Origin of the sequence: Janthinobacterium sp. FW305-129 (genome assembly GCF_020858115.1) — a bacterium.
Lineage (GTDB): Bacteria > Pseudomonadota > Gammaproteobacteria > Burkholderiales > Burkholderiaceae_D > Janthinobacterium.
In genome coordinates this window covers 57,444-115,114 of the sequence record NZ_JACYMM010000015.1, presented here as the reverse complement: position 1 = coordinate 115,114, position 57,671 = coordinate 57,444, and the positions used below count along the sequence as shown (strand labels likewise).

Below are 57,671 nucleotides of genomic sequence, written 5' to 3'. Positions count from 1 at the left end.
GGCGCCGCTCTACCAACTGAGCTAAGCACCCGTTGCTTGTCTCAGAAAACCATCCCGACGTTTGTCACCACGTCTGGAAGAGGCGCTATTATAGGATGGCTAAAATCCTTCTGCAAGCGCTTTTTCACATTATTCCGTGATATTCCACTGCGACAGCATCCACGCCATATTAAACGCGTTCTCGGCGATGGCGTTATAGCGGCCCGACGCGCCGCCGTGGCCGGCGCCCATATTCGTTTTCAGCAGCAAGGGATTGCCGTCCGTTTTATGCGCGCGCAGCTTGGCCACGTACTTGGCCGGTTCCCAGTACATGACCTGGCTGTCGTTCAGGCCCGTCGTCACCAGCATGGCCGGGTAATTCTTGCGGGCAATGTTGTCGTAGGGCGAGTAGCTGAGCATGTAGTCGTAGGCCGCCTTCTGGTTCGGGTCGCCCCATTCCAGGTACTCTCCCGTCGTCAGCGGCAGGCTGGCGTCCATCATGGTGTTCATCACGTCGACAAACGGCACGGCCGCGTGCACGGCGTGGAACAGCTCGGGGCGCATGTTGACGACGGCGCCCATCAGCAGGCCGCCCGCGCTGCCGCCCTGGATGATCAGGCGGTTCGGACTCGTCCATTTTTCGCGCACCAGGTAGTCGGCGCTGTCGATGAAGTCGTTGAAGGTGTTTTTCTTCTTCATCAGCATGCCGTCTTCATGCCACGCTTCGCCCATGTCCGTGCCGCCGCGGATGTGCGCCTGCGCGTAGATGACGCCCCGCTCCAGCAGGCTGATGCGGCTGATGGCAAAACTGGCTTCAGTCGAGATGCCGTAGGAACCATATGAATACAGCAGCAGCGGCGCGGAACCGTCGAGCTTGACGCCCTTCTTGTAGACGATCCACAGCGGCACTTGCACGCCGTCGCGCGCCTTCACCCACAGGCGCTGCGTCGTGTAGCGGCTGCCGTCAAAGCCGCCGACGATTTCCTGCTGTTTCAGCACCGTGCGCTTGCCATCCTGCATGCTGACGTCGATGACGGTGGGCGGCGTGACGGGCGACTGGTAGGACATGCGAAATTGTGTGGCGGAAAATTCCGGCGTACCGACGGATGTCGCCAGGTAGACGGGGTCGTCGAACTGCACGGTTTTCCAGTTCTTTTGCGCAAAATCAAGGATGCGCGCGCGGTTCAGGGCGCGCGCCTTTTCCATCACCACCAGGTAGCCCTGGAAGACGTCGATGGACTGGATCACGGCGTCCTTGTTGTGCGGCACGACGGGTTTCCAGTGCTTCGGCTGCGGCGCGGCGACCGGCGCGCTGACGACGCGGAAATTCTTCGCATCCTTGTTGGTCAGAATATACAGCTGGCCGTCGCGGTGTTCGATGCCGTAGCGGTGGCCCTTCTCGCGTGGCAGCACGCTCTGGAAACTGCCTTCCGGCTTGTTCGTTGGCAACAGCAGGACTTCGCTCGTGTCCGTGCTGCGCGCCGTGAGCACAAAGTAGCGCTGGTCGCGCGTGCGGCTCACGCCGATGGCGAATTGCTCCACCGGCTCGTGGTAGACCTGCTGCGGCGCACCGCCCAGCGCCAGGCGGAACAAGCGGTCAGCGCGCTTGGTGGTGGCGTCTTCCTGCGTCAGCATCAGGGTGGCATTGTCCGCCGCCCAGGCCAGCGAGGTCACGCGCGGCATGCTGTCCGAGAGCAACTTGCCCGTCTTCAAATCCTTGACATGCAGCTCGTACTGGCGGAAACCCGTCGTGTCCGTGGTGTAGGCCAGCAATTGTTCATTCGGGCTGACGCTGAAGGCGCGCACGGCAAAGAATTTGTGGCCTTCGGCCAGTTGATTCTGGTCAAGCAAAATCTCTTCGACCGCCTGGGCGTCATACGCGCCCTTCGCGCCCACGGGGCGGCGGCAATGAATCGGATATTGCTTGCCCGCTTCCACGCGCGTGTAATAGTAGAAATTGCCCTGGCGTGCGGGAACGGACAGGTCCACTTCCTGCATGCGGCCCTTGATTTCCGCATACACCTTGTCGGCCAGCGGCTGGATCGGGGCCGTGACGGCGGCCGTATAGGCGTTTTCCGCATTCAGGTAATCGATCACGGCAGGGTCGGTCTTCTTTTGCAGCCAGCGGTAGTCGTCCGTGACGACCGTGCCGTGGCGCGTTTCCTGCCAGGCCGTCCTGGCGGCGACGGGCGCGGTGGCAGCGGTGGCGTCGGCGGCCAGCGCGGATGGCGCCAGTGTGGACAGCAGCAGGGCCGGCACGATGGATGAGCAGGCGGCAATGCGGCGCAAGGCGTGATGTGCTGTGGACAAGGCAACTCCTTCGGTTCGTTGTTGTGCAGCAATTCTATTCTTGCTAAATAGAAAAGCCAATCATGATTTCAGTCAACACGGCGCGGTACTTGCATCCACGGGCATTTCCAGCGATACTGTATATAACAACAGTATTTAACTGCATTCCGCCGCGAGGTGCCCTTGACCACATCTGCCTCCTCCCTTCTCGAGCCGCCCGCCCGCCGCTGGATAGCCCACCTGGACATGGACGCCTTCTTTGCCTCCGTGGAATTGCTGAAATATCCCGAATTGCGCGGCGAGCCGGTGGTGATCGGCGGCGGCCGGCTGCAGCAGCCCGTGCTGCAGGAAGACGGCACGCGGCAATTTGCGCGCATGCGCGACTACGTGGGGCGCGGCGTCGTCACCACGTCGACCTATGCGGCGCGCACGTTTGGCGTGTTTTCCGCCATGGGCATCATGAAGGCGGCGAAACTGGCGCCCGACAGCATCCTGCTGCCCGCCGATTTCGAGGCTTACCGCGAGTATTCCGCCCGCTTCAAGCAAGCCGTGGCGCAGTTGTGTCCCATCATCCAGAACGTGGGCATCGATGAAATCTATGTCGACCTGACGGAATACGGCGAGCAGGCGCCGGCCATGGCGGCGCGCCTGAAGGCGGCCGTGTCCGAGGCGACGGGCCTGTCATGCTCGATCGGCCTGGCGCCGAACAAATTGCTGGCGAAAATTTGTTCCGACCTGGAAAAACCCGACGGTCTGACCATTTTGTCGCCCGAGGACATTGAAACGCGCGTGTGGCCCTTGCCGGCAAAAAAGATCAACGGTATCGGCCCGAAGGCGACGGCCAAGCTGGAAGCCTTGGGTGTCAATACCATCGGCGAGCTGGCGCAAGCCGACATGGCCATGCTGCGCACGCAGTTCGGCGACCTGTACACGGGCTGGCTGCGCCAGGCGGCGCTGGGCATCGACGAGCGGCCCGTGCAGACGAGCCGGGAAACCAAATCCGTCAGCCGCGAAACGACGTTCGAGCGCGACTTGCAGGTGGTGCGCGACCGCGCCACCCTGTCGGAAAAGCTGGAAAGCCTGTGCACGCGCGTGGCGGGCGACCTCGATAAACAGTCGCTGGCGGGGCGCACGGTGGGCATCAAGCTGCGCTTCGAGGATTTCAGCACCGTCACGCGCGACGTCACCCTGCCCAGCGCCACGGCGGACGCGGCCGCCATCCTGCGCGCCAGCCGCGACTGCTTGCGGCGCGTGCCGTTCGAGAAAAAAATCCGCCTGCTGGGCGTGCGCATCTCGACCTTGTCCGATCCGGCCGTCGTGACGCGGCAGATACCCGCCCAGGCGGAGCTGTTTCCCGCCCTGTAGCGGCGTTTCCTACAAGATACATACCGCGCCAGACCGCGCTTTTGACGGCATTTTCATGTCGAAAGTGTAGAATGGCGTTCCCCTGGCACTACTGAAACAAACGGAAGACAAAAACTATGTGGTTCAAGAATCTTCAGATTTACCGCCTGCCCGCACCATGGGCCTATACGCCAGAACAACTGGAAGAGGCCTTGTCCTCGAACAAATTTACGCCGGCGACCAGCATGGATCTGATGCGCCAGGGCTGGGATACGCCGCGCCCGAACGGCGGCCTGGTCCATGTTGTCAACAAGCAAATGCTGATCTTGCTGGGCACGGAAAAGAAATTGCTGCCAGCGACCGTCATCAACCAGGTGGCCAAGGCCCGCGCCGCCGAGATGGAAGAAGCGCAAGGCTTTGCGCCTGGTAAGAAGGCCATGAAGGAATTGAAGGAGCGCGTGGCCGACGAACTGCTGCCGCGCGCCTTCAGCATCCGCAGCAACGTCTGGACGTGGATCGATCCCGTCAATGGCTGGCTGGTGGTCGATGCGGCCAGCCCGGCGAAAGCCGATGAAGTGATCAAGCTGCTGCTCAAAGCCGTGGATAAATTACCGCTGGAAAGCCTGCGCGTGCAGCGCTCGCCCGTGGCGGTGATGACGGAATGGCTGCAGGCCGACGATGCGCCTGCCGGCTTCACGGTCGACATGGACACGGAATTGCGCGCCACGGGCGAAAGCAAGGCCACCGTGCGCTATGTGCGCCACACGCTGGAAGCGGACGACGTGCGCCGCCACATCGCGGCCGGCAAGCAGTGCACGCGCCTGGCCATGACGTGGAACGACAAGATCTCGTTCGTGCTGACGGAGTCCCTGGCCATCAAGAGCGTCAAGCCGCTGGACGTGATCAAGGAAACGGAATCGAGCACGAAGAACGACGAAGAACGTTTCGACGGCGACGTGATGCTGATGACGGGCGAGCTCTCCAAGCTGATGGCCGACGTGGTCGAGGCATTGGGCGGCGAAGCGACTGCATAAAAGCAGATATATCGGTACGAAAAAGGAGCTGCGGCTCCTTTTTTTCGCCTGGGCAATCTGTGGGCGCATAAAAAAAGCGCCTGGCACGGTGAAGTGCAAGGCGCTTTTCAGACAGGCTAATTCAAGTTTTTATATTAGAACTTGTACGAACCGGTGATGTAGAACGTGCGCAGCATCGGATCAGCGTAACGCGGATCGAAGCCGACCTGGTGGCCGGACGACGCACGCAGCGACAGCGGTGGATTGCGGTCAAACAGGTTCTTGATACCGGCACGGATCGACGTTTTGTTGTTGATCGCGTAGCGGCCTTGCCAATCGAAGGTGATGTGCGACGGCACGTCCAGGCGGATCTTTTCGATGCCTTTGGTGTCGACGTTGTATACCTCGGTCAGGGCGTCGGTGTAGCCATTGCGATAGTTCACCACCATCGTGTTGCTCAGCTTGCCCGTATCCAGGGTGGCGGTCAGTTTGATCAGATCGCGGAACGTCACGGCCTGGTTGATGCCATAGATGTTCAGGCTGCTGGTCCAGTCGTTACGCGTACCTGGCACGGTGTAGTCTGCCTTGAGCATGTGGGTGCCGTTCAGGTTCACGGTCAGGTTGCCGAAGTCCAGCTTCTTGCGTGCCGTCATATCCCAGTCGATACCACGGTTATGCATTTGGCCGATGTTCATGGCCAGCGACTTGAATGCATAGAATGCCTTCGGGCTTTCCGCCGGCGTGAACATGACGAAGTAATCCTTGTATTTCTCCGGATTCGAGAAGGCCAGCGATTCGGCCACCGACGATACGGCGTCAAAGATTTTCACATCCCACAGGTCGGCACCGAACGAGAAGCTCGAGTTAGGCTCAACGCGGAAACCGGCCGTGAATTGCTTCGACGTTTCCGATTTCAGGTCCGGATTGCCACCAGACAAGCGGTTGTATTGCTTTTTGCTGTCTTGGCAGCCTGGGGTGCCCGGGAATGGGCAGTCATACGAGGTGGAGGTGAAACCGGAGCTGACCAGTGGCTGACCCAGGTCCAGCATGCTTGGCGCCTTGAAGCCCGTGCCGTAGGAGCCGCGGATCAACAACGATTGCACTGGCTGCCAGCGTGCCGACACCTTGTAGGTCGACGCGCTTTCGCTCTTGCCGGTGGTGGTGTGGGTCAAGCCATTGTCGACTGCCGACACATTGTCCAGACGCGCACCGATGGTCACTTCCACGGTCTTGGTGACAGGGGCCAGCAATTCGGCGAAGACGCCATACGTCTTGCGGCTCAGGTCATAAGCCTTCTTGCTTTCAAAGCCATAGATGGTGTCCTTGGTGGCACCGGCATCTGGCGTTTGCTCGTAGCTGTATTCGCGGTAGTCGCCGCCGATGCCGATGTTGGCCATACCGCCTGGCAAGCTAAACACTTCACGCGAACCATGCGCATCTACGCCGCGCAGGGTGGTCGATGCAGTACGCACGGAACCGCTGAATTGCGATTCGCCGATCAGTTGCTGAATCGCGGCCGATTGCTGGCCTGGTAACGCCAAGGGATTGAAATCCTTGTTGTTGAGCAAGGACAGGAGGTTGTCGCGTTTGGCATAGCCGCCGACGTAGCGCTCGTTGATCGCGTTTTTCGACCAGGTCAGGCCACTGCTGTAGTTCCAGCCGGCGAACTCGCCTTCGACGCCCACCACCAGATGCTTGGTGTCGGTAATCGACTGGCTGGCACGCGGGCCCCAGTCGACGAGGCGGTAGTTGGCGATGACCGACGACAGACCGTCTTGCTGGGCCGTCGTCAGGCCAGGCTGAATGTATTGGCTGTAGCCAGGCAATTGCGTGATCTTGCCAGTCTTTTCATCGCGGTTGAACAGTGTGATCGGCACCGGATTGGCGGCGATACGCGCCGTCAGGTCATAGTGCGACAGCGCCACTTCGGCAAAGGCCGTCATGTCGTCCGAGACCTTGTAGCTGGCGCGGGTAAACAGGCTATCGCGCTTCGATTGCGGCACGATTTCCACCATTGAGGCGCCGTCGAAGCCGCACGCATTGGTATTCGTCTGCAAGACATAGCTTTGCGGTGCGCAATCACCGTTGGCCTGTTTGTAGGGATTGTAGGTATAGCCCTTGGTCGGGTTGTTGTCCTTGAAGGACAGCGCGACGTTGGCTGGAGCTGCGGACGTGCTGGTGTTGTTGTAGACGTAGTTTTTGCCGTTGCGGCTGAACGGAATGTAGCCGCTGCGGGCGAACGAACGGTCGGTGGCGCGCACTTTCTCTTGCTCGTCGTGACGATAGCTGACCATCACGTTGTAGCGGTCTTCGTCCAGATTGCCGAAACCGTAGGTGATGTTGGTATTCCAGCTATTGCCGCCGCCGCTGTGTTCTGGCGCGGTGTAGGTGGCTTCGACGTTGCCGCCTTGCATGTTCTTCTTCAGGATGAAGTTAATCACGCCGGCAATGGCGTCCGAGCCGTACAGGGCCGAAGCGCCGTCGGTCAGGATTTCGACACGTTCAACCGCGCTCATCGGGATGGCGTTCAGGTTGACCGTATTGTCGGCGCCTTGCGGCGCAATGCGGCGGCCGTTCAGCAGGACCAGGGTATAGCTTTCGCCGATGTCATGGATCGAGGCGCTGGTACGGCCACCGGAATCGGAACCGGCTGCCGTGGCGCCGATCTGGAAACCTTGCATGGCGGGCAGATTCTGTACCAGGTCGGCAATTGTGGTGGCGCCGGTCTTGGCGATCGCTTCGAGCGACAGGCGCTGCACAGGCAAGGCGCCTTCGACGGCGATACGCTTGATGCTCGAACCGGTAATTTCAACTTTTTGAATTGCTTCGTCCGCCATGGATTGGCCAGAGAACAAGACGCTGCCTGCCAGGACGGTCAGGGCCAGGCGTACGCTGCGCACGCCAATTTTTTCTTTAAATGCCATTGTAACAATTACTCCGTAGTAGTTTTAATAACGACAAGCGGTACACGAGCACCGCGCAAGCTATCGGATAGACGGCTTGCGGTGCTCGTGTACGGTAGGCGGAACCACGTCGGTGGGAGGTGGAAGACTACTTAGCGCAATATTGTTATAAATGCACTTATAACTTGTCGAGGCGAACATTATGTCGTCTCAGCAAGAAAAAATGCATGTCAACCGTGTCGGATTTGGCAATAAATTGTGGATACAGAAGAATGTTTAAATTAATTGTTAAATTGCAGTTTTATATTCAACAATATCGGTGTTTTTAAAAATGATAGATGGCGTTTTTTTACAACATAAAATTATTCTATTGGCAATTCGATGTTTTACCTACAATAATTCGAGAAAAACTGTCGCTTTGCAGAATTTATGAAAGGTCAAAAAACGTAAAAAAAGCCCGCTAAAGCGGGCTGCTAGAATTGTGACAGAGTGTCAGTCGACCGCTTCCCGGTCTGTTGTGCGCACCCTGCCCGCCATCGGCTCCCTTACAAGGGCTGGAACACGCCGGCGGCGCGGTTCTTTTGCACATTGTCCCAGGCAAAAATCTGGCCATTCATGGCCACGTACACGCCCGCTGGCAAGGTTTGCGCCACGCCGCAGGCAAAGCCCAGGTTGAACAGGGCATCGGAGTTGTCGATTTCGTAGGGAATCATGGCGCCCGTGAGAATCACCGTTTGCTGCAGGTTCGCCGCGCCCAGCACCTGCGCCGTTTCGCGCATGGTGTCGGTGCCGTGGATGATGACGATGGCTTTTTCCTGTGCCGCACGGCACGAGGCCAGCACGCGCTGGCGGTCCGCATCCTGCATGTCGAGCGAGTCGAGCAGGGGCAATTGCTCCAGCGCTACGGGCGCCGTCATGCGTGCGCGGGCAATCGCTGCCGGCAAATGACTGTCGGAAAAGCCCAGGGTACCGTTCAATTCGTTGTAGTGTTTGTCGAAAGTGCCGCCAGTGGCGAGTATGCGCAAAGTCATGATGTGGTCACGATGTCAGTGGAGAATGACGCGCATGATAGCGTGGATTGTGTGCCTTGCGTGAATGGCGGGCTCGCTGCGGGCCGTTGCGGATCGCATCTGGAAAATTTGGCCATCTGTGAGTACACTGGTTTCTTTGTTTGCCTGCCACCCCGACTCCGTATGAAAGCGCTCGCTCCCGGCACCGTCATTTTTCACCGCCACCGCGGTTACGGGGTGATCACGTCCGTCAATTTGCTGACGGGCTGGATCGCCGCCCGTTTCGGCAGCGAAGCGCGCACCCTGGACCTGAACCTGTCGACCGACGACGTGCAGTTTGCCGACGGCGAAGCGATCCTGTTTCGGCGCGCGCCGCCCGACCGCATGCCGCACGCGCGCCTGATGGCCATGGTGCGCGAGCTGCACCAGGCCGGCTATCAGAAACTGTATCTGTATTCCTGGCCGAAACCGTCCGGCCTGCACTGGCGCTGGCATTTGTTTACGGGACCGCGCGACTGGATGCAGCGGCCGTGGCGCGAAGGCTGGTACGGTTCGGGCGCTGATTACAACGTCAACCCGGTGATGGGCTGGGGCGACACGCCCGGCGCCACCACTGGCGAGCTGATCGATGCCCTGGCCCGTTTCGATCCGCAAGGCCTGGCGCAGGCGCTGGGGCGCGACGACGACCACACCGACTGGTTTGGCCGCGTCTGCGACGCCTTGTTGCCCAATTACATGTACAGCCTGGACATGCCGCGCACCCCGGGCGAGCCCTTGCCCGACATGCCGCCGGTGCCGGTCGTGGCCGTGCGCGCTGGCGTGGCGCCGTATGCCGGCCAGGACATCGCCTGGCCGCCCGGCTGGGCCGGCCTGTGGCGCGGCAGGCACGTGCTGCCCGCGCCCGCCATCCGCCTCACGGGCGAGCCCGACCTGATCAAGGGCTTTCAGCGCTCCTGAGGGGCTTGGCGTGCATGCTGCAATGCCTCGGGATTGAGCAGGCGCGTGCATTGACCTTGCGCAAAATCAACGATGTTTTGCAAGGCGTAGCGGAAATACAGTTCATAGCTGTCACGCTCGACGTAGCCCAGGTGCGGCGTGGCCAGCACGTTCGGCAGCAGCAGCAATGGCGAGCCGGGCGGCAAGGGTTCATCCGTAAACACGTCCAGCGCGGCGGCGCCCGGGCGCCCCTGGGGCAGCGCCGCTTCCAGCGCGCCATCGGCCACCAGCTCGGCGCGGCTGGTGTTGACGAACAGGGACGTTGGTTTCATGCGCGCCAGGTCTTCTGCCGTTACCAGGCCCCGCGTGGCGTCGGACAGACGCAGGTGCAAGGTCAGCACGTCGGCCTGTTCAAAAAATGCCTCGCGCGATGGCGCGGCCGTGTCGCCGGCCGCCACGGCCGCGGCGCGGCTCGCTTCGCTGCCCCACACGAGGATGGTCATGCCGAAGGCGCGGCCATAGCCGGCGATCAATTGGCCGATCTTGCCGTAGCCCCAGATCGCCAGGGTGCGCCCTTTCAATACCGTACCGAGCGTGTTGCGCGCCGGCTCGATTGACGACGTTTGCCACAGCCCTTCCTGTAAATGTTGCGCGTACGGCACGATCTTGCGCTGCGCCGCCATGATCAGCGCCCACGTCAGTTCGGCCGGCGCCGTGGGCGAGCCAATGCCTTCCGCGATGGCGATGCCCAGTTCCGTGGCGGCCGCCACATCGATGTGTCCGCTGACCTTGCCCGTTTGCGAAATCAGTTTCAGGTTCGGCAATTTCGACAGCAAGGCCCGGTTGAAACTGCTGCGTTCGCGGATCAGCACCAGCGCGTCGAACGGCGCCAGGCGGATGGCCAGCTGGCCCAGTCCCCGCGCCGTGTTGCTGAACACTTTGACCTCGTGGCCATCGAGCAATTTGAAGCAATCGAGGCCGCGCACGGCATCCTGGTAATCATCGAGTATGGCAATTTTCATGGTGGATGGCCGATTTTAGTGAAGATTTGGTAGGGAAATAACAGGATACGGGAAATGCTGAATAGCCTACTACATTAGTCAAGCTATTCTCCTACATTTTTGCGAGAATAGCCGTTAGGCGGGTGTACAATCGCCGGCACTTTTAAAGCTTCCTGATTATAGTTATAGCGCAAACTGTTCCTGCAGCCTGGGTGCATGATCCAGGTAAACGACGCCAGAGCCCTGCCCGCGTGAGCACCCCGCCCGCAGTGAGCCGCAGCCACCTCTCAACGATGCTGCCTGTCTTGCCGGAATGACCAGAATTTCTTTTATTGGTATTGGAGGTAATATGAATCAGCCCGTCATGGGTGGCGTCGCCGCACTCAACGTCCCAGCTTATATTAAACAACAGAAACTGATCAACTGGGTGGCCGATATTGCCGCGCTGACCAAGCCAGACCGCATCTACTGGTGCGATGGCTCGCAAGAAGAGTACGAGCGCCTGTGCGCTGAAATGGTTGCCAGCGGCACCATGAAAAAACTGAATGCCGAAAAGCGCCCGAATTCCTACCTGGCCTGCTCCGATCCGAGCGACGTGGCCCGCGTCGAAGACCGCACGTATATCTGCTCGGCAACGAAAGAAGCGGCCGGCCCGACGAATAACTGGACCGAGCCTGGCGAGATGCGCCACACCCTGAACGGTCTGTTCGACGGCTGCATGCGCGGCCGCACCATGTACGTGGTGCCATTCTCGATGGGTCCGCTGGGTTCGCCGATCGCGCACATCGGCGTGGAACTGTCCGATTCGCCGTATGTCGCCGTCAACATGAAGATCATGACCCGCATGGGCCGTGCCGTGTACGACGTGCTGGGCACCGATGGCGAGTTCGTGCCGTGCGTGCACAGCGTGGGCGCGCCGCTGGCCGCCGGCCAGCAAGATGTGAAATGGCCGTGCAACAGCACTAAATACATCGTGCATTTCCCGGAAACGCGCGAAATCTGGTCTTTCGGTTCCGGCTACGGCGGCAACGCCTTGCTGGGCAAGAAATGTTTCGCCCTGCGCATCGCCTCGAACATGGGCTACCAGGAAGCGCAAGCCTCGGACAACAACCCGGGCTGGCTGGCCGAACACATGCTGATCCTCGGCGTGGAATCTCCGGAAGGCAAGAAACACTACGTGGCGGCAGCGTTCCCGTCCGCTTGCGGCAAGACCAACTTCGCCATGCTGATCCCGCCGGCAAGTTTTAACGGCTGGAAAGTGACCACCATCGGCGACGATATCGCCTGGATCAAACCCGGTGCCGACGGCCGTCTGTACGCCATCAACCCGGAAGCCGGTTATTTTGGCGTGGCGCCGGGCACCAACGAAAAAACCAATTACAACTGCATGGCGTCCATGCGCGACAACACGATTTTCACCAACGTGGCGCTGACGGACGATGGCGACGTCTGGTGGGAAGGTTTGACCAAGGAAGCGCCAAGCCACCTGATCGACTGGCAGGGCAAGGACTGGACGCCGGCGTCCGGCACCAAGGCGGCGCATCCGAACGCGCGCTTCACTGTTGCTGCTACGCAAAACCCCGTGATCGACTCTGCCTGGGACGATCCGGCCGGCGTGCCGATCTCGGCCTTCATCTTCGGCGGCCGCCGCTCGACCACCGTGCCATTGGTGACCGAAGCGCGCAACTGGGTCGAAGGCGTCTACATGGCCGCCACCATGGGTTCCGAAACGACGGCCGCCGCCGTGGGCCAGATGGGCGTCGTGCGCCGCGATCCATTTGCCATGTTGCCGTTTATCGGCTATAACATGAGCGATTACTTCCAGCACTGGCTGGACATGGGCGTCAAGGTGGGCAAGGTCAACCCGGCTGCCCTGCCGAAGATCTATTGCGTCAACTGGTTCCGTACGGACGAGGCTGGCAAATTCGTCTGGCCTGGCTTCGGCGACAACATGCGCGTGCTCAAGTGGATGCTGGAGCGTATCGAAGGCAAGGCGGGCGGCGTGGAAAACCTGTTCGGCACGACGCCGCAGTATGGCGACCTGAACTGGGATGGCTTGCCATTCACACAAGAACAGTTCGACACCATCACCTCGATCGACAAGGCCGCGTGGGTGGAAGAATTGAAATTGCATACGGAGTTGTTTGAAAAACTCGCGTATCATCTGCCGCAGGAATTGGCAGGTCACAAGGCTGCGCTGGAAAAGCGGCTGAGTGCATAAGGTTTAGTAGTGGGGGAGAACACGCCGGCAAAGACTGGCGTGCGATAAATGACACGCCGGCAATGACTGGGGTGCTAGCAAAAAGAGAAACGGCGCGGATTGCATGAGCAATCCGCGCCGTTTTTTATGGCGAGTACGATGTGTCTAGCCGGCCTTGGCCGGCACGACATAAATAGGGTAGACCCTGTCCATCATTTTGGGACATTGCCCAGGCTTTTCTGCGGGAAAGGTAATGGCCAGCGGCGCCGTCTCATGCAGGTTGTCTTCCACTTCCAGTACGCCTGCGTACGCCTTGACCTGGCGTGGTGCCGGCGCCTGGCAATCGCCGATCGCCAGTTCGCGTCCCTGGCCATGGAAACTGCTGCCATAGGGAATCTTGGTGCAGACTGTCGGCCAATAGCGGAATGCCGTAAAACCTTGTGTCGCAGAGAATTGCTGCTGGTCCCGCTGCTCCAGTTTTTCCTGCATGAAGTACATCAGCAGTGCTGGATAGGCCTCGTACGCCGGAGGCAGCGCCAGGCGCAATGGCTGGCTGGCCAGCGTGATCAGAATGTCGCAACTGCCGCCGCGGGCCATGCGGAGCTTTTCGCGCCTGGCGGCACCGTCCGCGCCGACCGTGAAGGGTGTCTGGCCGTCCAGATTCAGCGACGTTCTTGCCATGCGCAGCTCGGCCTTCACGCGCCGCCCGCCGTCGCGATAGACAATATCGTACACCTTGCCAGGCTTGAATCCTTCACGTGCCTCGATCCGGTACAGGCCGTAGGCTGCATCGACTTCTTCGCTGACATCGCGCAAGCCATTCTGTAAGGCAAATCGCTTCACCTTGTCGCTGGGGCCGTCCTGTTCCTGTTTTGACCAGTCCCATTTCAACGATATCAGGGTGCGGCAGAGTGGCGTGAGCGGCTGTTCTTGCTTTGCGCATTGTTGCATTTCGGTATTAGCCAGAAAGCTGGCCTTATCTTGCACGCCCATCTGCTTTTCCACATGCAGCCGCACCACTACCGGTGTCAGCTTGCGGCCCGTGCCGCGCTCCTGGATATAGAAGCGCTTCGCGGAGAGGGCGACAGGCGGAGCGACGATCGAATAGCCGTCCTCATCGCTGGCCAGGGTATCGGGATACTGCCCGGGAAGAAACAGGATGCCGCGTGCATTGGCGGGCAAGGTGACGGACGGCGGACGCTTGCCCTCGGCCTGCGCAAGGTGCAGGAATTCCCCGGATGCGTCTGGCGGGCAAAAACAGGCCCATGCGGGCAGCGTGGCGCCAGCCAATGCAATGGCGATGCTGCGGCGCGCCAATATTGCAAGTGATGATGCAAGCGACAAATGGCCCTCGGTATGAAAGTGGCCACAGGGCCGGGAGAACAGTTTCCCATAGAAAAATCCCCCGGGCAAGACAACTGGCCGGGGGATTGAGAGGGAGACGCCGTTTATTGCTTCAGCAGCGGCCCCAGGTACTTGCCCGTCACGCTGGCCGGGTTGACGGCCACGTCTTCCGGCGTGCCCGTGGCGATGATCTGCCCGCCGCCGGCGCCGCCTTCGGGGCCCAGGTCGACGATCCAGTCGGCCGTCTTGATGACGTCCAGGTTGTGCTCGATGATGACGAGGGTGTTGCCCTGGTCGCGCAGGCGGTGGATGACTTTCAGCAGCAAGTCGATATCGTGGAAGTGCAAGCCCGTCGTCGGCTCGTCGAGGATGTACAGGGTGCGGCCCGTGTCGCGCTTGGACAATTCCAGCGACAATTTCACGCGCTGCGCTTCGCCGCCGGACAGGGTGGTGGCGCTCTGGCCCAGCTTGATGTAACCGAGGCCCACGTCGAGCAGGGTTTGCAGCTTGCGCGCGATCAAGGGGACGGGTTTGAAGAATTCATGCGCCTCTTCCACCGTCATGCCCAGCACTTCCGTGATGTTCTTGCCCTTGTATTGCACTTCCAGCGTTTCGCGGTTGTAGCGCTTGCCGTGGCAGACGTCGCACGGCACGTAGACGTCGGGCAGGAAATGCATCTCGACCTTGATCACGCCATCGCCCTGGCACGCCTCGCAGCGCCCGCCCTTCACGTTGAACGAGAAGCGCCCCGCGCTGTAGCCCCGTTCCTTGGCCGTCGGCACGGTGGAGAACAGGTCGCGGATCGGCGTAAACAAGCCGGTATAAGTGGCGGGATTCGAGCGCGGTGTGCGGCCGATCGGTGCCTGGTCGACGGAAATGACCTTGTCGAAATGCTCCAGGCCGCTGATCGATTCGTGCGGCGCCGGTTCCGTCTGCGAACCGTACAAATGGCGCGACAGGGCCGGATACAGGGTGTCGTTGACGAGCGAGGACTTGCCCGAGCCGGACACGCCCGTGACGCACGTCATCAGGCCCACCGGCAAGCTCAGCGACACTTTCTTCAGGTTGTTGCCCGTCGCGCCGGTAATGACCAGCTGCTTTTCCGGATTGCTGGCGTGGCGCTTGGCCGGCACGGCGATTTTCAGCTTGCCGTTCAGGTATTGCGCCGTCAGCGACTTCTTGTTTTTCAAAATGTCTTGCAGGCTGCCTTCGGCGATGATCTCGCCGCCGTGCACGCCCGCGCCGATACCCATGTCGACGATGTAGTCGGCCGTGCGGATCGCGTCTTCATCATGCTCGACGACCAGCACGCTGTTGCCGATGTCGCGCAAATGTTTCAAGGTTTCGATCAAGCGGTCATTATCGCGCTGATGCAAGCCGATCGACGGTTCATCGAGCACATACATGACGCCCGTCAAACCGGAGCCGATCTGCGATGCCAAACGGATGCGCTGTGCTTCGCCGCCGGACAGCGTATCGGCGCTGCGGTCCAGCGACAGGTAATCGAGGCCCACATTGTTAAGGAATTTCAGGCGCGAAATGATTTCCTTGACCACACGGTCGGCGATCTCTTTCTTGGCGCCCGTCAATTTCAGTTTTTCAAAGAATTCCAGCGTCTCGCGCAGCGGTTTGCCCGCCACTTCATAGATGGCGCGCTGCTGCTTGCCGGTGCCCACCTTGACGAAGCGCGCTTCCACGCGCAGGCGCGCGCCATCGCAGGACGGGCAGCATTTTTCATTGATGAACTTGGCCAATTCTTCCTTGACGGCCATCGAATCCGTTTCGCGGTAGCGGCGCTGCAGATTGTTGACCACGCCTTCGAACGTGTGTTCCTTGATGACGGTGCGGCCCCGTTCGTTGACATAGCTAAACGGAATGACTTGCTTGCCGGAACCGTACAGCACGGCTTGCTGTGAATTCAGGTCCAGCTGCTCGAACGGCATGTCCAGGTCGAACTCGTAGTAGGCGGCCAGGTTCGACAGCATCTGGAAGTAAAACTGGTTGCGGCGGTCCCAGCCCTTGACGGCGCCCGACGCCAGCGACAGATTCGGGAACGCGACGATGCGTTTCGGGTCAAAGAATTCAATGTGTCCCAAGCCGTCGCATTCGGGGCAGGCGCCCATCGGGTTGTTGAAAGAGAACAGACGCGGTTCCAGTTCCTGCAGGGAATAGCCACACACATTGCAGGCGAACTTGTTGGAGTACACATGTTCCTGGGCGGTATCCATTTCGTAGGCGATGGCGCGGCCGTCGGCCAGCCGCAGGGCTGTTTCGAAACTTTCCGCCAGGCGCTGCTTGATGTCCTGGTTCACCTTGACCCGGTCGATGACGACGTCGATTGTGTGTTTTTCCGTTTTCTTTAATTTCGGGAGGTCATCGACTTCATAGATCTTGGCGGCATGCGTGCCGCTCTGCACGCGGAAGCGCACGAAGCCCTGCGCCTGCATCTGCTCGAACAGGTCGACGTGTTCGCCCTTGCGGTTGGCGACGACGGGCGCGAGTATCATCAGCTTGGTGTCTTCCGGCATGGCCAGCACGGCATCGACCATTTGCGACACGGATTGGGCGGCCAGCGCGTTTTCCGGATGGTCGGGGCAGTACGGCGTGCCGACGCGCGCATACAGCAGGCGCAAATAATCGTGGATTTCCGTCACGGTGCCCACGGTCGAGCGCGGGTTGTGCGACGTTGCCTTCTGTTCGATGGAAATGGCGGGAGATAATCCCTCGATCAGGTCGACATCCGGTTTTTCCATCAGCTGCAGGAACTGGCGCGCATAGGCCGACAGCGACTCGACATAGCGGCGCTGGCCTTCCGCGTACAGGGTGTCGAAGGCCAGCGACGATTTGCCGGAACCGGACAGGCCGGTAATCACGATCAGCTTATTGCGCGGCAAATCGAGATTGATATTCTTGAGGTTATGCGTGCGAGCGCCGCGAATGCGGATCTGTTCCATGTGATTGCCTTGCTTTCAGTGAGTGGTGCGGCCGGCGCATTGCGGGAACTGCCAGATGAGGCAGCCACAACGGGTCAACCTGTTACTATAGCCGGGTTTTGCTCTGCATGCCTGAGGCAGTCACGGGCGGATTGCGCCGCCCCGCGTAGGTGCCCCGGCAAAGTTTGATACAGATGCGTGCTGACGTTCAAACACTGTATATAATACCAGTATTCAAGTTTCTTGTTTTCCCTTGCCGTGAAAAAAACGTGCTGCCGCATGGTCGCTAGCGTCCGTTAGAAAGCGGATGCTTTGCGCCGCATGGTCGCTTATAATCGTCGTTTGGTAAAAAATCTCACGCGCGGGGCTACCGGCTCCCGCAGCGATTCATCAGGAGTTATTCATGGCATCAGTCAACAAAGTCATCATCGTCGGCAATCTGGGCCGTGACCCGGAAATCCGCTACATGCCTAGCGGCGACGCGATCGCCAACATCGCCGTGGCCACTTCGTACAAATCGAAGGACCGCAACACGGGCGAACAAAAAGAATTGACAGAATGGCACCGCATCTCGTTCTTCGGCCGCCTGGCGGAAATCGTCGGCCAATACCTGAAAAAAGGCTCGTCCGTCTACGTCGAAGGCCGCCTGCAAACCCGTAAATACACGGACAAGGACGGCGTCGAGAAGTACGCAACCGACATCATCGCGGAACAGATGCAAATGCTGGGCGGCCGTTCCGGCATGGGCGGCGACGCCGGCGGTGGCGATGACAGCTACGGCGGTGGCGGCGGCTACGAAGCACCGGCCCCGCGCCAGGCACCAGCCCCGCGTCCAGCCCCGGCACCGGCACCACGTCCGGCACCGAAGCCAGCACCGAACTTCTCGGACATGGATGACGACATCCCGTTCTGATCGGAATACATCATTTCATCAGCAATGCCCTGCACATCCTGGATGTGCAGGGCATTTTTCTTTTGCGGCGCCTGCGATGGGCTGCCACGCCATGAGGTGGGCATGTCCTGCGCGCAAGCTGCAGCGTAATATTTTCTAGGAGTAACAAAAGACCATTGCCGATACAGTTTACTGTCCAGTGGTGACAAAACGAGAGAATGTCGTAGATGAAACCTTATAAAATAATCTACGCCACCCTTTGCCGGTGGCCGGAATTGTGTATTTTTTGCGGTTCCGAGCGCAGGTCCATCACTCAAGGAGAAACTTATGATTAGTAATACCCAAGTGGTTCATGGTACCGGTTCTTTCAACACCTCTGGCTATTCCCTGAAACGCGCCAACCGTGACATCGCTGCTGCCAGCAACGTCGCCGTGGCCGCGCTGGATATTGCCGCGCTGGAAAACAGCCGCATGCACGGCGCCGCTCCGAAATGCTCGCGCAATAACCTCGAGTGCATCGTCGGCCCGAGCACCGTGCTGTCGTCGATGTAATTACTGACTGTGCCCAAGGTGGTGCTAGCCCTAGCCCACCTTGGGCTTTATCCGAGGGAGGCTCAATGAATCGAGAATTAATTGTAGTAACGACCCATGGAACATCCAGTTTTGACATCGGCGAGGATGAGCGCGTGCTCGATGCCCTGGCGCGCAATCATGTGCCCTGGACGGCGGTGGCGACCTACCTGCGCGATCCGTCTGGCGCCTATAGCCTTTTTCCTTGCTTGAGTGAAACAGGCAGCGCGATTCCGCCGGACCGGCAAGTCTATGCATTTTTTCAAAGAAATATTGATCCTTTCCTGCACACCAACAATACCTTGCAGGTTTCCCCACCCGCCAACAATGAAGAAGCCGTTGCCGAATATATCTACGCCAACGGCGCGGCAAAGGGCGGTCCGAATATCCTGAAACGCCTCTCGTCGAACGAGTGCAAGCTGGCCGTGCGCGATGCCGTGGCACAAACGCTGCGCGACACCCTGTCGCCTGGCGACAAGCTGGTGGTCGGCGTGAGTGGCGGAGGCGACAGCAATGCCTTGCTGTATGCCTTGTCGCAATTTGACGAGTTCCCGATCGACATCCATCCAGTCATTATCGAAGGACCGGGCGAGTGGAATTCCGGCGTTCCGCGCGCGCGCGAGCTGGCACAGGCCTACCATCTGCCGCTGACCGTGGTATCGGAAGAAGAATCGAAAGCGATACTCGGCGCCAGCGCTGGCGGCCTGGGCATCACCGACCGTTTTGCCCGGGAATTTCCCGACGATGACTTCGAATTCCTCGGCACCCTGATCATCCGGCGCGTACTGACGAGCGTGGCCAAATCGCTCGATGCGAAATTTATCGCCACCGGCCTGAATTTCGAAGACTTGCTGGGCGAGATGTTCGCGATCATGGCGACCGAGCGCCGATTATTGCCCCTGCCGGCCCGCCCGATCGGCGACGTCACTCTCGTCTATCCCCTGTGGATGACGCCCAAGAAAATTATCGATGGCTGCTTCCCCAAGTATTCGTTTTCGAATTACGCAGACCGTTATCCCGGCTATGCGGAGGGACGCAACGCATACTATTCGATGGCGTACTGGATGGCGTCGGCGTTTCCTGGCTTGCCCGAGAAAATGTTGCGCTGGGCGGCAAAGGAAGGTTCTGCCGGGGAGACGGTGTTCCCTGTGGATGAGGTGCTGGGCTATGAGACGCTCGAGCCCGTGAACTGGGCACTGAGGGAACGCTTCCTCAGGATGTTGCGCACCACCGCCTAGCCTGCCGGACAACCGCTGGCGCGCCTTGCCCTGGGCATCCTTCGCATTGCCGCGCGCCACGGTTGTTCCGATGCGGTTGATACTCCATTAGCTATCGTTGGGAATGATATGTCCGTCATCAAAGAACACACGGCACACCTGGCTGCTGCCGCCCACGCCCTTGAGGCCATCCGGAACGCTGCGGCGCACGCGTTGATTACGGAACGCGAGGTGGCTGGCAAGATCGCGTGGTCCATGACCTTGCATGCGGCGCAGCAGGCACTGTCGACGGTACAGGATTGCTGCCGGAGCTTTGCCCTGGGCGAAGCGCCTGGCGCCCCGCCTTGCGCGGACGAGGGCGTGCACATCGACGCGCATTTCGCCACCCTCCGGCACAGCATGCAGGCGCTCGCCTCGTTCGGCTTGTGGGCCAAGAGCGAGCTGGCGGCACAGAAAGTGCTGTGGTTACTGCCTGCCATGCAGAGCGGCTGCCAGCGCCTCGAAGGGCAGGTGCTGCCGGCGCAGTGGGATTGTCCCGAGCTGCCCGGGCGCCCCGAGCAGCTGGAGATCGTCGACTACGTGCGCTATGAGCTGGACCGCGATTATCCGCGCAGGAAATTGCACCAGCAGATTTTTAATGTGGAAGTGTGCGCCGGCGAAGTGTGCGCCATGCTGGTGCTGCGATTCCCGGAGTTGCCGGGCGACGTGGCCGAATCGCTGACCTTGCAGTGCGCGGAAGAATTCCGCCACGCGCAGCTGCTGCTGGGCGCATTGGCGAACGAAGGGGGCCGCATCGGCGAAACGCCGGTGTCCCTGGGTATCTGGAAAAGTTGCCGGGCGGCGCAGAATGCGGCAGACTGCATCGGCCTCGAGCAAGTGATCGGCGAAGGCTTTTCGCTGGGCGCCGACCTGTACTATGCGGAGCTGTACCGTGCCATCGGGCGCGCTGATATTTCCCTGCTGCATGAATGCATTTATATCGACGAGGTCAACCACGTGAAGAATGGTCTGGCCAGTTTTCACACCCTGCTCGGCGCGCAAGCCGTGCAGCGCCTGCGCACGCTGGAAGAGTCTTCCAAGGTGAGCGTGGTCGGCGGGCGATTTTTCAATGCCGCCGCGCGCCAGTATGTCGGTTTCAGCGCGACGGAAATCGAACGCCAGCGGGGCCGTTCTCAACCGGTGGAGTTACCTGACCTGCAGGGGATGATGGAATGAATTTCGACGCAGCCCGCCAGTTGGTGGAACAACACATCCTGCCCGCCTATCCGCATGTCCTGGCGGCGATCATCGGCGGTTCCATCGCGCGCGGCCAGGGAACGGCCACCTCGGATATCGACCTTCTGCTCCTGTTCGAGAACGTGCCGCATGCCTGGCGCGAGACGCGCAAGCTGGGCCAGCAGACGGTGGAATTGTATGGCCATGACTTGCGCTCCTTCGATTACTTTTGCCGCAAGATGGACCGTCCCGGCGGCCGGATTCCGATGGCGATGATGGTTATCGAGGGCAGGAATCTCTTGCCACAGACAAACACATCCGTCGCCCTGTACCAGCTGGCGCAGGCGATCTACGACGCAGGTCCGCCAGCGCTGACAGGCGATGCCCTGGCCAGCCGCCGCTACGAGATCACGACCTTGCTGGAAGACCTGGTCGACAGCACGGTGGCCGAGGAAACACTGGCGATCGCCACCAGGCTGTATGACGTGCTGGCCAATTTCGTGCTGCGGGCCGGGGGCGCGTGGAGCGGCGTCGGCAAGCATCTGGCGCGCCGGCTCAGGGCACATAGCCCATCGATTGCGGATGAGCTGCATGCCGCCATGCGCGCGATCCTGCTCGACCCACCCGCCGGCAAGCAGGCGTTTGGCGGCCTGGCCGCGCGTGCGCTGCAGCCGTATGGCGGGCCCTTGCTCGACGGGTATGCCCTGCATGCGCCGGCGGAATGGAAGAGTGACACGCCAGCGCTTGCCGCCTGAGACGGCTGGCACTGTGTTGATGCGCACGGTGCAGGGCCGGCCGGTACAGCTATTCGGTTTTCCGCTGGTCTTCATGACCGTCCTGATCGACGTCCTGTGCGCGGGACTGGTGGCCCCCGTCTTGCCGCGCCTGTTGCTGCAATTGACGGACAGTCCCGCCCAGCCCGTGCTATGGCTCGGTTATCTGGGGATGTTGTTTTCGCTGTCGCAAATGTTTGCCTTGCCACTGCTGGGGGCATTGTCGGACCGCTTTGGCCGGCGCCCCCTGCTGCTGCTGTCGAACCTGGGCGTGGCAGTGTATTTTTTCTGTCTGGCGGACACTGAAACGCTGGGCCAATTGGTGCTGGGGCGTATCTTGTGCGGCATCACCGCTTCCAGCTTTGGCATCGCCTATGCATTTATTGCGGACTGTTCCGAGGGGGCTGCGCGCAACCGCGCCTTTGCCTCGATGGGCGCGGCGTACAGCATGGGACTGGTGGCGGGGCCGGCCCTGGGCGGCTGGCTGGGCAATATCGACGTGCGGTTGCCCTTCTACCTTGCCGGCTATTTGTCGCTCGGCAATCTCCTGTACGGCGTACTGGTCTTGCCCGAATCTTTGCCGCCGGACAAGCGCGTCCCCGTCAGCTGGCGCATGAGCAATCCATTTGGCGCCGTGTTCGAGTTGGCCAGGCGTCCCGAACTGCGTTTCCTGACCCTCGCGTATCTGCTGGTGGCCAGCGCGCACTGGTCGATTTCCGTGGCGTTCGTGTTTTACACGCAACAGCGGTATGGCTGGGACTCCACCCAGGTCGGCTTGATGCTTGCCGTGCTGGCAGGCTGGGGCGGCGTGGCGCAGATGAAATGTGCACCGTTTCTGATGACACGATACGGCCCGCGGCGCACGGCCATGCTGGCCTATGCCGGCTGCTGTGCCGGCTTCTTGTGCCTTGCCCTGTCGCGCCAGTCGGCGGGGGCATATGTGGCCATTTTTTTGCTCGGCGTGGGAGAAATGGCCAATCCGGCACTGCAGGGTCTGCTCACCAGCGCCGTATCGGCGCGGCAGCAGGGCTGGCTGCAGGGCGCCGTCAAGAGTGCCGGCAGCCTGGCGGGCCTGGCGACACCGGCACTGTTCGCCATGCTGGTCGCCGTTGATCCTGCCAGCCACGACAGCGGTGCGGCATTTATCCTGGCCGCCATGCTCTTGCTGGCCGCCTGCCTGGCGCTTGCCGCCAGCAAATACTCGGCTGGCAGCAAGCCGGCATGACGCGGATCAATGCGATGCGGCTTCTTTTATGCCCATTTCCAGGCTGTAATTCGCCACCGCATTCCTGCGCGCCGCATTGCGCATCAAATATACCTGCACCGTGTACTCGCCATCGGCCGGCAGTGCCGCTTGGTAAGTGTTGCCGCTGGTCGAGCCGATGAACAGGGCTTCCTCCTGGCCGGCCTGGCGGATGTTGAAGTAATTTGACGTTTGATTGGTCTTGAGCTTGACGCTGAGGGTCTGGCCCGCCTTGCCCGTCAGCGTGTATTCGGCCGTGGCGTAACCCTTGATCTTGCCTTTGACCGTATGCGTGGCCTGGTTCGCCGTCAATGCCACGCTTTCCTTGTGGACGGGATCGGCGCTCCAGGCGGGCGTCGTGAAAACGAGGGCCGCCAGCAGCAGGCTGGCGCGGATGGGCAAGTGGCGATGCGGCATAGGAATTTTCCTTGGAAAGTAGATTGCAACGAGGCAATTGCGATGCCATCCATCTTACGCCAGCTGGCGCCAGGCGCCTGTACGGCAGCGCGCGCATGGCATGCTGAAACGCCATTTTTTCCGCCTTTCTTGACCTGCGCGCTTTTTCCGGGCACGCACGTTTCAGGATGCGGCGGATTAAGAATTTCAGGTAGGCTGCAGCTCCTCTCCCTGTACTGAAAGGAAAGCAACATGGGTATTTCCGGAAAAGTCGCGCTGGTCACGGGTGCCGCGCAAGGCATCGGCAAGGCCATCGCCTTGCGCCTGGCCAAGGATGGCGCCGATATCGCGCTGGTGGACCTGAACCAGGAGAAACTGGACGCCGTCGCCGCCGAAGTGCGCGCGCTGGGGCGCCGCGCCGTCACCTGCATTGCCGACGTGTCGCAATTGCAGCAAGTCACGGAGGCGGTGGCGTTTGCCGAGCGGGAACTGGGCGGCTTCGACATCATCGTCAACAACGCCGGCATCGCGCAGGTGCAGCCGCTGCTCGATGTCACGCCGGAAGAGGTCGACCGCATCATGCGCATCAATGTGCAAGGGACGCTCTGGGGCATCCAGGCGGCCGCCAAGACCTTCAAGCGGCGCCAGCAGAAGGGCAAGATCATCAATGCCTGCTCCATCGCCGGGCATGACGGCTTCGCCTTGCTGGGCGTGTACTCGGCCACCAAGTTCGCCGTGCGCGCGCTGACGCAGGCGGCGGCCAGGGAACTGGCGGCCGACGGCATCACCGTCAACGCGTATTGCCCCGGCGTCGTCGGCACCGACATGTGGGTCGAGATCGACAAGCGCATGGCCGAGGTGACGGGCGCCGAGCTGGGCGCGACATACAAGAAGTACGTGGACGGCATCGCGCTGGGACGTGCGGAGACGCCGGAAGATGTGGCGGGACTCGTCTCCTTCCTGGCGGGACCGGATGCCGATTACATGACGGGCCAGGCGCCCTTGATCGATGGTGGCCTTGTGTACCGTTGATGCATTGATCAGGCATAAAAAAACAGGCCACGCTGTCGGTGACAGCGTGGCCTGTTTGCGTTGCATCAAGGATTAATTGATGCTCACTTCCTTGCGGTTATCGCGCGAGACCCGGTCGATCATTTTGTTATACGGATCGACGCCCACTTCGAACGGTTTGTCCTTCACCGTGATGGTGAGCACCGGGTCGCTGCCCGACAGCATGCGCCTGGCGGTGTACAGGACTCGTTCATCCTTTTCCTTGCCGCCCGCGGGGCGCGCGAAGATGGCGATTTCCACCGGCTCGTCATAGGCGCGCGGGCTTTCCTTGCCCTTGCCGTCGGATTCGAGCTTGGCCAGGTGCAGCTGCATGGTGACATCCCACTGGCCATCCTTGCGCTGCACGGCCGACGCTTGCGTCACGCGGTTGTCGTAGAAGACGATCTTCTCGAACAGGTCGGTGATCAGCGCCTGCTTGTCCTGCGGCGCTTCGGCGCGGATGTAGGCCAGCAGTTCCAGGGTGGTGGTGAACGGCGCCTGCTGGTAGCCCTTGTCCTGCAGATAGCGTTTCAGAGCACGGTTCAGCGCTTCCTCTCCGATCTCGTCGCGCAGGCGGTAGAACACCAGGCTGCCCTTGTTGTAGTGGATGTATTGCTGTCCTTCCACGCGCGCCAGCGGCAATTCCTCGATGGCCTCGCCGCCGCGTCCGCTCAGGTAGCGGTCAAGCTCATAGCGCAGGAAGCGGCGCATTTTCTCGCGGCCGTATTCCTTTTCCATCACCATCAGGGCCGAGTACTGCGACAGCGATTCCATCAGCATGGTGGCGCCCTGCACATTCGCGCCGATCACCTGGTGGCCCCACCACTGGTGCGCCATTTCATGCGCCGTGACGTAAAACACATAGTCGATGTCATCCTTGTCGCGCAGGTCGGCGATGAAACCGATGTCTTCCGAATACGGGATCGTGTTGGCAAACGACTGCGCAAAGCTCTGGTAGCCGGGGAATTCCAGGATGCGCACCTGCTTGTGCTGGTAGGGCGTGAAGCGGGTGGTGTAATAGTCGAGCGACTTTTGCACGGAGGTAATCATGCGATCCGTGTTGTAGCCGTGCTTCTTGTCGACATAAATCTCGATCGGCACGCCGTGCCAGTCGCCCTTTTTGACGTCCCAGCGCGCCGACAGGTAGGCAAAGAACGGCATCATCGGCTGGTCCATCTTGTAGCGGTAATAGCGGCGGCCATCCTTTTCCCAGCTGGCCTGCAGGTAGCCGGGCGCCAGGGCGGTCTGCTCGCCGCTGGTGGAGACGGTGGTGTCGAAATGGATCCAATCGGCATCGCCGCCCAGCACCGTATTGCCATACGCGGAGCTGTCTTCCAGCTTGGCCATGCGCTGCGGTTCGCCCAGGCCACGCTTGCGGCGCTCATTGCGGTCCGTCAACTCCATGTGCTGCGCATAGCCGAAGTGGGGGAAGAAGCTCTGGTTGTTGAAGAAGCTGCCGTTCAGGTTGACCTGGTCCGGCGCGCCGCTGTTGGTGAAGCCCTCATGCGTGACGGCCACCGTGAAGTCCAGCGGCAGGGTGGCGCCCGGCGCCAGTGGCTGGGCCAGCTTGAGGATGCTGAAGCCGAGCTCCTTGTCATCGAGCACGATCTTGTGCGCCGGCAAGTTCAACCACCGTGTTTCCAGGTCCGGGTTAAGCTGGATGCGCAGGGTGTCGAGTGCTTGCGTGGTCTTGTTTTGCAGCACGTAGTGGCCCTTGATCAAGACTTTACGTTGCTCAGGATAAATATCCACATCGGCCTGGATGTCGGTGATCTTTAGCTGCGGCAAGTCCTTGTATTGTTTGTACAATTTCTCGTAGCGGGCTTGCTTGTCCATGCCGATGTCCGCCGTCTCGTATTGGTTCAGCACATTCGTGTTGTAGAAGATCCAGCCGCCCGTGCCCACCCAGCACAGCAGCACCACGGCCAGCGCGGCGCCGGCGCGGCCTTGCAGGCGCTGGCGGGCCAGGCGCAGGCGCGCACGCCAGCCGGCGGCCAGGCCGCGCACCCAGAACGCGCGGGCCAGCATGACGAGCGCCACGGTAAACAGGCTCCAGTACACGGCAAACCAGGCCCAGCCTGTCAGGAAGTGGCCATAGCCATTCATGTCCGAATACTTGATGGCTGGCGTGCCGCCGAAGGCATACAGATTGTGTTCCAGGTGCAGCATGCCCAGCACCATTTGCGCCACCATCAGCAGGATCACCAGCAGGTAGCCGATGAACTTGTTGTTGGACAACACTTGCAGGGTGAGCGCGCACAAGCCCATCAGCACGAAGAAGAGGGAACCGAGCAAGCTGCCTTTCAGGTACAGCCCCAGTTCCACGGGCGCGCCGCCCTTGTAGAGCTGAAAACCGATGGCCGCGAGGACGCCCACCAGCAGGTAGCCGGCGATGACGCCGATCAGGGCCGTGCACTTGGCCAGCAGGGGCACCCAGCCGGGCACGGGCATGGCGTCGCTGACGTCGGCGATCCTCACCTGGCGCTCCTTGAAGATCAGCTCACCCGCATAAAAGGTGACGATGATGATCAGCATGAAGCTGAAGCTGTTGTTGATACTTTGCAGCATCAAATGGGTCATCGGATACACGGCCGTGCCATACATGTTCTTGGCCATGCTGGAGCTGGCGAGCAGGTTGATGACGCCGAACAGCAGCATGACGAGGAAGGGCACGCTCTTGAAGACGCCGGCGGCGTCGAAGCGCAGGATTTGCCACCATTGGCGCCAGGCCGTCGCCGGGGTAAAGGTGGGAAGGGTGCGCGGCAGGTGCAGCGGCGCCGTCACGGCCGGTGCGGCTGCCTCGGCCTTGTGCTTGCCGAACAGGCGTTTTCCCGTGCCCGTGCGCTGCGGCTTGAACAGGACCACGGTGGCGGCGAACAGCAGGGCCGCAATGCCCAGCCACAGCAGGCGGTTGGCCAGCAGGAAGCCGGACAGGGGCGGCAGGCCCGCGTTCGCTTCGGCGGACGTGAAGTAGCGCGTCATGCGGCCCAGGGCGCGCATGCCGAAGGGGTCGAGCAGAACGGCGACCCATTCGTTGTTGATATCGCGCGTCAAGGCGCCAGCCATGCCCCACAGCACGAAAAAGCCCAGTACGCCCACGTAGACGAGCAGCATCGAGCGCGTGGTGGCCGCCAGCAGCATCAGCAGGGCGCCGATGAAGAGCAGGTTGGGGATCACCATCACGCCGAAGCTCCACGCATACGCATGCAGCGAGAACGCGCCGACGCGCTGCGGGTCGACCCAGGGCATGAGGGGACCGAGCATGAGCGCCAGGGCAATGGCGGCAAAGATCACCAGGCAGGCGACGAAGCCGGCGGCGAAGCGGCCGAACAGGTAGTCCCACTTGCGCATGGGCGTGGCGAACAGCATGTCGGCCATGCCCACTTCGCTGTCGCGCAGCACGGCGCCCGCGATGAAGATGGTGATAAGCAACATCGACAGCAGGCTGAACATCGTCAGCAGCTGCGCCACCACGGTGGGCGCATTGCGGTTGATGTTGCCGATGGCGCCGCCGATCTGGATCGAATCGCTGCTGCTGGCGCCAAAGGCCATCAGGGCCAGGATGGCGGCAAATACCCACAGCAGCGGCTGTTTCAGCTGGTAGCCGAGGTCAAACTTGAAAAATTCCTTCCACATGGCGGCCCCTTACGCGGCGACGCCGCTGCGGGCGGCGTTGCGCACATGCAGGAAGTACACGTCTTCCAGGTCCGGCGCGATCTGCACGAAACCGCTGTCGGGCTGGCTGTCGGCAAACACATTGATCTGCGGCTTGCCGCCCACCAGGCGCGTCGACAGCACATTGTGCGACTGCTGGTACTGCGCCAGCTCGTCCATGCTGACGCTGCGGCGCCAGACCTTGCCGAGCAGGGTGTCGATGGCCGCCTGCGGTTCGCCCTGCACCAGCACTTGCCCCTTGACGATCATGGCCATGCGCGGGCACAGGTCCGTCACGTCGTCGACGATGTGGGTCGACAGGATCACCACCACCTGCTCGCCGATCTTCGCCAGCAGGTTCAGGAAGCGGTTGCGCTCGTCCGGATCCAGGCCGGCCGTCGGTTCATCGACGATCACCAGGCGCGGCGCGCCCAGCAGCGCCTGGGCGATGCCGAAGCGCTGGCGCATGCCGCCCGAATACGTGCCCAGGTTGCGCTTGCGCGCTTCCCACAGATTGGTTTGCTGCAGCAAGGCTTCCACGGCTTCCTTGCGCGGGCCCTTCTCCGTCAAGCCTTTCAAGACGGCAAAGTGGTTGAGCAGGGTTTCCGCGCTGACCTTCGGATACACGCCGAAATCCTGCGGCAGATAGCCGAGCTGGCGGCGCAGGCCGGCCTTGTCCTGCAGCACGTCGACGCCATCGAAATGGATGCTGCCGCTATCGGGATCTTGCAAGGTGGCAATGGTACGCATGAGTGAGGACTTGCCTGCGCCATTCGGACCCAGCAAGCCGAACATTCCGTTGGGAATCTCCAGGCTGACATTGTTGATGGCCTTGACGCCATTGGCATACGTTTTGTTCAGCTGTTTGATCGATAGCATGTGCAGCACTCTCCAGAGCTTGGGTATGAAAGCCGGCAGATTCCTGTCTGCCGGTCTGTGTCAGGGGATCACCCTTGTTTTGTGACAACCGCGATGGCGGATGTTACTCAAAAACAATAATATATAGCCAATTGGAAGAAAATTAATGTTTTTGCGACCAGGGGTGGAAATGCGGGGCTGAAATGCGGGAGGGGAGGATGAACGACGTGGTGCTACACTCGCCAGTTTCAGCGACGCCAGGCGGCGGAAAGACGGGACCATGCCGGAAACACAGAACATGACATTGCGCGCCGTTGCGCCGGGGGAAGCAGGGGCGCTGGCGCGGCTGTTCCAGCTGTACTGCTACGAGAATACGGCCTGGAGCGGCGAAGACGTGCTGGCCGACGGCCGCTACGATGTGTGCGATGCCGGACTGGCCGAGTATGTGCATGCGCCCGGACATACGGCCGTCTGGATCGAGGTCGATGGCGCGCTGGCGGGCTTCTTCGTCACGGAACCCGGCATGGCGGGCGCGCTGCCGGTCCGGGAGTTCAGCGACTTGTTCATCTTGCAGAAATACCGGCGCCGGGGGCTGGCGCTGGAAGTGGTGCGGCGCGTGCTGCTCGATGGCGAGCAGACGTGGCTGGTGGCGACGTTCCGCGCCGATGCGCAGGCGAATGCGTTCTGGCGGCAGGCGTTTGCGCGCCTGCCGTTTGCCAGGGTCGAGGCGTATGACGATCCGGAATTGCCGCAGTTTCAGCTCTATTTGCTGAAACCGGCGGCGCTCGCTTAAAAGCGCACTTTCACATACGCCGACGGTCCCGTCAGGCGGATGTTCAGGTCGGCATCGCGTTCGCTGTCGCGGTGCAGCTTGATTTTCGAGATGCCGTAGTCGGCCACGAAACCGATATTCTTGAATGGAAACCATTCCACGCCGATATTGCCGCCGTAGATGTGGCCGTTGATGCGCCCGCCATTTTTCTTGATGCCCGACGCTTCCGCATACATGCGCAAGTCCGGCGTGAAGGCGTGGCGCCAGCCCACCTCCAGCAGCGGCGCGAACGCGTGCTCGCTGATGGAATCGCGTGCCGTGGCCGTCTCGCCATTGACGACGCCCGTGGCCGTGCCGTTCAGGTTGGCATGGTAGTAGGCGGCGCCCAGGCCGATGCCGAAGGTGTCGTTGCCGCTGCCCAGCCACCATTTGTAGGCCAGCTTGGCCAGGTCCAGCTTCAGATCGGCATTCGCCGTCGCCGTGCCCGTGACGGGCTGGCCATTGATGATGGTGTCGCCCGTCAGGCTTGGCGTGTAGGATTTGTCGTAGCGGTAGTAGTCGAATGCCAGGCCGTGGCGGTCGCCGATCAGCAAGTCCGCTTTCACGCGCGGGATGGTGGTGTGGCTTGGCTTCGATTCGGGCGCGTCGATACGGCCAAATTCAGTGTCGGCGCCGATATTGATGCGCGGATCGGCGGAAAAGGCGCCCAGCGAAATGCTGACGCGGTCCAGGGTGGGCGACGGTTCCGCCCGCGCCGCGGCGGCGGCCGTCGCAATGCCCAGTACGCCCAGCATCATGGCGCTGCGCAAGGCAAGATGGCGCAAACGGGGGGGCGACAGGCGGGCGGGGACGGGCGTGGCAAACATGGGACTACTCCTCAAAATATAAGTGAAAACGGCCGCGACGTCGGGGTGGCTGGTGTCATGCGGCAATGCAATGAGGAAATGGTAGCAATTGTTACTTTTGGATTACGTAGCCGCACGGCGCAACTTACCGTCGGATTTGTCCTACCGTATGTAACAGCCGGTAGGCAGGCGGATGTGCCGCCATTGCCTGCAACGGGACACGCGTGCAAAATGGTGCGCACGAGGAGGAAACACCGCATGAGAATCGCCGCCATTTCCGATATCCACGGCAACCTGGATGCGCTGGACGCCGTGCTGGCCGACATCGCCCGGCGTAACGTGGACGTGACCGTCAACCTGGGCGATATCGTTTCGGGCCATCTGCAACCGCGCGCCACGGCGGCGCGCCTGATGGCGCTGGACCTGCCCACGATCCGCGGCAACCACGAGCGCCAATTGTTCGGCGACCCGGCCCGCATGGGCGTGTCGGACGCTTTTGCGCGCGCGCAACTGCTACCGGAGCAACTGGACTGGATAGCCGCGTTGCCCGCCACCTTGCGCTTGCGCAAGGACGTGCTGCTCGTGCATGGCACGCCGACAAGCGACCTCGTGTATTTTCTCGATAGCGTCACGCCGCAAGGCAGCCGCGCCGCCACGCCGGCTGAAGTGGCAGAACGGGCCGGGCCGGCGGACGCGGCCCTGATCCTGTGCGGCCACACGCACATGCCGCGCCAGGTGCGCCTGGCCGATGGCCGGCTGATCGTCAATCCGGGCAGCGTGGGCTTGCAGGCGTACGACGATGACCACGGCTATCCGCACGTGATGGAAAACGGCACGCCGCATGCGCGCTATGCCATCGCGGAACAGGGCGCGGACGGCGCCTGGACGGCGCACTTTCACGCCGTCGCATACGACTGGGAAACGGCGGCCCGGCTGGCGCTGGCCAACGGGCGGCCCGACTGGGTCGCGCCCTTGCGCACGGGCCGGGTCGGCGTGCTTACCTGAACTCTTCGGCGACGAGGTTGTACTTCTGCATCTTGTGATACAGGGTTTGCTTCGGCAAACCGAGCACCGTGCTCACTTCGCTGACGTTACCCGAATATGTGCGCAGTTCCTGTTCGATCAGGGCGCGTTCGAAGCCGTTCACTTGCTCCGCCAGCGACAGCGGGCTGGCCAGTCCGGCCGCCAGCAGGCTCGAGGCGCCGCCGGCGATACCGAGCACGAAGCGGTCGGCGATATTGCGCAATTCGCGCACATTGCCGGGCCAGGAATGGGCCATCAGGTTGCGCATCTGCGCGCTGGAGACCACGGGCGCGGCGCGGTTGTAGCGGGTGGCGGCGGCCAGCACGAAGTGTTCGAACAGGATGGGAATGTCTTCGCGCCGTTCGCGCAACGGCGGCAGATGCAGCACGATCAGGTTCAGGCGGTAGTACAGGTCGCTGCGGAATTTCTGCTGCTGCGACAAGTCTTCCAGGTCCAGCTTGGCCGCCGCGATGACGCGCACGTCGACGGGGGTGGGCACGTTCGAGCCCAGGCGCTCGATATAGCGTTCCTGCAGCACGCGCAGCAATTTGACTTGCAGCGACAGGGGCAGCGATTCGATTTCATCGAGGAAGAAAGTGCCGTGGTCCGCATGTTCGATCTTGCCCACCTGCCGCTTGGCCGCGCCCGTGAATGCGCCCGGTTCATGGCCGAAGACTTCGCTTTCGAAGATGCTTTCGGGAATCGCGCCGCAGTTGACGGCGACAAAGTTATGCTTGCGGCGGTGGCTGAAGTCGTGCAGGCAGCGGGCCACCATTTCCTTGCCCGTGCCCGTGTCGCCATAGATCAGCACGTCGGCCGGTTCGTCGGCTACGTCGAGTATCAGGCGCCGTATGTCGCGCATCGCCACGGAATTGCCCAGTAGGCGTGCCTCGATGCCGCCGCCGTCCTCGAGCTGGCGGCGCAGGCTGTGCACTTCCAGCATGAGTCTGCGCGTTTCCAGCGCGCGCAGGATGACGTCGACCAGCTGGTCGGACGAATACGGCTTTTCGATGAAATCGTAGGCGCCCGTGCGCATGGCGTGCACGGCCATCGTGATGTCGCCATGGCCCGTGACGAGGATCACGGGCAGGTGCGGGTCCAGCGTCTTGACGGCTTGCAGCAGCTCCAGGCCGCTCATGCCGGGCAGGCGCACGTCGCTGACGATGATGCCGGGAAAGTCCGGCGTCAGCAGTTTATAGGCCAGTTCGGCCGAGTGAAACGCCAGCACGTCCAGGCCGGCCAGTTGCAATGCCTGCTCGCTGCCCTCGCGTACGGTGGGGTCGTCCTCGACCAGCAAGACCTTCAAGCCGTCAAACATGTTTTTCCTCCTGCGTTGCAATCTGTAGTTCGATGGTGAAGACGGCGCCGCCGCCGGGGGCGTTTTCGGCGCGCAGCACGCCGCCGAACTGGCGCGTGATCTGTTCGGAGATGGCCAGGCCCAGGCCCAGGCCCAGTCCTTGCGGTTTGGTCGTGAAGAACGGCTCGAACAGGTGTTCATACACTTCCGTCGACAGGCCGGGGCCCGTATCGGCCACGTGGATCAGCACGTGCTCCGGCGTGCATTCGACGGCCACGCGCAGGCTGCGCACGTCGCTGCCGTTCATGGCATCGAGCGCATTCGCGTACAGGTTCACCAGCACCTGCTCCAGGCGGTTGCTTTCGCACATGGCGAAGATGTCGTCGGGCGGCAGTTGCAAAGTAAAACGCACATTTTCCACCTGCAGGCGGCGCTCGACGAGGAACAGGGCGTTGCTGATCGCCGTGGGGATCGAGACGGAAGTCAGGCTGGTCGTCGATTTGCGCGCAAAGATCTTCAATTGGCCCGTAATGGTTCCCATCCGGGCCGCAATTTGCGAGATCTTCGCCAGGTTGCGCCGCGCATCGTCGAGCCGTCCCCGTTCCAGCAGGATGACGGCATTGTCGGACATGGTGCGCAGCGCCGTCAACGGCTGGTTGAGTTCATGCGTGATGCTGGCCGACATCTGTCCCAGCACGGCCATCTTGCCGGCTTGAAACAGTTCATTTTGCGTGATGTGCAGCTTTTGCTCGGCCTTGCTGCGCACCTCGATTTCCTGGCTCAGGCTTTGCGTCATGGCATTGAGTTCCGAGGTGCGTTCCTCGACCATGGCTTCCAGGTTGTCGTAGGCATGCTGCAGGTCTTCGCGGGCGCGCAGCTTTTGCGCCACGGCCGCGCGGCGCTGGCGCAGGTAAAAGAACAGCAGCATGAAAAAGCCCAGCAGCACGCAGGAGAAGGCGGCCGCCGCGCGCGCGCTGGCCTTCGCCTGCGCCAGGTCGGACAGGTAAATGAAAGTCCAGCCTTGCGGCGACTTGAGCTTGATCTGCGTCATCACGCTGGAGCTGATCTTCGGCGGCGTGTCGGCGTGTTCCTGCTCGCGCACGCTGATCACGCGGGCGCCATTGCCCAGTTGGCGGTCGGAGACGAAAGGGATGGCTTCCAGCTGCTTCGAATAGTACTGGCGCGTGCGGTTGAGTTCTTCGACGATGGCGGGCGACAGGGGCGCCAGGGTCTTGTACTTCCAGTCCGCCATGGAACTGAGGAAGATCACGCCGTGCTCATCGGCCAGCATCACCTTGTCGGCGCCCTGCACCCAGCGTTTTTCCAGGGTTTCCAGGTTCACCTTGACCGTTGCCAGGCCCAGCATGTGGCCATTCTGGTAGATGCCGTGGGCAAAGAAATAGCCGGGCTCGAGCCGCGTCGTGCCGACGCCATAAAAACGCCCCGGCGTGCCGCGCAGCGCATCCTGGGCGTAGGGGCGGAACGAGATATTGTCGCCAATAAAGCTGTCCGGTCCCTGCCAGTTGCTGGCGGCCCGCGTGTTGCCGTCGAGGTTGCTGATGAAAATGGTCGACGATTTCGCCTGGGCGTTCATCTGCTCCAGGTAATGGTTGACGGTGTCGACCAGCACCGGGTCTTCCGGGTGCTGCAGCAAACGGATGACGTCGCGGTTCAGCTCCAGCGTCTTGGGCAGGAAGTCATATTTCTCCAGCGCATTTTCCAGGCTACTCACATACACTTCGAGGCGCTGCGCGCCGCTGGCCTGCAGCTTGCCGATGGCGATGCGTTCGGTCCAGAAATACACGAGCCAGACGGTGGCCAGGCAGGCGGCCAGCACCACGCCCCAGGCCAGCGTTTCGCGGCCCGACCGCTGCGACAGGCGCTGGCGCCAGGAAAGGGAGGGTTTGGTAGTACTGCTATTCATAAAATCAGCTGCCAACTTGCAAGAACCCACAGTATCGCATTTAAATATTGCGTAAAAAGAAAAAGCCGCCGGATATGCATCCGGCGGCTCACGCTTTTATGTCACGGACAGTTCAACGTCCTTAGAACGTGTGGCGCATGCCCAGGTTAAAGCCGCTGGTGCCGGTGCCGTCGTCGGTGGCATTGCCGACCTTGTAGGTCGCGCCGTTCTTGTTGCTGATGTGGCCGTAACCGGTGTACAGGTCGCTGCGCTTGGACAGGGCATAGAAGGCGCCGATGGCCCACTGTTGGGCGTCACGGTTGGCGTTGCTCTTGTCGTTGTGGCGGATGTACGACGCGACCAGCTTGGTGGCGCCGAACGGGGCGCTGAAGCCGACCAGGATGTCGTTGCTCTTGCTGTCGTTCATGGCGCGGTTGTCGGCGTAGCCGAAGTTGCCTTGCAGCACGCCGAAGTCGTAGCGCGTGGCCAGCAGGGTGTTGCGGCTTTGCTGGGTCGCCAGCGGATTTTCCTGGCGGTGATGCGTCAGGGTCACGTTCAGCGGGCCGTCGATGTAATGCACGGCACCGCCCATGCTGCGGTTTTTCGCATTGTCGCCGGCCACTTCGCCAAAGCCATACGCCAGGTCGGCCGACAGCTTGCTCCAGGTCGGCGTGCTGTATTGCACCATATTATCGATGCGGTAATTCGGCGTCATGATGTTCGACGCCGTGCCGGCCAGGCCGATGACGAACGGATCTGCCACATCGCGCAGGGCCAGGTAATACGGCGTGTATTGGCGGCCCAGGGTGACGGCGCCGGCGCTGCCGGTCAGGCCGACGTACGACTGGCGGCCGAACAGCCGGCCTCCCTGGCCCGAGGTGCCGGTATCGATATTGAAACCGCTTTCCAGCACGAAAATGGCGGCCAGGCCACCACCGAGGTCTTCCTTGCCCTTGAAGCCGATGCGCGAGCCCGAGGCCACGCCGGAAGCGACGCGGTTCAGGCGGTCTCCAGCCGCATCCTTGTCGAACACCAGTCCGGCGTCAGCCACGCCGTACATGGTGACGCTCGATTGGGCCATGGCGCCGGTGGAGGCTGCGCCGAGGGTCAGCAGGGTAAACAGGACTTTTTTCATGAAAATCTCTCTAATAAGTTGGAATGACTACTGATCGCACTACCTGACTGCTTGTTACTCAACATCGACAACAAATAAATGGCCCGCTTGTGGCGGGCCATGGCGCTATCAGGCTTTGCTAGCGTGATCCGCTTCGCCCCAATGGCTTTCCGTGTTCTGGTTGGCCGCATTGGCCGCGGCTGCTTCTTCCTCGGTGGCCAGGCCACCTTCCCACTTGGCGACGACGGCCGTGGCGACGGCATTGCCGACCGCGTTGGTGGCCGAACGGCCCATGTCGAGGAATTGGTCGACGCCCATCAGCAGCAGCAAGCCCGCTTCCGGAATATTGAACTGGTTCAGGGTAGCGGCAATCACCACCAGCGAGGCGCGCGGCACGCCGGCCATGCCTTTCGAGGTCAGCATCAGCAGCAGCAGCATGGTGATCTGCGTGCCGATCGACAGGTCGATGCCATAGGCTTGCGCGATGAACAGCACGGCAAAGGTGCAGTACATCATCGAGCCGTCGAGATTGAAGGAGTAGCCCATTGGCAACACAAAGCTGGAAATCTTGCGGTCCACGCCGAACTGGTCGAGCGCCGTCAGCAGTTTTGGATACGCCGCTTCCGAGCTGGCCGTCGAAAATGCCAGCAGGAAAGGTTCGCGGATCAGGCCGACGAGTTTGAAGATGCGCGGGCCGATGACGACGAAGCCGGCGCCGATCAGCAGGGCCCACAGGCACAGCAGGCCCACGTAGAAGCCGCCCATGAACTTGGCAAACGTGACCAGCACGCCCAGGCCGTGGGTGGTGATGACGGAGGCCATCGCGGCGAACACGGCCAGCGGGGCCAGGTTCATGATGGTGCCGGTGATGCGCAGCATGACTTGCGCCAGCTGGTCGACGACGGCCGTCAGGGTCTTGCCCGATTCGCCCAGGCCGGCCAGTGCGCCGCCGAAGAAGATCGAGAACACCAGCACTTGCAGGATTTCATTGTTGGCCATGGCCTCGATCGGCGACTTCGGCACCAGGTGCGTGAAGAAATCTTTCAAGGTGAAGGCGGCCGTTTTCAGATTCGTTGAAGCGTGTACGTCCGGCAATGGCAAGCCGAGGTTGGTACCCAGCTGCATCAGGTTCGACAGCACCATACCCAGCGCCAGCGAGACCAGCGAGGCGACGACGAACCAGCACATGGCTTTCAGGCCGATGCGGCCGGCCGTCTTGCCGTCGCCCATGTGGGCGATGCCGACCGTCAGGGTGGAGAACACCAGCAGCGCAATGATCATCTTGATCAGGCGCAAGAAGACGTCGGTGACGATGGAAATATTGCCAGCGATTTGCTTGCTCATGTCCGCATCGGGGAAAGCGGAATGGCATCCATAACCGACGGCAATGCCGAGGATCATGGCAATCAGGATGTACAGGGTTAATGGCCGTTTCTTTTTCATTATGACTCCTCCGGTGAAACGCCGCTGTGAGCGGATTATTGATTGCGAGCAACTCAAGCTTGGAGTCAATATTTCTCAAAAACAAGCCCTTGCGTGCCAGCGATTATTTGCAGCAAAACCTGTACATAGCAAAGGATATGCCTGAAATGGGAATTTGGGACCTAACTTCTTAAGTTGTTGATTTGAGGAAGCTTTTTTGTTGCTTAGATGTCGCAACTTTGCACGCTTGCGCGAAATATTGGACGCGGCAGGCCATCGCTGTATGACTTTTCATACGCTAGTCACGGCAGGGTGGCGGTACGCCAAAAAGGCAAGATTATCAGGACAATAAAAAAGCCCCTCCGAAGAGGGGCTTGATGTGGCGCAATGCGTGTTTAGAACTTGATATTCGCCGTCAGGCTGAACGAACGAGGCTGGCCCGGGGTGTAGCGGAAGCCGGATTTGTTGATGGCCGCCACATAGGTCTTGTCGGCCAGGTTGTAGGCGTTTAACTGCAAGTCGAGGTTCTTGTTGACGGTATAGGTTGCCATGGCGTCGAAGACCCAGTAGGCATCCACGCGGGCCGGCGTGCCGACGGCGCCATCGGTGCCGCGCAGCATTTCACCCACGTAACGCGCGCCGCCGCCGATCTTCAGGCCGAACGGCAGGGTGTACGAAGTCCAGCTGGTGAACGCCTGTTTTGGCGTGTAGGTGAGGATCTTCTCGCCGCTGGCCGTGAAGACCTTGTTCGACTCGACCTTGGTATTCATGCGCGTATAGCCGGCGCTGACCAGCCAGTTCGGCATGATCTCGCCCACCACGCCCAGTTCCAGGCCTTGCACGCGCTTCTTGCCGGTCTGATAATAAATGGTCGAGATCACCGGATCTTGCTCCACTTCATTCTTGACGGTGGTCTGGTAGACGGCGGCCGACAGCGACAGTTTTTGCTTCAGGAAGTCCCACTTGGTGCCGATTTCCTTGGTGATGGTTTCCTGTGGGTCATACTTCGGGTTTTGCGCGCTGCTGGCGGCGGTGCTGAGGTCACTGTTAGTGCCCGGCGGCGCCTTTGAGGTGGCCAGCAAGGCATATACGCTGCTGTCCGGCGTCGGCTTGTACATGGCCGAGATCTTGCCGTTGGCCAGGGTGTCGCTCAGGGTCAGGTGAGTCGGAATCGGTGTGCCCACTGGCAATGGCTGTACCGCGGGCGCAGTCACGGCCCCTTGCAGGGTGACGGCGTCATTGGTGGTGTTGAAATGGTCGAAGCGCACGCCGCCGTTGAAGATCCACTTGTCGCCAAACTTGACGGTGTCGAACACATACAGGCTTTGCGTGTTGACTTCGCGTTCGCTGAAGGCGCCGCTGCGCACGGGGTTGTGGCCGGTGACGGTGTCGCGTGGATTCGGGTGGTACAGGTTCGCTGCCGGCAAGGTGCCCAGGCTGGCTGGCACATAGCTGTAGTTGGTCTGTTTTTCGCTGGTGAACTCGGCGCCGGCCACCACGGAGTGCTTCAGCACGCCCGTGTCGAATTGCGCGCTGACGACGGTCTGGTTGGTCAGGATCGTGTTTTCCTGATCCTTGACGGTGCGCAGCGAGCGCGCCAGGGTCCAGGTCGACGGATCGGTGGGGACCGGTGTCTTCAGGTTGCCCATGCTGCCCATGAAGGCCGTCAGCAGGTAATCCTGCTGGGTCTTGCCGTAGCGCGTGGTGTTCTGGATCTGCACGTTGGGCGAGAAATCATGGTCGATGCGCAAGGTGCCCATGTCGGCCTTGACCTTGTCGTAGTCCGAGGTGGAGCCGTAGAAATTCTTCGGATCGACCCTGGCGGCGCCGTTCAGGAAGCTGCGGATGATTGGTTGGTCCTTCGTGGCGACGTCCGGCGTCGAGTAGCCTGGCAAGCCGATGGTCGGCACGCCGCCGTCGGGCACGTTGTTCTGGTCCACGTGCAGGTAGCTGGCCGTGATGCGCGTCGGTTTGCCGAGGCCGAAGGTGACGGTGGGCGCGAAGGCCCAGCGCTTGTTCTTGACTTCATCGCGCGCCGGGTTGCCGCTGTCCTGCGTCATCAGGTTCAGGCGCATTGCCGTGCCGGTATCGCTGTCGAGGATGCGGTTCCAGTCGGCCGTGGCGCGTTTCTGCTTGCCGCTGCCGGCCGTCAGCAGGGAATTGAATTTGTTTTCCATGGTGGCCGTCTTGCTGACCAGGTTGATCGAACCGGTGGGCGAGCCGCGGCCGCTGTCCGTGCCCGCCGGGCCCTTCAATACGTCGATCTGTTCGATGTTGAAGACGTCGCGCGAGATGGAACCCACGTCGCGCACGCCATCGACATAGATGCTGCCCGACGAATCGAAACCGCGCATGTAGACGGCGTCGCCCGTGTTCGTGTTGCCGTTTTCCCCGAGGAAGAAGGTACCGACGCCAGGCGTGTTGCGCAGCGCGTCCGTCAGGGTCAGCGCACCTTGCTGTTCGATCAATTCCTTCTTGATCACGACGATGGTTTGCGGCGTATTGACCAGTTCTTCCGTGTACTTCGGCGACGAGGCTTTTTCGGCCTTGAAATCATTTTCCTTCGAGCCCACGACCTTGATTTCGTTCAGGGTTTGCTGCGATGCCGGGGCGCTTTGGCCGGCCGGGTCGGCCGCCTGGGCGGCGACGGGCAGCAGCATCACGGCCAGGGCGGCGCCGATGTGCTGGTTGAAACGGGTTGGGGCGTGTTTGCGGCTCTTGATTGCCATCTTGCTCTCTCGATAAGGTCAGGGTAGTGGTTCCTGGCTGGCTCTGCCCCGCTGTGCGTTGGCACGCGGGCAAGTGGCTGGCGATGGAGACGGAAGGCCGTATTGTAATTATTGGGCAGTAATCCGTAAATGAGAATCGTTATCAGTCTCGTTTACACAACGAATTAGGCGTATCGCAAAAAAAACACTGTCACGGCCCATGAATGCTTGCTTTGCGCTCCGCCCGCTGCTATGCGCGCAGGCGTCCGGCGGCGGGAGTATGATGAGCAACCTTTACAAATTTCCTCCAAGCATGCTGCACACACCCGCTGCCTTTGTCCCCCTGATCGATCCTCCCGAACCGGCCCCGGCCGCCGAGCAGACGCTCACATTCGTCTTTCACCGCGGGCGCCTGCTGTTGCGTACGCCCGGGCTGACCCTGCCCACTGCCGCCGAGGCCGCCGCGCTCGATATCGACCTGAGCCGCGCCCAGCCCGTGGGGCTGTGGCAAGGCCGCTATTGCCAGACCGTCTGGGCCGACGAAGAGTTGCCACCGGGTGCAGGCCTGGCCTGGCACGGCATGCGCTCGCTGTTCAACGCCGTCGACGATGACTTTCTGGGCCTGGCCAGCCGCGCCGTACAGCTGGCCGAGTGGGCGCGCACGCACCGCCATTGCGGCGTGTGCGCCACGCCCATGCAGCGCACGTGCGGCGAACGCTGCTTTACCTGCGCCGCCTGCGGCATGCTCGCGTATCCGCGCATTTCGCCGGCCATGATGGTGCTGATACGCAAGGGCGAGCAGGTGCTGCTGGCCATGCATAAAAACTCGCCATCGCAGCGTTTCAGCCCGCTGGCCGGTTTCCTGGAAGCGGGCGAATCGATCGAGGAAGCCGTGCACCGCGAAGTGATGGAAGAGGTGGGCTTGCGCGTGCACAACCTGCAATACTTCATGAGCCAGTCCTGGCCGTTTCCCCATTCGCTGATGATCGCATTTACGGCCGACTACCTCGATGGCGAAATTCGCCTCGACGAGAACGAGATCGCCGAGGCGCGCTGGTTCGGCCCCGGCGATGCGTGGCCGGAGGCGAGTTCGAGCGTGTCGATCTCCGCGTTGCTGGTCGGCGCGCACCGTCCGCCGGCGTAGCGGGAAAAGCAGGGGCTGCTCAGGCAGCTTGCCGCATTTTCTATATACTGGCGGCAATTGAAAATTTTAGGGTGGTTTAGCATGTCTCAAGAAGAATTCTCCGAAAACGACTGGCGCCGGCTGATCAGCAGCTTTGGCGAAGATCCGCAGCGTCCTGGCTTGCTGGAAACGCCGGCGCGCGTGGCCAAGGCGTGGAAGCACTGGACGTCGGGCTATGGCCAGGATCCGGTGGACTTGCTGAAAGCCTTTGAAGATGGCGCGGAACAGTACAACGAGCTGATCGTCGTGCGCGGCATCCCCGTCTACAGCCATTGCGAACACCACCTGGCGCCGTTCTTCGGCAAGGCCACCATCGGTTACGTGCCCAACGGCAAGATCGTCGGCCTGTCGAAACTGACGCGCCTCGTCGATTGCTTCTCCAAGCGCCTGCAAGTGCAGGAACGCATGACGATGCAGATCGCCAACGCGCTGATGGAAGTGCTGGAACCGAAGTCGGTGGGCGTGGTCGTGCGCTGCCGCCACCTGTGCATGGAAAGCCGCGGCATCCGCACGCCGGGCGAAGAAACCATCACTTCGGCCATGCTGGGCGAGATGCAGCCGAACCTGGCGCTGCGCACGGAATTTCTGGCCTTGGCGCGCGAAAGCTGATTTTTCGGCGACGATGCGGGATGAAGGCGGCATATGCCGCCTTTTTTAATGGGCTTCCCGTTCCGCAAGGTAGCGCGCCGGCGGCTTGCCCACCGCCTTGCGGAACATGGTGACAAAACCGCTGGTGTTTTCATAACCGAGTTCCAGCGCCACCGCTTTCACGCTGTGGCCTTGCGCCAGCCGTTGCAAGGCCAGGATGACGTGCAATTGCCGGCGCCAGCGGCCCACGCTCATGCCCATTTCCTCCAATGACAGCCGGGTCATGCTGCGCTCGCTCATGCCGATGCGGCTGGCCCATTCGGCCAGGGTGCTTTTATCGGCGGGCTGCGCCAGCAGCAGGGCGGCCAGGCGGCGCAGCCGTGCATCGCGCGGCATCGGCAGATGCAAGTCTTCCACGGGCGCGGCCGCCAATTCATCGAGCAGGGTGGCCACCAGGCGTTCCTGCGCGCCATGCAGCGCAGCCAGGGTGGGAAAACCGGCCGCCTTGGCGATCAGTTCGCGCAGCAGCGGCGAGACGGCCACGGTGCAGCAGACGGCGGGCAAGGCCGGCGCCATGGCCGGCTCGACAAACAGGCAATAGCACTCGGCCTCGCCCACGCCCTGGGCTGCATGCATCAGGCCGCCCGGTATCCACACGGCGCAATGGGGCGGCACGATCCACACGCCGCTTTCCACCTCGCAATGAATCACGCCCCGCGTGGCGTACAGCAGCTGCCCCTTGCGGTGCTGGTGCGGCGCCTGTTCCGCATCCTCGCGCACGCTGGCCAGGCCCACGGCCAGCAAGGGACGCAGCACGCCATCGACGTCGAAATCGAGGATGGAGGCGTCATCGTCCAGACCCAGGTGGGCCGTCAGCATGCTGGGCAAGAGGGGATGGGGCATGGGACGATTTTGGCTGGATTGAATAATATTGTGGCTATTGTATGCAATGACGCCGGGCGCCGTCATCGGTATCGTATGCTTATCCGCAGCCCCGCTTCAACGGCAACCGCCGCCGCCCGTGTTCTGATGAAGGCCAGGAGGAACGGCAACCCCCTTGAAGGAGTCTCCCATGCAACTCGATATCACCGATTTCCCCCTCGTCTGGATGCGCCGCGACAACGCCGCCAGCAGCCCCGACGATGCCTTGTTCGCCCAGTTCGAGGACTTGCTGGCGCGCCAGCAGGCGTTCGTCATCCTCAGCGAAGAAGGCCTGGACGAGGATGGGCATGACCATCCGCAGGAGGCGCGCAAGCGTGCCGTGCTGTGGATGAAACGGCACAAGGCTGCCCTGCGCGCGTATATCCAGGGCATGGTGCTGGTCGAACCGAGCGCCGCCAAGCGCCTGGCCGGTAAGGCCTTCGCCGTCATGTTCGGCCAGTTCTGGGGCTACCCCCTGCATTTCGGCACCAGCCGCGACGACGCGCTCGACATCGCCCGGCATTTGATCAAGGTGTGGCTGCCGCCCCACAATGATCCGACAAGGCGTCACGACGCCTGACCAAACCGACGCGCAGCAGGTTGGGTCAGGTGGGACTAGTAGCGATAGTCGTTAATGAAGTGCTTGGTGAAGTTGTACTTGCTGCCGCCGTCGAGCAGGTCGACCAGGCGTTTCGGTGCCGAGGCCGACATGAAGGCGTCGGCCGCGCCGCCCGTGCTGCGGAACTTCATGCCCGGGCTGAGGATCTGGTTGGCGCCGATTTTCAGGTGCTGGAAGCTTTTTGTCTTTTCATTGTTGAGGATGAAGTGCAATTCCTGCTTGAAGGTCAGGAAGGGGATCTTCAGCCACCAGCCTTCGTCCGTGCCATAGCTGGCGACGCTGGCAAAGTGCGTGTTCTTGTCCGTCAGCGTGGGTTTGCCCAGGCGGTCGTTGATGCGTTTCATGGCTTCATTCTTGGTCATGCTGTTCTTTCGTGATTCATTCTATCCGGCGTGCATTTTGACACATGCCCGCCACCCCCGCCTGCCTTGCCACCGCCTATCTGCGTGCTTTTTTACTGCAATGCAGCATCAATTCTCATCAATTGTCGCAACGCATTAACAACACCGGGCAAAATTCATTGCTTTCCAGCATTGTAAATATCGGTCGTTCGAGCGTATGCTGGTGTCGTCTGAACGGTGCCGCCAGAGCACCGTCGCCGCCGCATTCCTGGCCTGCCGCGCTGGAAGCGGGACACGCCCCATCGCCGCACAATAGAGAGTTGGAGACACAGCATGAAGAAATTGACGTTCCAGCAGAAGTTATGGATTCCCCTGATTTGCAGCCTGTTGTGCATCACCGTTATTTTTGTCTATAACGCCCTGGAAATTCGCAAGATCCGCATCGAAGAGCGTAGCGCCGACCTGAGCAATGCCGCCGACCTGGGCCTGGGCGCCGTCAAGATGTTCGGCGAGCTGGCCGCCAGCGGCGCCCTGACGCAGGAAGAAGCGCAAAAGCAGGCGACCGCCGTCATCAAGAGCATGCGCTTCGGCGAGACCGGCTATTTGTCCATCATCAACCTCGATGCCGTCGTCGTGATGAATCCTGCCGCGCCGCAAACCAATGGCAAGAACATGTCGGATTTCAAGGATGCCAACGGCACCTATCTGTACCGCGACATCGTTGCCGTCGGCAAGAGCGATGCGGGCAAGGGTTTCGTGCATTATTATTTCCCCCGTCCCGGCCAGAAGAACGCCGAACCGAAGATGAGCCGCGTGGTCGCTTACAAGCCGTGGAGCTGGACCATCGTGGTGGGCGTGTACATGGACGATATCGACGCGGCTTTCCGCCAGTCGCTGATCACTTCGCTGGGCGTGCTGCTGCTGGTGTGCGGCTTGCTGGCCGCCGTCGTCGTGGCGATCAACCGCAGCTTGCGCCATGCGCTGGGCGGCGATCCCGAATATGCGGCCGACGTGGCTGCTCAGATCGCGAATAACGATCTGAGCGGCGCCGTGCGCACGCATGCCAACGACCGTCACAGCGTGCTGTACGCGATGAAGACCATGCAGACCAACCTGGTCGACGCGATCAGCGAAATCCGCCATAGCGCCGAGACGATCGCCACGGCGTCGAGCGAGATTGCCAGCGGCAATATGGACTTGTCGGCGCGCACGGAAATGCAAGCCAGTTCGCTGGAAGAAACGGCCGCATCGATGGAAGAATTGACCTCGACCGTGACGCAAAACGCGGGCAATGCCGTGCAGGCAAATGAACTGGCGCAATCCGCTTCCGCCGTGGCGCGCCAGGGCGGCGCCGTGGTGGCGCAAGTGATCGGCACCATGGACACCATCAACGCTTCGTCGCGCAAGATCGTCGACATCATCGGCGTCATCGACGGCATCGCCTTCCAGACGAATATCCTGGCATTGAACGCCGCCGTGGAAGCGGCGCGCGCGGGCGAGCAGGGACGCGGCTTTGCCGTCGTGGCGTCCGAAGTGCGCAATCTGGCGCAACGGTCCGCCGGCGCGGCGAAGGAAATCAAGGAACTGATCGGCGCCTCCGTCGACAGCATCGCGGCCGGCAGTACCCTTGTCGCACAGGCGGGCACGACCATGGATCAGGTGGTGGCCAGCGTGTCGCGCGTGACCGACATCATGGCCGACATCACGGCCGCCTCGCACGAGCAAAGCACGGGCATCGGCCACGTCAACCAGGCGATCACGGAGATGGACAGCGTGACGCAGCAAAATGCGGCCTTGGTGGAAGAGGCGGCGGCAGCGGCGTCGAGCATGCAGGACCAGGCGGCCGTGCTGGCGCAGCTGGTCTCGCGCTTCAAACTGTCGGCGCAGGAACCGGGGGCGGCGCCGCGCCTGGCGGCAAGCTCGGCCGCGCCACGCGCCGTGGCGAAAAAGCCGCTGCGCAGCCTGGCGGCGCGCTGATTTACCGGGCTGGCGCCGCCGCTGGCGGCGCCGGCTCGAATTCCAGCTTGTCATCGACGACCACGAATTGCCCGATCGGCTGGCCCAGGTCGGCTTTCGGGTCGTTTTCCATTTCCGTCAGCTCATTGCAGGTATTCGTTTCCGCCTGCCACAGCTGCTTGCCCATGCGGATATTCCATATGCCATCGCCGGCCGCGAACAGCTCGACGGTGATGTCGGCCGGCGCATCCGTCGACAGCGTATGCAGGCGCTGGCATTGCGGCAAATTGGTCGCCATCAGCTGCACTTCCACCGTATCTTGCCAAAAATAACGTTGCTGGCGGCGCACGGTCAGGGAATGGTCCTGGCCATCGAACATATAGATGGCGAAGTCCTGGACACAGCCTGACAGCAGGACGGACAGCGTGACGATCAGGAGTTTGCGCATGGTCTGCTTTCTTTGATGGTTCTCGGGAATGGCGGAATTCGATTCTTGCGGCGAGAGTGGGTGCTTGCTTGCGTGGCAAGCGGGGCACGCGCCGTCTTGTTTTTCGCTTACGTGGCATTATATCCATGCACACCAGTTGCGGCGCGACAATAGTTACGCCCACCCATGCCAACGACCTGAAAGACGACGATGATCGACCTGTATTACTGGACCACGCCCAACGGGCACAAGGTGACAATGTTCCTGGAAGAAGCGGGCATTCCCTACAACATCATTCCCGTGCATATCGGCAAGGGCGAGCAGTTCAAGCCCGAGTTTCTCGCCATCGCGCCGAACAACCGCATTCCCGCCATCGTCGACCAGGCGCCGGCAGATGGCGGCGCGCCCTTGTCGCTGTTCGAGTCGGGCGCGATTCTGCAATACCTGGCCGAGAAAAGCGGGCAATTCCTGCCGGACGATGTGCGCGGGCGCGCCGAGGTGATGCAATGGCTGTTCTGGCAAATGGGGGGATTGGGCCCCATGGCCGGGCAAAACCACCATTTCGTGCAATACGCGCCCGAGCCCATCGATTACGCGATCACGCGCTATGTCAACGAAACGAACCGGCTATACGGCGTACTGAACAAGCGTTTGGCCGACCGCGCATTCGTTGCCGGCGACAACTATTCCATCGCCGACATGGCGATCTATCCATGGATCGTGCCGCACGCGCGCCAGCGCCAGAAGCTGGAAGATTTCCCGCACCTGGCGCGCTGGTTCGCAGCCATCGCCGCCCGTCCCGCCACCGTGCGCGCGTATGCGCGGGCGGCCGAGATCAATGTGCAGCCGACCGTCAGCGGCGACGCGAAAAGCGTGCTGTTCGGGCAGACGGCGAAGACGCTCGGCTAAGCTTAGTTCCCCTCAGTTGCCCCGATACGTGGAGAAACCGAAAGGGCTGAGCAGCAGCGGTATGTGATAGTGCTGCTCGGTCTTTTCCACGTGGAATTGCACGGGAATTTCCGGGAAGAATGTTTCCTGTTTCAGCCGCGCATAGTGTTCGCCCGTCTTGAACACGATGCGGTAGTCGCCCGCCTGCAACGGTTGATTTTCCGGATACATGGCCGCGATGCGCCCCTGCGCATTCGTCACGGCGCTGCTTAATTGTTTCCAAACGTCATCTTTTTTCTGCTCCAGGGTCACCGTCACGCCCGCCGTCGGCTGGCCGCTCTGCAAGTCGAGGATGTGCACGCTCAAGGGATTGGCGGCCAGCGCCATGCCGGACAGGCTGGCGAAGGCCAGGGCGGCAGCGGTTTTTTTCAGATAGCTCATCGTTGTTGCTTTCAAGGGGTGGGGGAATCGAGTTCGGGGATGGCTGCCAGGGCGGCCTGGGCGCAGGCCCGGTCTGGCAGGGCGCCGCCGCCGCCGGCCACGCCGATGGCGCCGACGACTTCGCCCCTGGCGCGCAAGGGCAGGCCGCCGCCCAGCAGCAACAGTTCCGGCACGGTGGCCAGGTTGCGCATGTCCGGGTTGGCGTTCGCTGCCACGGCCAGCGTGTAGGTGTCGCTTTTGGTGGACAAGGCCGTGTATGCCTTGCGCCGGCTCGCTTCCGTGTTGTGCGGGCCGACGCCATCGGCGCGCTGCACGGCGACAATATTTCCGCCACGATCCAGCACAGTGACGACGATATGCCGCCCTTGCGCCTGGCACGCGGCCATGGCCGCATCGGCCAGCTTGTTGGCCGCCGCCAGCGACAGGTCATTGACCGTGCGCAATTGCGCGTGGGCGGGACTGGCCAGCAGGCACAGCAGGGCACTGCCGAACATCAGGGTTTTCATCTGGCCTCCATGGAAAAGAATGGCGCCAGTATGGCAAGTGTTGCCCTACGAGAAGATGATCGCCGCATGACATTTTTATCATCCGCGGCGCCCGGCGCGCGGCGTAAAATGGCTTTATATTTCCCTTAGAAAGCCGCCATGCGCATCCTGGTAATCGAAGACGAACCGAAGACGGGCGACTATCTGCTGCGCGGCCTGGCCGAGTCCGGCTTCACGGTGAGCCTGGCGCGCAATGGCCGCGACGGCCTGCACATGGCCGGCACGCAAGCGCCCGATCTGATCGTGCTCGACGTCATGCTGCCCATCATGGATGGCTGGCAAGTCTTGCGCGCGCTGCGCCTGCAAGAGGGCGGCGCGGACGTGCCCGTGATTTTTCTGACGGCGCGCGACGAAGTGCAGGACCGCGTGAAAGGGCTGGAACTGGGTGCCGACGATTACCTGGTGAAACCGTTCGCCTTTGCCGAACTGGTGGCGCGCATCCGCACCCTGCTGCGGCGGGGGCCGCCCCGAGAAGACGACGTCATCCGCATCGGCGACATGGAAATCGATGTGATGAAACGCAAGGTCAGCCGGCAAGGCCAGCGCATCGCCCTGACGGCCAAGGAATTCGGCTTGCTGCATTTATTGGCGCGGCGCCAGGGCGAAGTGCTGTCGCGCTCCATCATCGCTTCGCAAGTGTGGGACATCAATTTCGAGAGCGACACCAACGTCATCGACGCGGCCATCCGCCGCCTGCGCAGCAAGCTCGACGATCCGTTCGAACCCAAGCTGATCCACACCTTGCGGGGCATGGGCTATGTCTGCGAATTGCGCGCGCCTGCCGCTTCAGACAACGGCGCCGTTCAATGAAACTGGCAGAACTGCGGCGCTCGCTGACCCTGCGCGTCACGCTCGTCTTTGTATTGATCGTGGCGCTCGTCTCGGCCGGGCTGGGCATGCATCTGTACCGTTCATTTGTGGCGGAAATCGAGCGCCGCGACGATATTTTATTGCTGGGCAAATTGCGGCAGATCCAGCAGCTACTCGGTAATGCGGGCACCCTCGATATCATCCGCGAGCGGCCCCAGTATTTCCGTGACACCATGAGCGGCCAGGAAAATTCCCTGGTGCGCATCGTGCGCGCCGATGGCACGCGTTTGATCGATGTCAATCCGAACGGCGAGAACGTCGTGCATGCTGTTCCCGTGGCCGTCGATGCGCCCGTGACGGCTGCCGACATCGTCAGCTGGGTCAGCCGCGACGGCTATCCGGCCAGGGTCGTGGCTGCCAGCGCGCGCATCGGCGATCCCGCGCAGATGGCTGACATTGCCGTCGCCCGGGTCTACGGTGACCGCACGGCCATGTTCGCCGCCTACCGCTGGCAGATCGTCGTTTCCGTCGCCGTCAGCGCGCTGGTGGCGGCGATACTGGCCAGCGTGATGCTGCTGCGGGGATTGCGGCCGCTGCGCAATATCGCCGCCCACGCGGCCTTGGTGCGGCCGGGCAAGCTGGGGCAGCAGTTGGAAGCGCGCGGTGCGCCGACGGAATTGCTGCCCTTGATTCAGGCCTTGAACGCCATGCTGGCGCGCCTGCAGGAGGGATACGCGCGGCTGTCGCAGTTTTCCGCCGATCTGGCGCATGAATTCCGCACGCCCGTCACCAATCTGCTGGGACAAAGCCAGGTCATGCTGGCGCGTCCCCGCAGTGCGCATGAGTATGAACAGCTGGTGTCGTCGAACGTGGAAGAGCTGGAGCGGCTGTCGCGCATGATCGACAGCATGCTGTTTCTGGCGCGCGCGCAGCAGGACGAAATGATCCTGATCAAGCAAGCCTTGCCCGTGCAGGACGAGTTCTTGCGCCTGGCCGATTTCTTCGAAGGCCTGGCCGAAGAACGGGGGCTGGCGCTGGCTTGCCACGGCAGCGGCACGGTGACGGCGGAGCCGCAACTGCTGCGCCGCGCGCTCGGTAACCTGCTGTCAAACGCCATCCGCCACGCGGCGCCGGGCAGCACGATACTGCTGCGTTCGCACGCGACGAACGAGGGCGTGGAATTGAGCGTAAGCAACCTGGGGCCCGCCATCCCCGCGCGCCACTTGCCCCACCTGTTCGAGCGCTTTTACCGCGCCGACCCGGCCCGCAGCGACTCGGCCGCCTCCACAGGATTAGGGCTGGCCATCGTCACGGCCATCATGCAGTTGCATGGCGGCAGCGCGACGGTCGCATCGGACGCGGCCGCCACGACGTTTACTCTTGTTTTCCCCGTTGAGAACGCCTGATAAAACCGTAGCGAGCGGAAGGGAGAGGTGGTTGAGAAGCGGAACTGTGCTTTGCACGGGGCCGCCGAGGCAGTGAGCATCGCAGACCACCTATACCGACGCGCAGTAGGTTTGATCAGGTGTTCTACCCCATTTCCACCAAAAACTCATGCATGCCCGTATGCGCCAACTGCGCACACGCTGGCGCAAAGTGCGGCAACTGTCCCCACAGCAGCGGATTGCCGACGATGTACACATAGTGCTGCGCGCGCGTCAGCGCCACGTTGAGCAGGTTCGGCGTACTTGCCGCCCATTGCGCGGCGCCGGCCGTGCTGTCGTCGGCACCGAGGACCAGCATCACCACGCTTTGCTCCTTGCCCTGGAAGGTGTGCACGGTGCCCACCATCTGGCTGCTCCATTGGCGCAATTCGCGCGCCGTCGGCGCCTTGCCATAGCCGAGGCGGCGGTCCCAGTCCATGTCGACGATGCGCGAACGTAATTCGTTGCGCACGGCCTTGAAGGGCGTGATCACATACATGTCCGGCAGCTTGCCGTCGCGGCGATACAGTTTCAATAACACTTCCAGCACGAAATCGAGCTGCACGGGCACTACCTGCTTGTAGCTGACGGGGCCGACGGCGTCGATCCAGCGGCTGGGGCCCCGCGTCAGGCCGCGCGCGCCGGCCGGCGGCGTGCGCTCGGCCAGCCCGTAGACCATCTTGTCTTCATAGGCGATGCTGTTGGCCAGCGAGAACATCGGTTCCACGCAGCGGCGGTGCACGCGCAGGGGGCTGCCGATCCACAAGGGCTGTGCGCTGCCGGCGCCGACGACGGCGCCATAGCGGTTGGCCTTGTCGGCAAGGGTCTGCACGGAAACGGAAGTCGGCGCGTAACTGCCATCCTGCGTATGCGGCGACAGGGCCGACAGGGTTTGCACGAGGCGGCCCGGCACCGTGAACACGGGTTCGATCTGCAGCGGGTCGCCCACGACGACGGCGCGTTTGGCGCGCCACAGGCTGCCCAGCGCCGCTTGCGGCACGGCCTGGCCCGCTTCATCGATGAACAGCCAGCCCAGCGATTCGGGACCCATGCCCTGGAACTGGCGCGCGAACGAGGCGAACGTGGTCGATACGACAGGCACGACCATGAACAGGCTGTGCCACACCATGGCGATATGCGACTGGTCGTAGGCGCGCTTGTTTTTGAGCAATTTCGACACGGCCAGCAAGTTGCCGCCAAAGCCGGGGCCACCTTTTTTTGCCACTTCCGCCAGCCAGGCTTCGTGCAGGGCCAGGGCCTTGGCGAACAGGCGCGAGCGCAGGCGCGCCAGCGCCGGTTCATGCCACAAGCCGCCGATTTGCAGGGCGTCGCCGTCCAGCTCGTCCAGGGTGGCCGGCGCGAGGATGGTGGGGAAGCGCATGCGCGCGCGGCGCAGCAATTCCGTGCTGTCATCCCATTCGCGCTGGCGCGATTGCGCCGTGCGCAGGGCGATGTGCAGGCCATGGCGGGCGCGTTCGCAGCGTGGCTCCAGTTCGCCCTTCAAGAGCAGCTTGATGGCGGAGATGTCGCGCGCCGCCTGGCGCTGCGCCTCGGCATTGGCGACGACGGCTTCCTTGTAGGCGCGCGCCGGGGCCGTGCGGAACAGCCGGGCAAAGAAGCCGGGCTGCGTCAGCGCCACCAGGCGTTCCTCTTCCAGCAATTCCTTCTTGCTGGCGAGCAAGGTGTCCTGCTGCGCCAGCGCGCCGGACAGGGCGCCGTTGGCCGCATCCATTTCTTGTTCGGCTGCAATCAACGCCTGCTGGCTGGCCTCAATGAAATCGGCTTCCGTGCACGTGCCCACGGCTTGCCACAGGGCAGCATATTGCGCGTGCTCGGCCAGGGCCTTTTCCACCACGTGTTCCGTCTCGCGGAACTCGCGCGCGGCCTGGGCGAAGCTGACGCCCTGGTAGCTGGCCAGCCATTGGCGGATATTCTGTGCGTTCGGCGTCTTGCGCGCCGTCGTTTTATCCCAGTCGTCGTCATAAAAATTGCTGACGAAGCGGCGGCGGTTGGCGCTATTGCCCAGCGCACAGGACATCAAGCCCCACGGCGCTTCCGTTTCGGTCAAGGCGCGGTTGGCGCCATTGCCGTCGGCCACCACCCGGCGCGCCACGCTTTCAAAGTAACGCGTGCGCGCCCATTCCTTGCCCAGCTGTTTTGGTTTTGGGAGGTCGCCGGAAATGTTTTCCACCGCCGCATTGTTCGACGAGGCGACGACCATTTCAAAGCCTGTCAGTTCCGGCCGCAAGCGGGCAATCGTGATCGGGTCGCGCACGCCTTCGAAGGCCACGGCCACCTTGCCGATGAAGGCGTCGCCGGCGCGGTCCAGGCAGGACAGCACGGCCGCGCGGCGCACGATGTTGTCGGCAAACAATTCGCGCAGCAAGGTCGTCTTGCCCGTGCCCGGTGGGCCGTTGACGGAAAAGATGCCGCGCTCGCTCAAGCCCGTGCGCGCGCCGTGGATGGCGAATTGCTGCATCAGGCTCATGGCGTAGCTGGCGTCTTCCAGCCAGTGGCCCCGGTTCATATTGGCCGGATTGAGCATGGCGGCCAGCGCCTGGCGTCCGGCCGGGCTGTACAAGTCGATGCGCTCGTCCTGCGCCAGCGGCGTCAGGTAGGCGGCGACGGTGGCGGGCAACTTGCCGCCACGCAAGGTGCGGATGATCTGTTCCAGGTCATCGAGGTAAAAACTGTTGAGAATATCGATGCTGGGTTCCACCGCGTCGCCGAAGTCCAGGCTGCGGTTCTGGCTGGTCTCAGCCAGGTCGCCTGCCGCCACGGCCGCGCGTTTCTTGCGCGTACGCAATTCCAGCACGGCCAGCGGCTGGCCGGCGGTTGGGCGGAAACCGGCCCAGTCGATGAGCAGGTCGGCCAGGGCCGCGATTTCCATGCCGGACAGGGGCGATGAGACATTACCCGCTTCATCCGCTACTTGCTGCGATACGCGGCTGGCCGCGAAGTTGCGCAGGCTGTCTTGCAGCACCAGCTGGCTGTCGCTGAAGGCGTCCAGGCTCAGGCCCGACCAGTCCGGCGTGCGTGCGCGCCCCAGGGCCCACGGCAAGGTTGACACGGAGACAGGATCGAACTGCGGCTCGCCCAGCGCATTGAGGTTCAGGCGGGCAAAGCACGAGCGTCCCAGCAGTTCTGTTTTTTCTGTTTCGGCAATGTTTTCCGGGCCGTTGGCCGACGGGCACGCCTTGTTGATTTCGGCCTTGTCGAAGACGCCGAGGAACAATGAGAAGCCGTCGATCTCGCGGTCGGAAGGCACTGGCCATTGCGTGGCGAACTGCAGCGGCAATTGCGCCAGCTGTTCGCGCTGAAGGAGACGCACGGTGGACTGGTCTTCAACGTCCGTGATTTGATTCAGGTCAAACGGGATAAAGAATTCGATCTTGTGCCAATACTCCAGGATAGCCAGGAGGCGCTGCTGTTCTGCCTGATTCATGATGACCAATATTTTGTAAAGCGAGCGAGGATTGTAAAGCGTATGCACGCTGCACGTTTTGCACTTTTGCCTATTGCGCGGGCTTTGCCGCAAAAAAAGTGGTATTGGCGGACGAAAAAAAGCCAGGCAGCAACTTCCTGCCTGGCTTTCCCGTGGGGAGGACGTTGCTATTCGTTAAAACTCTTCCCATTCGCTCTCGGCAGCCGCATTGCTGCGGCGCGCCGGCGCGGCCGCGACGGCCTTGCGCGCTGGCGCGGGCCGGGCGGCGGGAGGAGCGATTTTTGCCGCGGCCGGTGCTGCCCGCACCGGGTTCGGCTTGGCGGCGCTGGCGACATGGTTGCCGGTTTTAAAGAATCCCACCACGTGCGCCAGTTCGCCGGCCTGCTCCTGCATGCTTTGCGAAGCGGCCGCCGCTTCTTCCACCAGGGCCGCGTTTTGCTGCGTCACTTCATCCATCTGGGCAATGGCCATGTTGATCTGTTCGATGCCGATGGTCTGTTCGTGCGTGGCGGAGGTGATTTCTCCCATGATGTCGGTCACGCGCACGATGCTGTCGACGATGTCGCCCATGGTCTGGCCCGCTTCATTGACGAGGCGCGAACCCGTGTCCACGTTGGCGACCGAGGCGGCGATCAACTCCTTGATTTCCTTGGCGGCCGAGGCTGAGCGGTGTGCCAGGTTGCGCACTTCCGTGGCGACGACGGCGAAGCCGCGGCCCTGTTCGCCCGCGCGCGCCGCTTCCACGGCCGCGTTCAGGGCAAGAATGTTGGTCTGGAAAGCGATGCCGTCGATGACGCCGATGATGTCGACGATTTTCTTCGACGACTCGTTGATGGTGCCCATGGTGTCGACCACTTGCGAGACGATGCTGCCGCCGCGCACGGCCACCTCGGACGCGCTTTTCGCCAGCTGGTTGGCCTGGCGCGCATTGTCCGCGTTCTGCTTCACGGTCGAGGTCAGCTCCTCCATGGCCGACGCCGTTTCTTCCAGCGAGCTGGCTTGCTCTTCCGTGCGGGACGACAGGTCGAGGTTGCCGGCGGCAATTTCGCTCGATGCCGTGGAAATCGCATCCGTGCCGTGGCGCACTTGCGCCACCACGCCCAGCAAGCTGGTGTTCATGGCTTTCAGGGCGCCCAGCAGGCGGCCCGTTTCATCGCTGGAATCGACGACGATGTGCGACGATAAATCGCCCGAGGCCACGGTTTCGGCCACGCCCACTGCCGCATTGATGGGGCGGGTGATCGAGCGCGTGATGATCCAGGCAACAAAAGCGCCCAGCAGCACGGCCACGCTGCCCAGGATGATCATGTAGGCGCGAGCGCTCGCGCTCAGCGTTTCGGCGTCCGTTGCCGCCTGCGCGGCCTGCTGCGCTTCATACGCGACCAGACTGTCGAGTGCGCCCAGCACGATCTTCAGGCTCGGTGCCGCCTGTTGCGTCAAAAAGGCGATCGCTTCTTCCGTCTGGCCTGCATTGCGCAGCTCGATGACCTTGTTGTTCAGCGGCGCGCCCGATTTCAGGGCCGCGTCCAGTTCGGCCATCAAGGCCGTTTCCTTGTCCGTCGAGATTTTCTTTTGCAAGGTTTCCTTGGCGGCGCCGTATTTCTTGCGCGCTTCGCCGATCTTTGCCAGTTCCGCCTGCACCAGCGCTTCCGTCGGCGCCACCACCACGCTGGTGATCGCCAGGGTAATGTTGCGCACGTTGTCGCTCATGGTGTTGGCCGCCGCCATCTTGACGTTCTTGTCGGCCACGATGTCGTGGGTGCGCGCACTCAGTTGCCCCATGGAATACAGGCCGACGAGCAAGACGGCCACCAGCAGGCCGAGGACGACAGCAAACCCGATCCCGAGCCGGGTGCCGATTTTGAATTGTGTGAGTGACATGATTGCTTTCGTATTGCGGTGTGGTGAGGAAACGTCGACAGGCCGGGGCTACGGGTTAATACGTAAGGGCGGCCAGCCTGTAATTGTTCCTCAAAATTCCGCACTGCAATACAAAAACTTGTATCAAGTCCGCGAAAAGTTTAAAAATTGGTAGCAAATTAAATAAGTTGTCGTGTGGAAACAACGAGCGCCGTGCCGCAGGCGCCGTCAGCTTTCCGCAAACACGTGGACGGCCAGGAAATCGATGAAGGCGCGCAGTTTTGGCGTCAGGTGGCGGCTGCTGGGCCACAGGATGCGGAAGGCCCCGTCGTGCCGGCGGTGCGCGTCCAGCACGGGCTTCAAGCGGCCCGCCGCCAGCGCGGCGCGCACGGCAAAGTCGGGCAGGGCGGCGATGCCCAAGCCGCTTTCGGCAAAATGCAGCAGGGTGTCGACATTGTTGCAGTTGAGCACAGTCGGCAAACCGGCCGCGTGCAAGGCAGGCCACTCGGGCAGAGGCCAGGCCTCGACCTTGCCGCTGCTGGGAAACTTGTACAGCAGGCAAGTGTGGCGGGCCAGGTCGGCCGGCCGCGCGGGCGTGCCATGCCGCGCCAGATAGGCCGGTGCGGCAACCAGCTGCAGCTGGAACTGGCCCAGCTGGCGGCTCATCAAACGGCTGTCGGCGCTTTCGCCCGCGCGCACGACGGCGTCATATCCCTCCTCGATCACGTCGACGCGGCGGTCGCTGAAATCGAGGTCGAGTTCCACCTGCGGATAGGCGCGCGCGAACGCGGCCAGCACGGGGTTGAGCAGGCTGCCCACCAGCGGCAGGCTGACGCGCAAGCGGCCCTGGGGCGCGCTCTTGCTGTTGGATAATTCCAGCTCGGCCGCTTCGATTTCTCCCAGGATGCGCCGGCAGCGTTCGAGAAACACGGTGCCTTCGCTGGTCAGTGCGATGCTGCGCGTGCTGCGGTGAAACAGGCGTACACCGAGGCGTTCTTCCAGCCGCGCGATGCTCTTGCCCACGGCCGAGGCTGAAATCCCGAGCACCCGGCCCGCCGCGACGAAACTGCGCAGCTCCGCCGCCTGCACGAAGGCCGTGAATCCCGCCAGGTTGTCCATGGTTTTCCTTTTGATTGCGGATGCCAACGTCCGCACAGACTGAAACTATAGCCTGTTTTTCTTTGATCGCGCCTGGCTTACCTTGGCAGCCTGATCATTTGAAAGGCTACGCCATGATGTACAACTTCTCTCCCGCGGCCTTGTCCGCCCGTATCGATCCCTTGCTCGATGCCGTGCTGGAACAGCAGCGCCTGGCGGGCGCCGTGGTGCTGGTGCGCCAGCGTGGCCAGGACATCTATCGCCGCGCCGCCGGCCACCTGGACCGCGAAGCGGGCACGCCCATGGTGGAAGACGCCGTCTTCCGCCTGGCGTCCGTCAGCAAACCCATCGTCTCCACGGCCGCGCTGGCGCTGGTGGGACAGAACCGCCTGGGCCTGGACGACCCGGTGGCGCGCTGGCTGCCGTATTTCACGCCGCGCCAGCCGGACGGCACGGTGGCGGCGATGACCGTGCGCCACTTGCTCACGCACACGGCCGGCCTCGACTACGGCTTTTTCCAGCCGCCGGGCGGCGCGTATGCGCAGGCGGGCGTGTCCGACGGCATGGATGCGTCCCGTATTTCCCTCGATGACAATCTGCGCCGCCTGGCCACGGTGCCGCTCGCGTATGCACCGGGCGAACGCTGGGCGTATTCGATCGCCACGGACGTGCTGGGCGTCGTGATCGAAGCGGTGACTGGTCTGCCGCTGGCGCAGGCCGTGGCACAGCTGGTGACGGGGCCGCTGGCCATGCGCGACACGGGTTTTATCAGCACGGACGCGGCGCGCCTTGCCGTCGCCTATGCGGACCGTGCAGCGGGAGAAGCCCGGCCGCGCCGTTTGCTTGATGCGGGGGAAGACCATCTGCCGTTTCTCGAAGGCATGGCAGGGTTTGTGTTGTCGCCGGCGCGTGCCCGCGATGCGCAGGCGTACCCGTCCGGCGGCGCCGGCATGCTCGGCTCGGCACCCGACTTCATGCGCCTGCTGGAAACCTTGCGCCTGGGCGGCGCGCCGCTGCTGCCGCCGGCGCTGGCGCGCCAGATGGGAGCAAACCAGACGGGCGGTTGTGATTTGCCATTCTGGCCGGGACGGGGCTTCGGCCTGGGTTTTACGGTATTGACGGACCCGCTTGCCGCCGCCACGCCGGAATCCGTGGGCACGTGGCGCATGGGCGGCACGTATGGCCACTCGTGGTTTGTTGATCCTGCGCAAGAACTCTCCG

Annotated in this window: 45 protein-coding genes and 1 tRNA gene (2 of these 46 cut by a window edge); 22 read left to right on the top strand and 24 right to left on the bottom strand. The window is 62.0% G+C overall.

Going from position 1 to position 57,671, the window contains the following annotated elements:
• Both IGS61_RS25445 and IGS61_RS25440 read right to left on the bottom strand, forming a co-directional pair.
• Positions 1–31: transfer RNA gene (locus tag IGS61_RS25445), tRNA-Val, on the bottom strand (it extends 45 nt beyond the left edge of the window).
• Positions 32–129: 98 nt separating this feature from the next.
• A complete protein-coding gene (locus tag IGS61_RS25440) occupies positions 130–2,289 on the bottom strand; it encodes a S9 family peptidase (protein WP_230542135.1) in 2,160 nt (719 codons plus the stop codon).
• A gap of 162 nt (positions 2,290–2,451) precedes the next feature.
• On the opposite strand from IGS61_RS25440, the gene dinB reads away from it, so the two are divergent.
• Together dinB and IGS61_RS25430 are read left to right on the top strand one after the other, a co-directional pair.
• Positions 2,452–3,633, top strand: a complete 1,182-nt coding sequence (dinB, locus tag IGS61_RS25435) for a DNA polymerase IV (RefSeq protein WP_268994057.1) — start codon at positions 2,452–2,454, stop codon at positions 3,631–3,633.
• A gap of 116 nt (positions 3,634–3,749) precedes the next feature.
• Positions 3,750–4,646: a recombination-associated protein RdgC gene (locus tag IGS61_RS25430; RefSeq protein ID WP_034754435.1), complete on the top strand. Its 897-nt coding sequence runs from the start codon at positions 3,750–3,752 to the stop codon at positions 4,644–4,646.
• A gap of 134 nt (positions 4,647–4,780) precedes the next feature.
• On the opposite strand, the gene IGS61_RS25425 is transcribed toward IGS61_RS25430, so the two are convergent.
• Together IGS61_RS25425 and IGS61_RS25420 are read right to left on the bottom strand one after the other, a co-directional pair.
• Positions 4,781–7,549, bottom strand: a complete 2,769-nt coding sequence (locus tag IGS61_RS25425) for a TonB-dependent receptor domain-containing protein (protein ID WP_230542134.1) — start codon at positions 7,547–7,549, stop codon at positions 4,781–4,783.
• A gap of 524 nt (positions 7,550–8,073) precedes the next feature.
• Positions 8,074–8,559: an asparaginase domain-containing protein gene (locus IGS61_RS25420; RefSeq protein ID WP_034781194.1), complete on the bottom strand. Its 486-nt coding sequence runs from the start codon at positions 8,557–8,559 to the stop codon at positions 8,074–8,076.
• 162 nt (positions 8,560–8,721) lie between these two features.
• Here IGS61_RS25420 and IGS61_RS25415 point away from each other — a divergent pair, with 162 nt between their 5' ends.
• Positions 8,722–9,495, top strand: coding sequence for an L-asparaginase (locus IGS61_RS25415; RefSeq protein WP_230542133.1), 774 nt, complete (start codon positions 8,722–8,724; stop codon positions 9,493–9,495).
• On the opposite strand, the gene IGS61_RS25410 is transcribed toward IGS61_RS25415, so the two are convergent.
• The gene (locus IGS61_RS25410) at positions 9,483–10,496 is read right to left on the bottom strand and encodes a D-2-hydroxyacid dehydrogenase family protein (protein WP_230542132.1); all 1,014 of its coding nucleotides are present in this window, start codon (positions 10,494–10,496) and stop codon (positions 9,483–9,485) included. The genes IGS61_RS25415 and IGS61_RS25410 overlap by 13 nt on opposite strands.
• Positions 10,497–10,824: 328 nt before the next feature.
• On the opposite strand from IGS61_RS25410, the gene IGS61_RS25405 reads away from it, so the two are divergent.
• Positions 10,825–12,696 (top strand): phosphoenolpyruvate carboxykinase (GTP), encoded by a 1,872-nt coding sequence (locus IGS61_RS25405; RefSeq protein WP_230542131.1) that lies wholly within the window; start codon positions 10,825–10,827, stop codon positions 12,694–12,696.
• Positions 12,697–12,840: 144 nt separating this feature from the next.
• Here IGS61_RS25405 and IGS61_RS25400 read toward each other — a convergent pair whose 3' ends face one another.
• Both IGS61_RS25400 and uvrA read right to left on the bottom strand, forming a co-directional pair.
• Complete coding sequence (locus IGS61_RS25400) at positions 12,841–14,019, bottom strand: hypothetical protein (protein WP_230542130.1); 1,179 nt, start codon at positions 14,017–14,019, stop codon at positions 12,841–12,843.
• 104 nt (positions 14,020–14,123) lie between these two features.
• Positions 14,124–16,973 carry an excinuclease ABC subunit UvrA gene (gene uvrA / locus IGS61_RS25395; protein WP_230542129.1) on the bottom strand — a complete coding sequence of 950 codons (2,850 nt, stop codon included), beginning with the start codon at positions 16,971–16,973 and terminating at the stop codon, positions 14,124–14,126.
• A gap of 382 nt (positions 16,974–17,355) precedes the next feature.
• On the opposite strand from uvrA, the gene ssb reads away from it, so the two are divergent.
• The 6 genes from ssb to IGS61_RS25365 all read left to right on the top strand — a co-directional run bounded on the left by ssb (position 17,356) and on the right by IGS61_RS25365 (position 22,844).
• On the top strand, positions 17,356–17,865 hold the full coding sequence (gene ssb, locus IGS61_RS25390) for a single-stranded DNA-binding protein (protein ID WP_034781209.1): 510 nt from the start codon (positions 17,356–17,358) through the stop codon (positions 17,863–17,865).
• 306 nt (positions 17,866–18,171) lie between these two features.
• Positions 18,172–18,396, top strand: a complete 225-nt coding sequence (locus tag IGS61_RS25385) for a hypothetical protein (RefSeq protein ID WP_230542128.1) — start codon at positions 18,172–18,174, stop codon at positions 18,394–18,396.
• Between the two features lie 65 nt (positions 18,397–18,461).
• Complete coding sequence (locus IGS61_RS25380; RefSeq protein ID WP_230542127.1) at positions 18,462–19,652, top strand: hypothetical protein; 1,191 nt, start codon at positions 18,462–18,464, stop codon at positions 19,650–19,652.
• Positions 19,653–19,760: 108 nt separating this feature from the next.
• Positions 19,761–20,846, top strand: coding sequence for a DUF455 family protein (locus IGS61_RS25375; RefSeq protein WP_230542126.1), 1,086 nt, complete (start codon positions 19,761–19,763; stop codon positions 20,844–20,846).
• On the top strand, positions 20,843–21,601 hold the full coding sequence (locus IGS61_RS25370) for a nucleotidyltransferase family protein (protein WP_230542125.1): 759 nt from the start codon (positions 20,843–20,845) through the stop codon (positions 21,599–21,601). The genes IGS61_RS25375 and IGS61_RS25370 overlap by 4 nt, the downstream gene beginning before the upstream one ends.
• The gene (locus IGS61_RS25365; RefSeq protein WP_230542124.1) at positions 21,576–22,844 is read left to right on the top strand and encodes an MFS transporter; all 1,269 of its coding nucleotides are present in this window, start codon (positions 21,576–21,578) and stop codon (positions 22,842–22,844) included. The genes IGS61_RS25370 and IGS61_RS25365 overlap by 26 nt, the downstream gene beginning before the upstream one ends.
• A 6-nt stretch (positions 22,845–22,850) precedes the next feature.
• On the opposite strand, the gene IGS61_RS25360 is transcribed toward IGS61_RS25365, so the two are convergent.
• The gene (locus IGS61_RS25360; protein ID WP_230542123.1) at positions 22,851–23,279 is read right to left on the bottom strand and encodes a hypothetical protein; all 429 of its coding nucleotides are present in this window, start codon (positions 23,277–23,279) and stop codon (positions 22,851–22,853) included.
• A 231-nt stretch (positions 23,280–23,510) separates the two neighbouring features.
• On the opposite strand from IGS61_RS25360, the gene IGS61_RS25355 reads away from it, so the two are divergent.
• The gene (locus tag IGS61_RS25355) at positions 23,511–24,290 is read left to right on the top strand and encodes an acetoin reductase (RefSeq protein ID WP_230542122.1); all 780 of its coding nucleotides are present in this window, start codon (positions 23,511–23,513) and stop codon (positions 24,288–24,290) included.
• 72 nt (positions 24,291–24,362) lie between these two features.
• On the opposite strand, the gene IGS61_RS25350 is transcribed toward IGS61_RS25355, so the two are convergent.
• Positions 24,363–27,944: a M1 family aminopeptidase gene (locus IGS61_RS25350; protein WP_230542121.1), complete on the bottom strand. Its 3,582-nt coding sequence runs from the start codon at positions 27,942–27,944 to the stop codon at positions 24,363–24,365.
• Positions 27,945–27,953: 9 nt separating this feature from the next.
• The gene (locus IGS61_RS25345) at positions 27,954–28,841 is read right to left on the bottom strand and encodes an ABC transporter ATP-binding protein (protein ID WP_230542120.1); all 888 of its coding nucleotides are present in this window, start codon (positions 28,839–28,841) and stop codon (positions 27,954–27,956) included.
• A gap of 259 nt (positions 28,842–29,100) precedes the next feature.
• On the opposite strand from IGS61_RS25345, the gene IGS61_RS25340 reads away from it, so the two are divergent.
• Positions 29,101–29,613: a GNAT family N-acetyltransferase gene (locus tag IGS61_RS25340; protein WP_230542119.1), complete on the top strand. Its 513-nt coding sequence runs from the start codon at positions 29,101–29,103 to the stop codon at positions 29,611–29,613.
• Here the strand turns inward: IGS61_RS25340 and IGS61_RS25335 are convergent.
• Complete coding sequence (locus IGS61_RS25335) at positions 29,610–30,458, bottom strand: OprO/OprP family phosphate-selective porin (RefSeq protein WP_230542118.1); 849 nt, start codon at positions 30,456–30,458, stop codon at positions 29,610–29,612. The two genes, IGS61_RS25340 and IGS61_RS25335, sit on opposite strands and share 4 nt — an antisense overlap.
• A gap of 237 nt (positions 30,459–30,695) precedes the next feature.
• Between IGS61_RS25335 and IGS61_RS25330 the strand changes: the two genes are divergently transcribed.
• Positions 30,696–31,442, top strand: a complete 747-nt coding sequence (locus tag IGS61_RS25330; protein ID WP_230542117.1) for a metallophosphoesterase family protein — start codon at positions 30,696–30,698, stop codon at positions 31,440–31,442.
• Here IGS61_RS25330 and IGS61_RS25325 read toward each other — a convergent pair.
• From IGS61_RS25325 to IGS61_RS25305, 5 genes are all read right to left on the bottom strand, one after another.
• Positions 31,435–32,778, bottom strand: coding sequence for a sigma-54-dependent transcriptional regulator (locus IGS61_RS25325; RefSeq protein WP_230542116.1), 1,344 nt, complete (start codon positions 32,776–32,778; stop codon positions 31,435–31,437). The two genes, IGS61_RS25330 and IGS61_RS25325, sit on opposite strands and share 8 nt — an antisense overlap.
• Complete coding sequence (locus tag IGS61_RS25320; RefSeq protein ID WP_230542115.1) at positions 32,771–34,681, bottom strand: sensor histidine kinase; 1,911 nt, start codon at positions 34,679–34,681, stop codon at positions 32,771–32,773. Before IGS61_RS25320 ends, IGS61_RS25325 begins: the two co-directional genes overlap by 8 nt.
• Positions 34,682–34,802: 121 nt before the next feature.
• On the bottom strand, positions 34,803–35,795 hold the full coding sequence (locus IGS61_RS25315; protein WP_230542114.1) for a porin: 993 nt from the start codon (positions 35,793–35,795) through the stop codon (positions 34,803–34,805).
• A gap of 108 nt (positions 35,796–35,903) precedes the next feature.
• A complete protein-coding gene (locus IGS61_RS25310) occupies positions 35,904–37,217 on the bottom strand; it encodes a dicarboxylate/amino acid:cation symporter (RefSeq protein WP_230542113.1) in 1,314 nt (437 codons plus the stop codon).
• Positions 37,218–37,591: 374 nt separating this feature from the next.
• Complete coding sequence (locus tag IGS61_RS25305; RefSeq protein ID WP_230542112.1) at positions 37,592–39,925, bottom strand: catecholate siderophore receptor Fiu; 2,334 nt, start codon at positions 39,923–39,925, stop codon at positions 37,592–37,594.
• 292 nt (positions 39,926–40,217) lie between these two features.
• Between IGS61_RS25305 and nudC the strand changes: the two genes are divergently transcribed.
• Positions 40,218–41,048 carry an NAD(+) diphosphatase gene (nudC, locus tag IGS61_RS25300; protein ID WP_230542143.1) on the top strand — a complete coding sequence of 277 codons (831 nt, stop codon included), beginning with the start codon at positions 40,218–40,220 and terminating at the stop codon, positions 41,046–41,048.
• An 81-nt stretch (positions 41,049–41,129) separates the two neighbouring features.
• Positions 41,130–41,696: a GTP cyclohydrolase I FolE gene (folE, locus tag IGS61_RS25295; protein WP_034754386.1), complete on the top strand. Its 567-nt coding sequence runs from the start codon at positions 41,130–41,132 to the stop codon at positions 41,694–41,696.
• 45 nt (positions 41,697–41,741) lie between these two features.
• Here the strand turns inward: folE and IGS61_RS25290 are convergent, their stop codons facing one another.
• Positions 41,742–42,554 carry an AraC family transcriptional regulator gene (locus IGS61_RS25290; protein WP_442908105.1) on the bottom strand — a complete coding sequence of 271 codons (813 nt, stop codon included), beginning with the start codon at positions 42,552–42,554 and terminating at the stop codon, positions 41,742–41,744.
• A 193-nt stretch (positions 42,555–42,747) separates the two neighbouring features.
• Here IGS61_RS25290 and IGS61_RS25285 point away from each other — a divergent pair, with 193 nt between their 5' ends.
• Positions 42,748–43,176: a hypothetical protein gene (locus tag IGS61_RS25285; protein WP_230542110.1), complete on the top strand. Its 429-nt coding sequence runs from the start codon at positions 42,748–42,750 to the stop codon at positions 43,174–43,176.
• A gap of 35 nt (positions 43,177–43,211) precedes the next feature.
• On the opposite strand, the gene IGS61_RS25280 is transcribed toward IGS61_RS25285, so the two are convergent.
• Positions 43,212–43,577, bottom strand: coding sequence for a hypothetical protein (locus IGS61_RS25280; RefSeq protein ID WP_046683244.1), 366 nt, complete (start codon positions 43,575–43,577; stop codon positions 43,212–43,214).
• 44 nt (positions 43,578–43,621) lie between these two features.
• Between IGS61_RS25280 and IGS61_RS25275 the strand changes: the two genes are divergently transcribed.
• Together IGS61_RS25275 and IGS61_RS25270 are read left to right on the top strand one after the other, a co-directional pair.
• Positions 43,622–43,972 carry a hypothetical protein gene (locus tag IGS61_RS25275; RefSeq protein WP_230542109.1) on the top strand — a complete coding sequence of 117 codons (351 nt, stop codon included), beginning with the start codon at positions 43,622–43,624 and terminating at the stop codon, positions 43,970–43,972.
• Complete coding sequence (locus tag IGS61_RS25270) at positions 43,890–45,533, top strand: methyl-accepting chemotaxis protein (protein ID WP_230542108.1); 1,644 nt, start codon at positions 43,890–43,892, stop codon at positions 45,531–45,533. The genes IGS61_RS25275 and IGS61_RS25270 overlap by 83 nt, the downstream gene beginning before the upstream one ends.
• 1 nt (position 45,534) lies before the next feature.
• Here the strand turns inward: IGS61_RS25270 and IGS61_RS25265 are convergent, their stop codons facing one another.
• On the bottom strand, positions 45,535–45,960 hold the full coding sequence (locus tag IGS61_RS25265) for a hypothetical protein (protein ID WP_230542107.1): 426 nt from the start codon (positions 45,958–45,960) through the stop codon (positions 45,535–45,537).
• A gap of 189 nt (positions 45,961–46,149) precedes the next feature.
• Between IGS61_RS25265 and IGS61_RS25260 the strand changes: the two genes are divergently transcribed.
• Positions 46,150–46,848: a glutathione binding-like protein gene (locus IGS61_RS25260; RefSeq protein WP_230542106.1), complete on the top strand. Its 699-nt coding sequence runs from the start codon at positions 46,150–46,152 to the stop codon at positions 46,846–46,848.
• A gap of 12 nt (positions 46,849–46,860) precedes the next feature.
• Here the strand turns inward: IGS61_RS25260 and uraH are convergent, their stop codons facing one another.
• Both uraH and IGS61_RS25250 read right to left on the bottom strand, forming a co-directional pair.
• Complete coding sequence (uraH, locus tag IGS61_RS25255; protein WP_230542105.1) at positions 46,861–47,268, bottom strand: hydroxyisourate hydrolase; 408 nt, start codon at positions 47,266–47,268, stop codon at positions 46,861–46,863.
• A gap of 11 nt (positions 47,269–47,279) precedes the next feature.
• The gene (locus IGS61_RS25250; RefSeq protein WP_230542104.1) at positions 47,280–47,774 is read right to left on the bottom strand and encodes a GlcG/HbpS family heme-binding protein; all 495 of its coding nucleotides are present in this window, start codon (positions 47,772–47,774) and stop codon (positions 47,280–47,282) included.
• Between the two features lie 138 nt (positions 47,775–47,912).
• Here IGS61_RS25250 and IGS61_RS25245 point away from each other — a divergent pair, with 138 nt between their 5' ends.
• Both IGS61_RS25245 and IGS61_RS25240 read left to right on the top strand, forming a co-directional pair.
• Complete coding sequence (locus tag IGS61_RS25245; RefSeq protein WP_230542103.1) at positions 47,913–48,623, top strand: heavy metal response regulator transcription factor; 711 nt, start codon at positions 47,913–47,915, stop codon at positions 48,621–48,623.
• The gene (locus IGS61_RS25240; RefSeq protein ID WP_230542102.1) at positions 48,620–50,029 is read left to right on the top strand and encodes a heavy metal sensor histidine kinase; all 1,410 of its coding nucleotides are present in this window, start codon (positions 48,620–48,622) and stop codon (positions 50,027–50,029) included. The genes IGS61_RS25245 and IGS61_RS25240 overlap by 4 nt, the downstream gene beginning before the upstream one ends.
• 124 nt (positions 50,030–50,153) lie before the next feature.
• Here IGS61_RS25240 and IGS61_RS25235 read toward each other — a convergent pair whose 3' ends face one another.
• The 3 genes from IGS61_RS25235 to IGS61_RS25225 form a co-directional block, all read right to left on the bottom strand.
• Positions 50,154–53,492 (bottom strand): DEAD/DEAH box helicase, encoded by a 3,339-nt coding sequence (locus IGS61_RS25235; protein ID WP_230542101.1) that lies wholly within the window; start codon positions 53,490–53,492, stop codon positions 50,154–50,156.
• A 174-nt stretch (positions 53,493–53,666) separates the two neighbouring features.
• Entirely contained in the window at positions 53,667–55,373 is a 1,707-nt protein-coding gene (locus tag IGS61_RS25230; RefSeq protein WP_230542100.1) for a methyl-accepting chemotaxis protein, read from the bottom strand.
• A 207-nt stretch (positions 55,374–55,580) separates the two neighbouring features.
• Positions 55,581–56,471: a LysR family transcriptional regulator gene (locus tag IGS61_RS25225; RefSeq protein WP_230542099.1), complete on the bottom strand. Its 891-nt coding sequence runs from the start codon at positions 56,469–56,471 to the stop codon at positions 55,581–55,583.
• 113 nt (positions 56,472–56,584) lie between these two features.
• Between IGS61_RS25225 and IGS61_RS25220 the strand changes: the two genes are divergently transcribed.
• Positions 56,585–57,671 carry the 5' portion of a serine hydrolase domain-containing protein gene (locus tag IGS61_RS25220; RefSeq protein ID WP_442908104.1) on the top strand. Its footprint extends 95 nt past the window's final position, so only the first 1,087 of its 1,182 coding nucleotides appear in the window; its start codon is at positions 56,585–56,587; its stop codon lies beyond the right edge, outside the window.

What these genes read in the sequence shown, in the direction of transcription:
- IGS61_RS25430 (WP_034754435.1), top strand. Translation starts at nt 3,750, where the DNA reads ATGTGGTTCAAGAATCTTCAGATTTACCGCCTGCCCGCACCATGGGCC.
- IGS61_RS25425 (WP_230542134.1), bottom strand. Translation starts at nt 7,549, where the DNA reads ATGGCATTTAAAGAAAAAATTGGCGTGCGCAGCGTACGCCTGGCCCTG.
- IGS61_RS25420 (WP_034781194.1), bottom strand. Translation starts at nt 8,559, where the DNA reads ATGACTTTGCGCATACTCGCCACTGGCGGCACTTTCGACAAACACTAC.
- IGS61_RS25415 (WP_230542133.1), top strand. Translation starts at nt 8,722, where the DNA reads ATGAAAGCGCTCGCTCCCGGCACCGTCATTTTTCACCGCCACCGCGGT.
- IGS61_RS25410 (WP_230542132.1), bottom strand. Translation starts at nt 10,496, where the DNA reads ATGAAAATTGCCATACTCGATGATTACCAGGATGCCGTGCGCGGCCTC.
- IGS61_RS25405 (WP_230542131.1), top strand. Translation starts at nt 10,825, where the DNA reads ATGAATCAGCCCGTCATGGGTGGCGTCGCCGCACTCAACGTCCCAGCT.
- uvrA (WP_230542129.1), bottom strand. Translation starts at nt 16,973, where the DNA reads ATGGAACAGATCCGCATTCGCGGCGCTCGCACGCATAACCTCAAGAAT.
- ssb (WP_034781209.1), top strand. Translation starts at nt 17,356, where the DNA reads ATGGCATCAGTCAACAAAGTCATCATCGTCGGCAATCTGGGCCGTGAC.
- IGS61_RS25385 (WP_230542128.1), top strand. Translation starts at nt 18,172, where the DNA reads ATGATTAGTAATACCCAAGTGGTTCATGGTACCGGTTCTTTCAACACC.
- IGS61_RS25380 (WP_230542127.1), top strand. Translation starts at nt 18,462, where the DNA reads ATGAATCGAGAATTAATTGTAGTAACGACCCATGGAACATCCAGTTTT.
- IGS61_RS25375 (WP_230542126.1), top strand. Translation starts at nt 19,761, where the DNA reads ATGTCCGTCATCAAAGAACACACGGCACACCTGGCTGCTGCCGCCCAC.
- IGS61_RS25370 (WP_230542125.1), top strand. Translation starts at nt 20,843, where the DNA reads ATGAATTTCGACGCAGCCCGCCAGTTGGTGGAACAACACATCCTGCCC.
- IGS61_RS25360 (WP_230542123.1), bottom strand. Translation starts at nt 23,279, where the DNA reads ATGCCGCATCGCCACTTGCCCATCCGCGCCAGCCTGCTGCTGGCGGCC.
- IGS61_RS25355 (WP_230542122.1), top strand. Translation starts at nt 23,511, where the DNA reads ATGGGTATTTCCGGAAAAGTCGCGCTGGTCACGGGTGCCGCGCAAGGC.
- IGS61_RS25350 (WP_230542121.1), bottom strand. Translation starts at nt 27,944, where the DNA reads ATGTGGAAGGAATTTTTCAAGTTTGACCTCGGCTACCAGCTGAAACAG.
- IGS61_RS25345 (WP_230542120.1), bottom strand. Translation starts at nt 28,841, where the DNA reads ATGCTATCGATCAAACAGCTGAACAAAACGTATGCCAATGGCGTCAAG.
- IGS61_RS25340 (WP_230542119.1), top strand. Translation starts at nt 29,101, where the DNA reads ATGCCGGAAACACAGAACATGACATTGCGCGCCGTTGCGCCGGGGGAA.
- IGS61_RS25335 (WP_230542118.1), bottom strand. Translation starts at nt 30,458, where the DNA reads ATGTTTGCCACGCCCGTCCCCGCCCGCCTGTCGCCCCCCCGTTTGCGC.
- IGS61_RS25330 (WP_230542117.1), top strand. Translation starts at nt 30,696, where the DNA reads ATGAGAATCGCCGCCATTTCCGATATCCACGGCAACCTGGATGCGCTG.
- IGS61_RS25325 (WP_230542116.1), bottom strand. Translation starts at nt 32,778, where the DNA reads ATGTTTGACGGCTTGAAGGTCTTGCTGGTCGAGGACGACCCCACCGTA.
- IGS61_RS25320 (WP_230542115.1), bottom strand. Translation starts at nt 34,681, where the DNA reads ATGAATAGCAGTACTACCAAACCCTCCCTTTCCTGGCGCCAGCGCCTG.
- IGS61_RS25315 (WP_230542114.1), bottom strand. Translation starts at nt 35,795, where the DNA reads ATGAAAAAAGTCCTGTTTACCCTGCTGACCCTCGGCGCAGCCTCCACC.
- IGS61_RS25310 (WP_230542113.1), bottom strand. Translation starts at nt 37,217, where the DNA reads ATGAAAAAGAAACGGCCATTAACCCTGTACATCCTGATTGCCATGATC.
- IGS61_RS25305 (WP_230542112.1), bottom strand. Translation starts at nt 39,925, where the DNA reads ATGGCAATCAAGAGCCGCAAACACGCCCCAACCCGTTTCAACCAGCAC.
- nudC (WP_230542143.1), top strand. Translation starts at nt 40,218, where the DNA reads ATGCTGCACACACCCGCTGCCTTTGTCCCCCTGATCGATCCTCCCGAA.
- folE (WP_034754386.1), top strand. Translation starts at nt 41,130, where the DNA reads ATGTCTCAAGAAGAATTCTCCGAAAACGACTGGCGCCGGCTGATCAGC.
- IGS61_RS25290 (WP_442908105.1), bottom strand. Translation starts at nt 42,554, where the DNA reads ATGCTGACGGCCCACCTGGGTCTGGACGATGACGCCTCCATCCTCGAT.
- IGS61_RS25285 (WP_230542110.1), top strand. Translation starts at nt 42,748, where the DNA reads ATGCAACTCGATATCACCGATTTCCCCCTCGTCTGGATGCGCCGCGAC.
- IGS61_RS25280 (WP_046683244.1), bottom strand. Translation starts at nt 43,577, where the DNA reads ATGACCAAGAATGAAGCCATGAAACGCATCAACGACCGCCTGGGCAAA.
- IGS61_RS25275 (WP_230542109.1), top strand. Translation starts at nt 43,622, where the DNA reads ATGCCCGCCACCCCCGCCTGCCTTGCCACCGCCTATCTGCGTGCTTTT.
- IGS61_RS25270 (WP_230542108.1), top strand. Translation starts at nt 43,890, where the DNA reads ATGAAGAAATTGACGTTCCAGCAGAAGTTATGGATTCCCCTGATTTGC.
- IGS61_RS25265 (WP_230542107.1), bottom strand. Translation starts at nt 45,960, where the DNA reads ATGCGCAAACTCCTGATCGTCACGCTGTCCGTCCTGCTGTCAGGCTGT.
- IGS61_RS25260 (WP_230542106.1), top strand. Translation starts at nt 46,150, where the DNA reads ATGATCGACCTGTATTACTGGACCACGCCCAACGGGCACAAGGTGACA.
- uraH (WP_230542105.1), bottom strand. Translation starts at nt 47,268, where the DNA reads ATGAGCTATCTGAAAAAAACCGCTGCCGCCCTGGCCTTCGCCAGCCTG.
- IGS61_RS25250 (WP_230542104.1), bottom strand. Translation starts at nt 47,774, where the DNA reads ATGAAAACCCTGATGTTCGGCAGTGCCCTGCTGTGCCTGCTGGCCAGT.
- IGS61_RS25245 (WP_230542103.1), top strand. Translation starts at nt 47,913, where the DNA reads ATGCGCATCCTGGTAATCGAAGACGAACCGAAGACGGGCGACTATCTG.
- IGS61_RS25240 (WP_230542102.1), top strand. Translation starts at nt 48,620, where the DNA reads ATGAAACTGGCAGAACTGCGGCGCTCGCTGACCCTGCGCGTCACGCTC.
- IGS61_RS25235 (WP_230542101.1), bottom strand. Translation starts at nt 53,492, where the DNA reads ATGAATCAGGCAGAACAGCAGCGCCTCCTGGCTATCCTGGAGTATTGG.
- IGS61_RS25230 (WP_230542100.1), bottom strand. Translation starts at nt 55,373, where the DNA reads ATGTCACTCACACAATTCAAAATCGGCACCCGGCTCGGGATCGGGTTT.
- IGS61_RS25225 (WP_230542099.1), bottom strand. Translation starts at nt 56,471, where the DNA reads ATGGACAACCTGGCGGGATTCACGGCCTTCGTGCAGGCGGCGGAGCTG.